This window comes from Pseudomonas costantinii (assembly GCF_001870435.1).
GTDB classification, from domain to species: domain Bacteria; phylum Pseudomonadota; class Gammaproteobacteria; order Pseudomonadales; family Pseudomonadaceae; genus Aquipseudomonas; species Aquipseudomonas costantinii.
On sequence record NZ_MDDR01000016.1, the window covers coordinates 1 to 57,671 of the forward strand.

The window sequence follows — 57,671 nt, forward strand, 5'->3', positions numbered from 1 at the left end:
AAAATCGTCGATTACACCTACGACCGCCGAGGCAACCTCCTGGGCGTCGAAGACGGCCACTGGGCGCTGGCCTACGAATACGACAGCCAAAACCGCCTCACCGCCGAACACCAAGGTTGGGGCACCCTGCGCTACGGCTATGACGCCTGCGGCCATCTTAAAAACCTACGCCTGCCGGACAACAACCGCCTCACGTTCAATCATGGAAAAGGCGGCCATCTCGCCACCGTCGAACTGAACGGTGACACCCTCACCTCCCATCTATTCAAGGCAGGCCGCGAACGCCAGCGCCAACAAGGCCAATTGGTCAGCCACTACCAGTACGACGAACAAAACCGCTTGCACGCCCATGTCGTCAGCCAACAAAAACATGACCTCTACCAACGCCAATACGACTACGACAAAACCGGCAACCTCAGCCGAATCCTCGACACCCGCAAAGGCGAACACCACTACCAGTACGACCCCCTCGCCCGCCTGACCCGCGTCGATCACTCGCAAGACGAACAGGAGCGCTTCGGTCACGACCCGGCGGGCAACTTGCTGATGCAGGATCGCCCGGGGCCAGACATCGTGGCCGGTAACCGCTTGGCAATGCAGGGGGATCATCATTACGACTACGACGCCTTCGGCAATCTGATTCGCGAACGGCGTGGGCGGGAACATCGGTTAGTCACCGAATACCGCTACGACTGCCAACACCGGTTGATCGGTATTACTCAACCCAACGGCCAAACCGCCAGCTATCGCTATGACCCATTTGGTCGGCGCATCAGCAAAACCGTGGATGGCAAAACCACAGAATTTTTCTGGCAAGGCGACAAGCTGGTTGCCGAGCATCACGCGGATCGCCATCGCAGCTATATCTACGAGCCGGACAGCTTCCGTCCATTGGTCCTGCTAGAAGGCTTCGGCCCAAAAGATACCCAGCCCTTCCACTATCAACTCGACCACCTCGGCACCCCGCAGGAGCTCACCAATCCCGACGGCGAAATCGTCTGGTCCGCGCACTACCGTGCCTACGGTGAAATTGCTCGCCTAGACATCAATAAAATCGACAATCCGCTGCGCTTCCAGGGCCAATACTTCGACCCCGAAAGCGGTCTGCACTACAACCGCCATCGCTACTACAATCCGGATATTGGTCGTTACCTGACGCCTGATCCGGTGAAACTGGCGGGTGGGATCAACGCATACCAGTACGTGCCGAATACAACTGGGTGGGTGGACCCGCTGGGACTGAATGCTCATTGCCCTGGCTCAGGAAAGAAAAACCCAACCTGCGGGGCACCTGCTGAGCCGGATGTCCCTGATGCTTCTCGTAAGGGGGCCTTTAGGGAAGCCAAAAGAGATGCCAACATACCGATGTCACAACAACCCGATGTGTTGATAGACGCAGACTCCGGACTGCAAAAACAATACGGCACCGTGAAAATGTCAGATATAAATAACCGAAGCATTTTGAATAATTCAGGAAAACCTATTAATACAAGGGTATACCAATATACGAGAGCTGACGGCTCCATAGTATTAATCCAAGACCATTCCGCCGGGCATAAATTCGGAGCCAAAAACGGAGCAGGTGATCAAAGCGCCCACTTTAATTTGCGTCCTATCGACACACCGCGTACCGGCAATGTCCCAGGAACAAAAGACCATTACTTTTTCAAGGATAAAAAATGAAATACTGGAATGACCTTGATGGAACCATATTTTTTAACAAGGTATTCAGCCAACCAATTGAAATTGGTAAAGTTTATATACACTCACTACGTATAGAAAATGATCAACCTGATTTCGGGATCGGCTTCGACATACCGGAATTTCCTGACCACTTACCCGAAAAATGGAAAGACAAAGGGTACAACACATGCAGAATTGGATTGAGCTGTTCCGAAATGAGTGACTTACAAATAACAAACCTTCCTCGCAGGGAAGTTTTTATCGTAAAAATAAAGAAAGAAAGTGAATACTTTTTCTTCACTGCAAAATCGAAAAATGCGTCTATTGAATTCAAGGCTAAATGGCTATCCCTGTCTGGGCCATCCGTTTATATAAATTGTCCTGAACCAGAGGACCATAATTGGTCAGACGAGGTCTTATAAAAATCGGAAAAGTCGGATATGGGAAAAATTATTGGCAACGGGTATTTCAGCGACGGCATGAAATATGGCCAAAAGCGTAATGCACGAGTAATACTGGACAGGCATGGCAAACCTAAAACCGCATATACGGAGTGAGGAAAAACATGAAAAACAAGCCAAGCTTGTCAATAATCCGAGGTTTATTATTTACCTATGATATTGAAAATACCGATGATTTAGAAAGAGAAACATTCATCGCCTCAAAAAATATAAACGATGAGAAGGAGCTTTCAGAGCTCTTTGATGAGCTGACCAAACCTGACTTTTTGTCATATACAAAAACTGAGCAGGAGTGGTTTATTGACTCAATTGAATACTACCTATCTATCAACGACAACTTTGATGCAGCATTTGAAACAATGGCAACTTACTTCAGCACACCTATAAACAACAAAAGAAAATTCATGCAAACCCTCCTAAATCGCCTAAAACACTACAAGAACACACATCAATAAATAATGAACACACAAACACTTTTAATAAAAATACATACTCAAACTCCCGAAAAGAGAGCCGATGGTGCTACCAAAAGAGGCCACATACTTCTCAAACTGGTTCCCATTAGTCGATTGAAAACAGGCACGCCCTGATGAATCACCTAGAAGAGGAAATAGACGAAGCCATTAAGACCTTGGGAATTGACTCTAGAAAGCTTGAGGCGGAGGAACTCACAGCCTTGATAACAGCCCTCACCAATACATTCTTCAAATCAGAAAGCAACGTACTTGACCCAGTCGAACTGAATGAAACAAATACGGAGCACAACCCTAATTTTTGGAAGGAAATACAACAACGCATTCACAAAAAAGATCTGACCCTGCTGGCATTCGACTCAAGGTACAGCGCTTGGGAAGTTGAAAACCCGCAAAATCTTGCATCTATTCTAGGTGAAACGACTGGATACCCATTCTGGGTGACCGATAGCAACCTCACGCTTCTGGTACACATGGATGACCATGATTGTGTAATTTGGGCTTGAAGGCCATTTACCACAAATTGCCTTCTATACCCCCCATAGCCAACCCCAATTCGCCCACCCGCCCCACCCCACCTAAACTCTGCCCATGTTGTTTCAACGAACAGAGGACTCACCACCATGGGCAAACGTCACCCCAATCTCCCCGCCTGGCAATGGCGTAACTACCCGCAAAACCACCAGCACCCGACCAACCTCGCGCTGCACCTGATTGCGGTGCCGCTGTTTATCATCGGGTTCCTGTTGATCGTTTCCGGAGTGTTCAGCCTGAGCCTGGCCAGTTTTGCCATCGGCGTTGTCGGCATCCTGGCCGGCCTGGCGCTGCAGCGCCACGGCCATAGCCTGGAAGCCCAAGCCAGTGAGCCGTTCAGTGATCGAAAAGATGCAGTGCAGCGCCTGGTGGTCGAGCAGTTTGTAACCTTCCCACGCTTTGTGTTGAGCGGCGGCTGGTGGCGCGCCTGGCGTCAGCGCCACCGTCACTGAAGGTCAGGCGAAGACCACCACAGTCTGACGGCTGATGGCAATCAATTCGCCGGTTGGGCTCCAGAGTGCGGCAGCGGCGTGGCCGTAGCCGTCGCGGGCGTGTTCGATGTTGACGTAGTACTGGCACCAGTCGAGGGTCGTCAGATCCTGTAGCGGTTGGATGAATTCGATGGTCCAGGTCAGAGTGCTGCCCGGTGCAGGTTTTTTCAGATGGGGCAGCAACGCTGGGGGCCAGGCGTCTACCAAAGCGAGGATATGCGACTCGGTCAGCGGCTCTTCTTTCACATCCCCACGCAAGCGAACCCAACCGCCCATATCACGGGATTTATTACCGGTGAACGGCAGCCCGCCAACACTCCAGCGCATTGCCAAATGCCGCATGAACTCAGGAGTGACGCCTTTGATATAAGGCAATTCCTGGCACTCATCCCAGTGCTTGAACGTCGGTGGAGGCTCGCTGGCCACGTTAATTTCCGACTCGCGGGCCGCGCCAAAACTGGCCTGTACCAGCGTCGCCACTTCACCGTTCTGCACCACACGGCCGAGCAATTGGCTGACGGCCTTGCCTTCACGCAGCACTTCAACCTGATAACTGGCGGGTACGTCCGGCGCAACTGGCCCCACAAATGTGACGGCCAATGACCGCAAAGGGCGATCGGCCGGCACTTGAGCGCGCAAGGCTTCGTATTGCAAGGCGGCAACCAAGCCACCAAAAGTAGCGCGGCCCTGCGCCCATTCGGCGGGGATGGTGACATCCAGCGGGTTGCTACGGGCGGCGTCGAGCAAATCACTAAAGCGCATGGCGACCTCACATCAAGAAAACCGATGGGGGATCTTAACCATCGGGCCAGCAAGGTACAGCGCCCATTTTGGCCAAAAACCGGACCGGCTTAGAAACAATCAGTGCTGAGCTTATCCAGTACCCGATCCGCCAGGCCTTCAGCCTTGGCCATGGTGCGATGCCATACCGCAACGCAGGGCTGCAAATCCAGCTGCTGCTCGGCCTGGGCCAGCCACTGCCAGCAGTCGTGCCAATCACCCAGGGCGCCTTGGGCATTTTTCAAGCGTGACATGGCATTGGCAGGAAGCTTGTCCAGTTCAGGGTAAGCCTCGGCGGCGTAGCGCACGCGCTTGATCAGCAACCGCAGACGGTGGCGATCGTGGTCCGGGTCTTTCAGGGCTTCATCGAGTTTCTGCCATTGCTTGGCAAGACGCTTCTCGATACGCGGGCGCAATCCTCTGAGCAACTTCTGGTGCTCAGAGGCCCGAATAAAGCGTGGGAATGCATCGAGGATCAGCAGCAGATGCGCCAGTTCCGAGCTTTGTGCCACATGGCGATAGGCTTCGGGTTGAAGCCGCAGGCGCCGATTCGCGGCCTCGTGATGACCATGCTGGTGAAGGTAGGCCGCCAGAACCTCTCGATCTCGCAACGGTGTCGTCAATTGGCCTACCGTGCTGGCAGCCAACTCGAGCTGCTCGACACCCGGCAGACCCCGCAAGGGCCGCAACAGACTGCGCAGGCGTCGCACAGTGGTGCGCAGATCATGCAAGGCTTCATCGTCGGTGACGGCGGCGAGGCGAGCTTGGCAGCTCAGTAACCCTACTTCCAGGCCAATGACCTGAGCGACTAACTGATCAACCAAACCTGACATTCCTTCCTCCCCTCATGATGAAAATCCCTGAACACTCACCACCGCAGGCGTAGCCTCGTTGCACTCGACCGCTGCTACGTATCAACGCCCAGCGCGCGACTCACGAATATAGAACCGCGCCTTCTCGGCCTTGTTTGAACAGCCTTCAAACGCTTCGAATTGCTGCTGAGTCTTTGCACCCGTCAGCAGGGACAGGGCTTTAGAGTAGCTCACGGTCCCGGCAAAACCTTCAGCCTTGGCCAAGTCCAGTTCATGCCACGCGGCGTCCAGTTGCGTGCCGCAGCTGTCGCGGTACGCGGTTTTTCCAGCACAACCGGCCAGAGCCAACACGATCACAGGCACACACATCCAGGCTTTCATCAATAACACCTCAAAAAAAGAAAAACAGTCGTACGGTGTAGACGTTACCTACAAGGAAAAGTGCCTTTCCCAGTTGCCTGAAACGAAAACTGACTATAGCCAGAGCATACCCGAGCATTCTGACTATTCTGGAAAAATATTGCGCACGTCGACGAAGATTGAAGCGGTCCCCTTGATAGGCGCATTGTGGGCAACTGTTTTGCGAGGGATCAGGCCATGAAAAAACGTGTTGCCTTAGTACTGGGCTCCGGTGGAGCCCGGGGCTATGCCCATATCGGAGTGATTGAGGAAATCGAACGGCGCGGCTACGACATCGCCTGTATCGCCGGCTGCTCCATGGGCGCCGTGGTGGGCGGGATCTATGCTGCGGGCAAGCTGGATGAGTATCGAAACTGGATCGAAAGCCTCGACTACCTGGATGTGCTGCGCCTGGTGGACGTGAGTTTTCGCCTGGGCGCGATTCGTGGCGAGAAAGTCTTCGGGCAAATCCGCAAGATCGTCGGCGAGATCAATATCGAAGAGCTGCGCATTCCCTACACCGCTGTCGCCACTGACCTGACCAACCAGCAGGAAATATGGTTCCAGGAAGGCTGCCTGCACCAGGCCATGCGCGCTTCGGCGGCGATTCCCAGCCTGTTCACGCCAGTGATGCAAGGCAACCGCATGCTGGTGGACGGTGGCCTGCTCAACCCGCTGCCGATCGTACCGGTGGTGTCGAGCCATTGCGACTTGATCATTGCGGTCAACCTCAATGCCACCAATCAAAAGCACTACCACCTGCCGGTGATCCAACGCCCACCGGCGTTCAAAAGCCGCTTCGACAATTTGGTCAGATCTCTGGGCTCGCACCTGCCGTTTCGACGTAAGCAGGCCGAACAGTTGCTGAAGCTGGAACAGGAAGCGCTGCATGCCCAGGCAGCCGAGGCCAACCCATGGCTGGAGTCGGCTGATCCCGAATCCCAACAACCTGCCGCTGCACCGGAAAAAGAAGCTGCGCCGAAGTCTGCGACCGGCTCGTTCATCATCGATAACGTGGGGCCGGCGTCACTTCTGGATCTGATCAACCAGAGTTTCGAGGTGATGCAAACGTCACTGGCGCAATACAAAATCGCCGGTTACCCGCCAGATGTGTTGATCAACGTGCCGAAACGGGTGTGCCGGTTTTTTGAGTTCTACAAGGCGCCGGAATTAATCGCCCTGGGACGGGAAATCGCCAGTGATACGCTGGATAGGTATGAAAGTGAGTAGCGCTGAGAGTGTGGACTGCTAATGGCCTTATCGCAGGCAAGCACCGACTATCTAAGCGTTTAACAACCGATACCCCACCCCTGCTTCAGTCACAATAAAGCGTGGCTGAGTGGGGTCATCCGCCAGTTTCTGACGAAGGTGCCCCACCACGATGCGCAGGTAATGGCTGTCTTCGGTATGGGTTGGGCCCCAGATATCCTTGAGCAGTTGCTGTTGGGTAATCACCCGCCCCGGATGCCGCGCCAGTTGCGCGAGCACCGCGTACTCCTTGCGGGTCAGCGCCACTTCGACACCGTCCAACAGGACTCGGCGATAGGCCAAATCCACCGTCAACGGGCCAAAACTCAATGCGGCTTCCTGAGCCTCTCCCGCAGGTGCCTGGCGCAGCAACGCGCGAACTCGGGCGAGAAACTCCTGGATGCCAAAGGGTTTGGTCACGTAGTCATTCGCGCCGCCATCAAGGGCTTCGACCTTCTGCACTTCGCTGGCCCGCACCGACAGTACCAAGACCGGCACCGTCGACCATTCGCGAAACTCGCGCAACACTTGCTGGCCGTCCATATCGGGCAGGCCAAGGTCGAGCACCAGCAAATCCGGTTTGCTCAATGCCGCTTGGGCCAGGCCTTCGTTGCCAGTACCGGCCTCGATCACCTTGTAGCCCTGGGAGGCCAGGCTGATACGCAAGAATTTGCGAATCTGCGGTTCGTCATCAATGACTAAAATCGTCGCGGTCTGGCTCATGGTGTCCAATCAAAATCCGTGGAGAAAAGAGGGTAGCTCAAGGCTCGCGTTCCAGGCCAGGCTGTGTCGGCAATGGCAGGAACAAGGTGATGCAGGTGCCCCGCCCTTCAATGCCGTCGGCGACGCTGATATGCCCACCGTGCGCACCGACCATGCCCTGGCAGATCGCTAATCCCAGGCCGGTGCCCTGCCCGCCTCGGTCACCGCGTGCGGCGGTGTAGAACATATCGAAAATCTTCGCGCGCTCGTCTTCAGGAATCCCCGGCCCCTCATCGGCCACGGCGAAAAACAGCTGGTTATCCGACACGCCGGCGCTCACCTCCAAACGGCCTTGGGACGGTGAGAAACGTGCGGCGTTTTCCAACACATTGACCAAGGCTTGCTCGATCAACGCGGCGTGAACATACAGCAACGGAAGTTCCACCGGCACGTCGGTCTTCACCTTCAATGGCGCCAGCACCGCACGCAAACGGCCAAGGGCACTGCCGACGATATCACCAGGCGAGACCCAATCCCGCGCCAACTTCAGGGCACCGTGGCCAAGGCGCGTCATGTCGAGCAGGTTCTGGATGTAGCGATCGAGGCGCTCGGCTTCATCGCGGGTGCCTTCGAGCAACTCGCGGCGATCCTCCAGGGGGATGGCTTCACCAAGGGCCAACAAGCTGTCGATGCTGCCGCGCATCGCGGTCAGCGGCGTACGCAAATCGTGGGACACCGAGGCGAGCAAAGCGCTGCGCAGTTGCTCGGTTTCGCCGTGCAGCCGCGCGGATTCAAGTTCCTGCGCCAGTTGCGCCCGAGCCAAGGCCTGGGCCAGTGGCTGGCTCAACGCGGTCAGCAAACGACGGCGTTGGCCGCTGAACTCCAAGCCTGGTTTAGGGCTGACACCAAGCAAGCCCAACGGCCCCTCCTCGCCCGACAACGGCCACCACCACCAACGCCCAAACGGCAAGGTGCCGGTGCCCATGCCAGCCGGTTGATCGTGCTGCCAGGCCCAATCGGCGGCAGCGCGCTCAGATTCAGTGAGGTTCAGCGGGTTGCCCGTCTCAACCTTCCAGCCACCCTGGCCGTCACGATTAACCAAGCACAGATCCAGGTCTCTCCAGCCTTCCAGATGATGGGCCGCTGCGCTGATCACTGCCTGTCGATCGGTGGCGGCAGTGAGTTTGCGCGACAGATCGAGCAGTTCGCTGGTTTCTTCCTGAGTGTCGCGCAATGCCTGCAACTGCCGACGCTGACGCGCGGCAAGGTTGCCGGTCAACGCCGCCATCAGCAGGAAGAACAACAGGGTCAACACATCTTCTTCGCGCTGGATGGCGAAGGAAAAGTTTGGCGGGATAAACAGGAAGTCGTACGTCAGGAACGACAGCGCCGCACAGACCAAGGACGGCCCCAGGCTGCTGCGCACCGCCACCAACAATACCGCCGCGAGAAACACCAGGGAGATATTCGGCAGCGGCAACACGCTGGCCACCGCCCAGGCCAACGCCGCAGCCACCACCGTCGCCACCACCGCCAAGCCGTAATCGAACCACACCAAACCGCGCACATCCGGCATCCGCGGGGCGGCGGGGTTATCGTCGCTGTCGAGGACGTTGATTTCCAGGCCGCGCGCATTACGCAACAGTCGGGCCGCCAACCCGCCACCGAACAATCGGCGCCGCCAGCGCATCCGCGACTGCCCCACCAGCACCAGGCTGGCGCGGCGTTCGGCGGCATGCTGGATCAGCGTTTTGGCCACCTCTCCCGCCCGTAGCAACACAACCTCGCCCCCCAGCCGCTCGGCCAGTTGCTGGGCATTTTGCAGGCGCAGGCGTGATTGCTCATCCCTCGCGCGGCCGTTATCGATATGCACCAGGCTCCAAGGCAAATGCCGACGCTGGGCCACCCGGCTGGCGTGACGCACCAGGCGTTCAGCTTGCGCATCGCCATCCACGCCCACCAACAAACGACCGCGCACCGCCGGGGCGGCTTGGCCGAGCTGGCGATAGCCTTGGGCCAAATCGTCATCGACATGGGCGGCGGCGGTCTGCATCGCCAGCTCGCGCAGAGCCATGAGATTGGTCTGAGTGAAAAACGCATCAATGGCCGCGCGGGCCTGTTCCGGCACATAAACCTTGCCGTCGCGCAGGCGCTCCAACAATTCGCGAGATGGCAGGTCGATCAGCAGCAGTTCATCGGCCTCTTGCAGCACCCAATCCGGCAGGGTTTCGCGCACTTGCACGCCGGTGATACCCCGCACCTGGTCGTTGAGGCTCTCGAGGTGCTGGACGTTGACCGTGGTAAACACGTTGATGCCGGCGGCAAGCAGTTCCTGGATGTCTTGCCAGCGCTTTTCGTGGCGGCTGCCGGGGGCATTGCTATGGGCCAGCTCGTCCACCAGCACCAGTTTGGGCTTGGCGGCGAGCAGGCCGTCGAGGTCCATTTCTTCGAGCATCACGCCGCGGTATTCGCTGCGCAACAAAGGCTGCTGCGGCAGACCGCTGAGCAAGGCTTCAGTCTCGGCGCGACCGTGGGTCTCCACGACGCCGGCGATCAGGCGCACACCCTGGCGCAGCTGGGTGTGGGCGGCCTGGAGCATGGCGTAGGTCTTGCCCACACCCGGCGCGGCGCCGAGGAAGACTTTGAGCCGGCCACGGCCGTCCCGTGACAAATCGGCTAACAGGGCATCGGCGCGGCCGGAGTCGCTCATGCTTTGCGGTTCCTTAAGGTGTTCAGGTATTCAGGCCCACTAAAGATTCAATGTGGGAGCGGGCTTGCTCGCTCCCACAGGGGTTACAGTTTTTCCAAAGCCATGTTCAATGCCAGAACATTCACCACCGGCGGCCCAATCAGCGGGCTTTCGATGTGCTCATCCAGCAAGCGCTGCAGTGTAGACACCGGCACATCACGTGCGGCAGCCACCCGCGCCAGTTGATAGGCAATCGCCTGTGGTGGCAAGTGTGGATCAAGACCGCTGCCGGAGGTAGTCAGTGACGCTAAAGGCACCGGTCCTTGGCCTGGCACCAACTGCTTATTCGCGTCATCGAAAATGCGCGTCGCCAACGCTGGGTTACTCGGGCCGAGGTTGCTGGCGCTACTGGAAACCGTAGCAAACGCACCAGCCGATGGGCGTGGGTGGAACCAGCTGTCACCGGTAAAATCCTGGGCGATCAGGCTGGAGCCGCGCACCTTGCCGCCAGCGTCACGCACCAGGCTGCCATTGGCCTGGTCAGGGAAAGCGACTTGCGCAACGCCGGTGACCACCAGCGGATAGGCGACGCCAGTGATCAGGGTCATGAGTACCAGCAGGCTCAGGGCCGGACGGATCATGTTGGACATTTCAGATTCCTCAATTCGGTCATTGCAACCTGTGGGCAACGGTTACCGGTGCCCACAGGGTTCGGGTTACACCAGGTGCAGCGCAGTCAGCAACATGTCGATCGCCTTGATGCCCACGAACGGCACCAAGATCCCGCCCAGTCCATAGATCAGCAGGTTGCGACGCAGCAACGCTGCCGCACTCGCTGCCTGCACACGCACACCGCGCAGCGCCAGGGGAATCAGCACCACGATGATCAATGCGTTGAACACGATGGCCGAGAGAATCGCGCTCTGCGGGCTCTGCAAATGCATCACGTTGAGCACGCCCAATTGCGGGTAGATCGAAGCGAACAGCGCCGGCAGGATCGCGAAGTACTTGGCCACGTCGTTGGCGATGGAAAAGGTCGTCAGCGCGCCACGGGTGACCAGCAACTCCTTACCGATTTGCACCACGTCCAGCAGCTTGGTCGGGTCGCTGTCGAGGTCGACCATGTTCGCCGCTTCACGGGCGGCTTGGGTGCCGTCGTTCATCGCCATACCAACGTCGGCCTGGGCCAGCGCCGGGGCATCGTTGGCGCCGTCGCCGCACATCGCAACCAAACGACCGTCGTTCTGTTCATGGCGAATACGCGCGAGCTTCTTCTCTGGGGTCGCTTCGGCGAGCACGTCATCCACGCCTGCTTCGGCGGCAATCGCAGCGGCGGTCAGCGGGTTATCACCCGTTACCATCACGGTGCGAATCCCCAGTTTGCGCAGCTCGGCAAAGCGTTCGCGGATACCGGGCTTGACCACGTCTTTCAGATGGATCGCACCGAGTAGCTTGCCCTCGGCGCACACCAGCAGCGGGGTGCCGCCGCTCTGGGCGATTTTGTCGATTTCTCGCGACAGCGCCGGTTGCAAGTCGCTGCGTTGTTGACCGATAAACGCCAGCAGCGAATCCACGGCGCCCTTACGGAACACACGGCCCTGGTAATCGACACCGGACAAACGCGTTTCCGCACTGAATGGCACGGAGATCAACTGGTCCAGAGACGGCTCAGCCTGAGGGTGCAAGGCACGCAGGTATTCAACGATGGATTTACCTTCCGCAGTGTCATCCGCCAAGGAGGCCAGCAATGCACCTTCAGCCAAGTCCCGGCCACTGACGCCAGGCGCCGCGATCACCGCTGCACAGCGACGGTTACCAAAGGTGATGGTGCCGGTCTTGTCCAGCAGCAACACGTGTACATCGCCCGCTGCTTCCACGGCACGACCGGACTTGGCGATCACGTTAAGGCGTACCAGGCGGTCCATACCGGCGATCCCGATAGCCGATAACAAGCCGCCGATGGTGGTAGGAATCAGCGTCACCAGCAGTGCGACCAGGAACACCAGCGGCAAGTTGCCATTGGCGAAGTGGGCGAACGGCTGCAGGGTCACTACCACCAGCAAGAAGATCAAGGTCAGGCCGATCAGCAGAATATCCAGCGCGACTTCGTTGGGGGTTTTCTGGCGTTTGGCGCCTTCCACCAACGCGATCATTCGATCCAGCGTGGACTCGCCCGGGTTAACGGTGATGCGGATCAGCAACCAGTCCGACACCAGGCGCGTGTTGCCGGTGACGGCCGAACGGTCGCCGCCGGACTCGCGGATCACAGGGGCGGATTCGCCGGTGATCGCCGCTTCGTTGACCGCCGCGATACCTTCAATGACCTCGCCGTCACCCGGGATCATTTCCCCGGCGGCGACGCGTACCACATCACCTTTGCGCAGGCTGGTAGCCGGCACGACCTTAAAGCTGCCATCGGCTTCCTTGCGGCGTGCACCAAGGCCTTCGCTGCCGGCTTTGAGGCTGTCGGCGCGTGCCTTGCCGCGCCCTTCAGCCAAGGCTTCAGCGAAGTTGGCAAACAACACGGTGAACCACAGCCACACGGCGATTTGCACGGCGACATAGGTCGGCACGGAGGTATCGGGCACGAAGCACAGCACGGTGGTGAGGATGGCGGTCAGTTCGACCACCAACATTACGGGCGAGCGTTGCAGTTGGCGAGGGTCCAGCTTGACGAAAGCCTGGCCCAGCGCCGGGCGCCACAAGGCGGACATGGCGGTTTTTGGCGACTCCTGGGTGTTCACGGGAGCGGCGTTTTTTGCAGGCATATTCATTTTCATATCCCCTTAGAAGCCCATGCTCAGATGTTCAGCAATTGGGCCCAGTGCCAGTGTCGGCAGGAAGGTCAGGCCGCCCACCAGCAAAATGGTCACGGTCAACAGGGTCACGAACAGCGGGCCATGGGTGGGGAAGCTGTTCTGGCCAATCGGTGCGGTCTTCTTCATCGCCAGGCTGCCGGCCAAGGCCAGTACCGGGAGGATGTAGCCGAAGCGGCCAAGCAACATACTCAGGCTCAACATCAGGTTGTGGAACGTGGTGTTGGCACTGAAGCCGCCGAACGCCGAACCGTTGTTGGCACTGGCAGAGGTATAGGCATATAGCAACTGGCTGAAACCGTGGGGGCCGGGGTTACTGATGGCTCCCGCCGGGCCCGGTAAGCTGGCAGCGATGGCGCCCAGTACCAGGGTACCGATCGGCATGACCATCAAGGTCACCACCAGCAATTGCACTTCCTTGGCTTGAAGCTTCTTACCCAGGTATTCCGGCGTGCGGCCGATCATCAGCCCAGCAAGGAACACGGCAATCAACACGTTAAGCAACATGCCGTACATACCGGCACCGACGCCGCCGAAGATCACTTCGCCGACCATCATGTTGACCAGCGCCACCATCCCGCTCAGGGGGTTGAGGCTGTCTTGCATACCGTTGACCGACCCGTTGGACGCCGCCGTGGTGGCCACTGACCACAACACGGTGCCGGTGGTGCCGAAGCGCGCTTCTTTACCTTCCAGCGGTGCGGTTTGCTCAACGGCTGGATTGTTCAGCGTCGGGTTAGGTTGGTATTCGGCCCACAACGACGTCGCACCGCCGATCAGGAACAGTGCCAGCATGCAGCCGAGGATCGCGCGGCTCTGACGCAGGTCTTTGACGTAGTGGCCGAAGGTGAACACCAGCGCCACCGGGATCAGGATGATCGCCGCCATTTCGAACAGGTTGGCCCAGGCCGTCGGGTCTTCAAACGGATGCGCCGAGTTGGCACCAAAGAAGCCACCACCGTTGGTACCCAATTGCTTGATTGCAATCTGACTGGCCGCCGGGCCAAGTGGAATCACTTGATCCACGCCCTGCATGGTCACGGCATTGACGTAATGAGCGAAGGTTTGCGGTACGCCCTGCCACACCAGGAACAACGCGAACACCAGGCACAATGGCAGCAAGCCGTAGAGAGTGGCGCGAGTCATGTCGACCCAGAAGTTACCCAATGTCTTGGTAGATTTGCGAGCGATCCCACGACACAACGCAACCAGGACTGCCAAGCCGGTGGCCGCACTGACAAAGTTCTGCACGGTCAGACCCGCCATCTGGCTGAGGTAACTGAGGGAGGCTTCACCGCTGTAGGACTGCCAGTTGGTGTTGGTCATGAAACTGACCGCAGTGTTGAAGGCCAGCGTCCATTCCTGGCCTGGCAGTTTCTGCGGGTTCAGTGGGAGATAGTCCTGAAACAGCAGGATCGCGAACAACAACACAAAGCCGGCAAGGTTGAACACCAGCAAAGCCAGCGCGTATTTCTGCCAGCTCTGTTCCTGATGCTCGTCCACGCCTGAAATTCGATAGCAGGCGCGCTCGACGGGGCCGAACACCGGAGTGAGCCAGGTGCGTTGACCTTCCATCACCTTGTAGTAGAACCGCCCCAGGAGGGGTGCCGGCACCAGCACCACGGCAAAGAAGGCGATGATCAGCCAATAGTCATAACTGTGCATAGCCTGCTCCTAGTTCCGATCCGCGCGTAACAGCGCAACCAGCAGATAAATGAACAGCGCCACGGCCAATAGCAGTGACACCCCGTCCAGAACGCTCATGGAAGTCTCTCCGTTTTGCGGCGATTGCCGCGTGTGGGGTAATTGTCCGCAGGAGTGGCGTAAAGGAACGAGAGCGAGGGTATGGGCGGGGCGTAAAGACGGCGTAAAGAGTGGGTTTATGCGGGGTTTACAGCGGGATTTATGAGCATTGGTGGTAGGACTTGCCCTGAACTGGTGCGCGGCTTTGCGGATTCAAACGCCAAACCGTCTCCTTGGCGACAGTAACGCCACTTTACGACACCGCTCTGTGGGCTGGCATGGCCACTGCAACACCTTGAACCATTCCAAACCGTTCAGGGAGCGCAACACGATGAACACACAACTCAAACCGACCTTAGGCACCCTGCATCTGTGGGGCATCGCCGTCGGACTGGTCATTTCCGGGGAGTACTTTGGCTGGAGCTATGGCTGGGGCGTGGCCGGCACACTGGGCTTTCTGGTGACCTCGTTGATGGTTGCCGCGATGTACACCTGCTTTATCTTCAGTTTCACCGAGCTGACTACTGCGATTCCTCACGCTGGTGGGCCGTTTGCCTACAGCCGTCGCGCGTTTGGTGAGAAAGGCGGCTTGATCGCCGGTCTCGCGACGTTGATCGAATTTGTCTTCGCGCCTCCCGCTATTGCCTTGGCCATTGGCGCTTATCTCAACGTGCAGTTTCCGGCACTGGACCCGAAACACGCGGCCGTCGGTGCCTACATTGTATTCATGGGTCTGAATATTCTTGGCGTGAAACTCGCAGCCACCTTCGAACTGGTGGTGTGTGTGCTCGCCGTCGCCGAACTGTTGGTGTTCATGGGCGTGGTCGCCCCCGCATTCAGCTTCAGCAACTTTGCCCTGAATGGCTGGGCCGGTTCCGACACCTTTGGCGCCCCGGCGATTGCCGGAATGTTTGCGGCAATTCCTTTCGCCATCTGGTTCTTCCTCGCCATCGAAGGCGCGGCCATGGCGGCCGAAGAAGCGAAAGATCCCAAGCGCACCATTCCAAAAGCCTACATCAGCGGCATCCTGACCTTAGTGGTCCTGGCCATGGGCGTGATGTTCTTCGCTGGCGGCGTCGGTGACTGGCGCACCCTGTCGAACATCAACGATCCGCTGCCGCAAGCGATGAAAACCGTGGTGGGTGACAGCTCCGGCTGGCTGCACATGTTGGTGTGGATCGGCCTGTTTGGGCTGGTGGCGAGCTTCCACGGCATTATTCTTGGCTACTCGCGCCAATTCTTTGCCCTGGCACGCGCGGGTTACCTACCGTCTTTCCTCGCCAAACTGTCGCGTTTTCAGACACCACACCGAGCAATCATCGCCGGTGGCGTGGTCGGTATTGCCGCGATCTACAGCGACGGCCTGATCAACCTGGGCGGCATGACGCTGACGGCAGCGATGATCACCATGGCGGTGTTCGGTGCCATCGTGATGTACATCATGAGCATGCTCAGCCTGTTCAAACTGCGTAAGACCGAACCGCTGCTGGAGCGCACCTTCCGCGCACCGGGCTATCCGATCGTGCCGGGTATCGCGTTGGTATTGGCGGTGGTGTGCCTGGTGGCGATGGCTTGGTTCAACGCGCTGATCGGTTTGATCTTCCTGGGTTTCATGGTGGTAGGGTTCATCTACTTCCAGATGACTGCACAAGACCGTGCCGATGCGCCGGCAGATGCGATGTTGACAGGACTCTGAGGTCAATGAGGCGGAACAGGCCTACACTGAACTACTCAGAAAGCCTGTGACTCAAAGCAGTTATTACCGTGGGAAAACTCTCCCACGGCGATCTGCCTCAAGGAGAGCCTTATGCCGTGGTACGCGTGGTTGATTATGGTGGTAGCGATCGGTTCGATCGTCGGTGGGCTGATGATGCTGCGTGACAGCGCCAACAAGGTGGAACTCACCGACGAACAACGCAAGCGCGTGGCCGACCGCAACGCCCAGGCGGATGCCAAGGACGCGCAGGATCGCTAGCTACGTTTACTCCCAACTCGCCTTGGCAATGTGCAACCCGTGCTGCCCCTTGTAGGCAGCACGCTCAGGCGAGCTCCAGCCGCTCAGCAACCCCTCCTCCAACGTGTAGATCTCGACGCCCAACGGACGGCACACCGTCAGCGGGTCCTGTGCGTCCGGCCCCCACATCGGCAGCGACAGGTCCCCACCGGGACACGTCGACAACGCACACAGCAAATCAATTTCAGCAAAAAACTCCAGGTAATCACCCTTCTGCGCCGGACAGGCTTTCATGAAGTACATGTCGTCGTGATTGAGGCCGGTGCACTGAAAAATATTCAGCACGTCATGCACGTCGAATTCCGTCAAACCGTGAGGCAGCACAGCGCGGGTCAGGTTTGAATGGCAGTGGTGGTGAAAGTCTTCGCCGGTGAGCATCCGATTCACATAGGGGTCGCAGCGCGTACCAAGCAAATCGTGCAGGCGACCGCCGTGTTCATCAATGCCATAACTTGCCAGGCTGTCATCGGTGATGGTCACCAACGGCCGCAGGAATGGCAGGTTCGACCACAGTCGGTCATGGGTGCTGACATGTGCGCCTTGCAACTGACGGGTGCGCGCAGCCCATAGACGCTCGCGGGGATCGTTGGCGTTCCACACGTTGAAATCACCCACCTGTGGGCCCACCGGCGTGGTGACACGGAACACATGCCCAGCCGGTACCTTCCACGCCCTCCCCGTGCGGATCGGCACCTCAAACTGCTCGATCAGCGTGCGCTGGTCCGCGCGGTCGCGAATGCGCTCATAGAACGCCGTATCAACCTGCAGCGCCGAACCTTTGCTGACCTGGTAAGCGGCCGGATAGTCTTTGTACATGGGGCAATCCTCCATCAAGGGTGATCAAACAGGGCAAGAGAAAGGCGTTCCGAATCGTGCAGGTACAGGCTCATCGCCTCCTGCGCCGCCGGTTTGTTACCGCGCGCCAGTAACGCGTAAATCTCACGGTCCCGCTCCAGCCAGGGCGACTGGAAGCGTTGCTCATCGGGCGCGGCGCAAAACACCAGGCGCAGTTGGGCAATGACCTGGGCAAAAAACTCATCGAACAAAGGGCTACGCATCAAGCCCACAATCTGCTGGTGAAACAGCAAGCTGTGGGTGGCCACGGCACGCCAGTCTTCACGCTCCCGAGCCAGGCTGGTGGCCTCGATGGCGTTTTGCATGCGCTCGGCCTGATCATCCGTCAGCGCGCTACTCTGGGCGATGGCCTGCAACTCGAGCGTGCGTCGTACGACGAACAGATCACGCACTTCGTCTCGCTCCAGCCGTCGAACCATCACACCTTTGTTACGCACATAGCGAGTGAGCCCCTCTTGCCCCAAACGATGCAACGCTTCACGAATCGTATTGCGCGATGCGTTATAAGCCTTGACCAAGTCCACCTCGACCAGCGCCATGCCCGGTAACAGGCGCCCACCGATGATGTCAGCACGTAGTTCCAAGGCAATTTGGTCGGCTAAAGACAAACGAAGCGTCATCACTACCTCACGATTGTTGAACAATCTTTACTGAAGAGATAATCACTTTTCATGCCAACGCCGCTGGAGGTTGTCAGGATGGGTAAAAGGGTTTAACTCCGCTAAAGTGCGCGCTTGTTCGCGAGGCAGTCCTATGCGTTATTCATCAGACCATAAAGCCCAAACGCACCAACGCATCATCAAGGAAGCCTCCGCGCGCTTTCGTCGCGACGGCATTGACGCGACTGGCCTGCAGCCATTGATGAGGGCGTTAAATCTGACGCACGGCGGGTTCTACGCGCATTTCAAATCCAAGGATGAGCTGGTGGAAAAAGCCCTGCAGGCTGCGGCTACGGAGCTGGATACGCATTGCGATATGTTGTTCAGCCAAGTGCAGCCACTTGAGGCGTTTATAGACAGCTATCTTTCGGAGCGGCATCAGGCTTCACCTGACCAAGGCTGCCCTCTGCCAACCATGTCGGCGGAGTTAGGGTTGAGAGGGCAGCATAGCCCCACCACGGATGCAGTGCTTGGGGCTCGCTTAAAGCAGATTGAGGTAGCCCTGGGAGGCGCGAATGCTGATGAACAGAGCCTGATGGTGATGTCGACGTTGGTGGGCGCGTTGGTGCTGGCCAGGAGTGTCGAGAGTGCGCAATTGGCAACACGTATCTTGGAAGTGGTGCGGGAAAGCTTGAAAGCGCAAATCTCAAAAGATGAAAAAGCCGGTCAATGACCGGCCTCCCTGGCGATTTCCCTTAGTTGATTGCCAGCCTTTCGCGGTTCTTTTCCAACAGCGCCTTACCGATACCCTTCACCTCCAACAACTCATCGACCGCCATGAACGGACCGTTGCTCTCGCGATAAGCGATGATCGCTTTGGCTTTGGCGGCGCCGATGCCAAACAGATCTCGGCGGAGCGTTTCTGCGTCGGCTGCGTTGAGGTTAACCTTGGCGGATTGTTCGGTCTTGGTCATCTGGGCAGAGATCGGGGTTGGGGTTTCGGGTTTGGCGGATGGGGCTGCGGTGGTCGCTACCGAGAGGGTGGTGAGGAAGGCGAAGATTAGGGAAGAGATGTAGGTGTTTTGCATTGGTGACGCTCCATGACATCGGTAAGAGAAAAGCAGCTTTCCGAAGCTGCTTTTCAAACTTAGGCGATGTTTGGGGAGAGTCAAAAATGGGTGAGTTACAGGGTGTTAACTCACGGCTCCAGGCGACGCTGCTGATGGATCCAGTCCACAATTTCACCGTCTGGGGTATAACCGCTGACGGTGTCACGCAAGAGCTGGCGCACGCGCGCGTAGTCATCCTGATCCACGGCAGCCAGCAGCTCCGCCAGCTTGCCCTTGAGTACGTCCCACGACAAATAGTCTTCGTTGGCACTCATGATCATAGGGTGCTGGGTAGCAACTACGTTGTCGCCGATCAGTAACTCCTCGTAAAGCTTTTCGCCGGGGCGCAGGCCGGTGAACTCGATAGCTATGTCGCCGTGAGGATTTTTGTCAGAGCGAATACTCAAGCCGGACAGGTGAACCATCCTCTCAGCGAGTTCGACGATTTTCACCGGTTCCCCCATATCCAACACGAACACATCGCCTCCAAGGCCCATGGAGCCAGCTTGGATGACCAACTGTGCGGCTTCGGGGATAGTCATGAAGTAGCGGGTGATTTTTGGATGAGTGACCGTGATGGGCCCGCCTGACTTGATTTGCTTGTGAAACAGAGGGATCACCGAGCCGGAGGAGCCTAGTACATTACCGAACCGAACCATGGTGAAACGGGTTTTATTGACTCGCGAAATATTGGCCTTGTCGCCGAACAACACGGGGGCCAGCTCACGGCTGAGGGCTTGGAGGGTCAACTCGGCAAGGCGTTTAGTGCTGCCCATGACGTTAGTAGGACGTACAGCCTTATCAGTTGAGATAAGTACAAAGTTAGAAACGCCCGCCTGGAGAGCAGCTTGAGCGGTATTCAGTGTGCCAATCACGTTGTTCAACACGCCTTCGGCGATGTTGTGCTCAACCATGGGCACGTGTTTATAGGCCGCTGCGTGATAGACGGTATCTACTTGCCAAGCCTTCATTATGTCCAGGAGTTTACTCTGGTTACGCACCGATCCAAGAATAGGTAACAATCGGACGGAGAGCGACTCATGAGCAATACGCTGTTCAAGCTCGGACATTATGCTGTAGAGATTGAACTCACTGTGCTCCAACAACAACAAGGTTTTAGGATTCAGCTCCAGAATCTGGCGGCATAGTTCGGCACCTATGGAGCCACCAGCGCCCGTTACGAGGACGCTTTGCCGCGTGATGCAATGCTCTAACAGCTCAGCTTGCGCGGGAACCGCATCCCGCCCCAGCAAGTCCGCGATATCGACTTCCTGGATGTCATCTACCTTCACCCGGCCACTCGCAAGATCCATGAAACCGGGCACACTGCGAACATGTAACGGAAAACCTTCGAGGAACCCCAAAATTTCTCGTCGCCGACCTCTGTTGGACGACGGTATGGCCAACAGAATTTCCTGCGCGCCTGTTGCATCGATCATTCGCTGAATGTGCCTGGGCTTATAAACCTGCAAGCCTGAAATGACTCGGTCAGAAATACCATCATCGTCGTCGATAAATGCTACCGGTCGCATGACACGGCCCATGCGCAAAGCGGCCACCAACTGATTACCAGCAGCACCCGCACCGTAAATCGCAACGCGTGGAAGACCGTCTTCCCGACTGGTGAAGGGCACGTGCTGCGCCGCCGTAAACCAATCCCCCAGGAAGTACTGACGCATGGCCAGGCGTAAGCCGCCGACCAATATTAAGCTCAGCCACCAATAGTTAAAAATGATGGACCTAGGCACGACAGTCTGGTGATTGCTATATAAATAAACCACTACCCCGAGTATCAAAGATGAAAGGCTGACCGCTTTGATTATCACGATCAAAGCATCGTTACCGAAGTAACGCATAACGGCTCGGTACATTCCAAAGCGAATAAATAACGGGATGGCGACGATCGGCGCACTCAAGAACAACCAGCGGTGCTGCGTCACAGGGTTGATCATGTCGTCTACCCCTAAACGAACGACAAACGCCATCCACAAAGCCAGCCAGACCAAAAAAACGTCTGTGATGACTTGCAAGACACGCTTGCGCCGCCTGGGAAGGCCTAACAGGTATGACCGGACAGTACTCATAAACCCTTCAAACACCTCTGCTGCTCCTATTCCTGTCGCCACTCTGTAATGCTTAACTCAACTAGTTTGTGCAGGCGTCATTGACGCTAATGCCCACTGACTGGAAAAATCCCATCATGTTTCCAGTTCCCCCGCTTTGTACTTCATCGCTAGAACCATTAACGGCGCATACGCAATAACCAGCCCAAGCAAACCGTTCAGACCTAATACACCTACACCAATGGCGATGGGCGTCAACCAAAATAGATTGATCGCCAAGACCGACAGCGTCACCGGCAAATGCCCACCCACTTTACGAGACGCAAACTGATAGGCATGACTGCGATGGGCTTCATAGACTTTGTCACCTCGCATCAGCCGTCGGCTCAACGTAAATGTCGCATCAACAATAAAAACGCCTAAGAGAATCAACCACACCCACAGCAAATTTGCGTCCTGCCATGCCGCCGCCAGGGAAAGCCCGCCGAGGATAAGCCCCAGAAAACCGCTACCCGCATCCCCCATGAATATTCTCGCCGCAGGGAAGTTCCAATAGAGGAAACCAAGGACCGCCATACTCAAGAGCAGTGGCGCCCAGATGAGCGCTTGATATCCACCCCACCAGTAGACCAGGCAAGCGCCAAGGCATGCGCACATCGCCTCGACACTTGCCAAACCATCAATACCGTCCATGAAATTATAAAGGTTGAGCATCCACACCAGATAAAAAACAGCGAGGATATGACCTACCCACCCAAAATCAACGATCAGGCCCGGCAAGCTGATCGCAGGCAGGCCACCCAACCAGACCAGTACCCAGACTGCAGCACCGAAGTGCCCCAGCAAACGCCACCGGGCGGCGATGTGACCATGATCATCAAGAAACCCCAGTAGCGCGACCGCGGCCCCTGCGCCCATAAGTGCCCAGATGACCGCGTGGGGCACCTCGTCACTGACGAACAATATCGGCAGTACCACCAGAAAGCTCACAACAATTGCGACCCCGCCGCCCCTTGGTGTCGGAACCGTGTGGGAACTGCGCGCGTTAGGTACATCAATCAAGCTTCGGGCCAGCGCATAGCGTCGCAATAACCAGGTCAACAGAAATGCAAGGGCTGCGACGACGGGCGCAAGCCACAGTAAGTGGTTCATCAACAACTCCAATTCCGACTCCTATTTAAACGAACCAACTACTTCAACTTTCCCTGAAAATGTTCAGCAGTCTTGCGTAAGGCAGCAGCTACCGTGGAAGGGGGAGTCCATCCCAGGAGGTCACGCGTTTTTTTGATATCAACCTGTAAAGATCCACACAGGCGCTGGCCGATTCCTTTACGTCCGATCAGCAGCAGGCAACAGCGCAATAGAACCTCCGGCACAGGAATCAGCCGCGCCGGCTTGTCTAACGCCACCCCGATACGATTCAACAGTTCAGTGGTCGACATATCGTCGTCGTCACTCACCAGGAATATCTGGTTGGCGGCAGCAGGATGGTGAAGGCACGTCACAATCAGATCAACCAAATTGTCCAGCGCCACCAAACTGCGCTGGCTATGAATCGCTCCCAATGGCAGGGCAATGCCTTTGCTCAGCCATACCATCATGCTGCGAAAATTTGCCTTGACGCCCGGCCCATACACCAGGACAGGACGAATAATAACAACCTCCATACCGGTCCTTTGTGCCAGCAACCGAAGCTGCTGCTCAGCCTCCATCTTGGAAATACCGTATGGACAGGATGGCGTGGGAAGGTCATCGGCCTTATAGGCTTCACCTGGTCGAGTGCCCTCCCCGTTGACCTTGATTGAACTGATAAAAATGAAGCGCTTTACACCCGCCCGTGCGGCTTGCTCCGCCAGCCTCAAAGTACCCTCGACATTAACCTTGCGATATTCTGCCAGCGGATCGCTCGTGCGATCAGACATCACGTGAACGCGTGCAGCGCAGTGGACAAGCACATCAACTCCGGTAAGAGGAAGACTTTCTCCTACAAGGTAGTTTTCGCCTACACGCACCAGAACAGCGGCAGCTGGTAGCACTACTCCATCGCGGCGAACAAGAGCTGACACCTGACAATCTTCAGTTTTAACTAGTCGCTCCACTAGTGCCGCCCCAACAAAGCCACTTGCTCCAGTCACGAAGATTTTTTTCTTATGGATCAATCCGCACTCTCCAGCCGCCTGTACACATAGAAATAGTGTTCCATAACCTTTTCAATAGCGAACGAATACACAGCCAGGTTGCCTCCTGGCCCCCATCCTCCGGCCACACCGTATCAGGCGCGCATCTGCCATCTCAACATCCAACAGCCTTCGTGTGGATCAGCCATCCTCGCTGGATTATCAGAATTGGCGCCTTCAATCGACCGAAACCATCACATCCAACAGTTTCAACACCCGCCTTTCACAAAATAGACGAGCAACCAACCAGACAAGTACGCCCCCCCCCAGGCCGTTCATTATTTTGGCAGCACCGGTCGGAATGGAACAGCGCAACGTAAGGCCTACGAATAATGGAGGGCTGCTTGTATTGACTATCACGAGGACGACAGGCTCGAGCGTCCGCCTCCTACCCAACCACTTATCACCAACCCAAGCAGCCAAGTAGCGGGCAGTAACTAACAGTTTGAAGACATATTTTCGGCTCCAAATTCGGGAAATACTCACCTGTCCCAAAATCTTGGCAATTGGCCCCAAGGTAGGATTGTAGCGGCCGAAGAACAGACGATGCCTCGGGAGTGATCACGTCCATACGCGCTGATGCAACTCTGTGAAGCGATGCGCCAACCTGGTGCCTGGCAGCGCAAGGTTTTAGGACTAACGCACCAACCGGCGCGGCACCACTGATTAGCCTGCCGATCGCTTAAGCTTGGAACACTGACCTAGGAATCTCACATCGTCATGCAAAACATACTTGCGTGGTGCCTTGTTCAGAGGTGCTGCGCACTAAGTCAGCTGAACTTTTTACATGTAAATTCAATAACCTGTACGAAATCAAGGACTATTTAATGCATCAAGGCCATGTTAAAGTCCATCAGTCTGCAAATCCATCTGCAGCCCACGTGTATTATAGGCCATTTCCGTAACCATCAGATCGATTGGGCGGTTTTCATAGGCGTTAACAGGTAAGGTTCCCATGAAGGCGGTAATTTTGGCGGGCGGACTCGGCACGCGTATCTCTGAAGAGTCTCATCTGCGCCCCAAACCGATGATCGAGATAGGCGGCAAGCCGATTCTCTGGCATATCATGAAAATCTACTCCTATCACGGAATCAACGATTTCGTGATTTGCTGTGGTTACAAGGGATATGTCATCAAGGAGTATTTCGCCAACTATTTTCTGCACATGTCAGACGTCACCTTCGACATGTCAAATAACACCATGGAAGTTCATCAACGCTACGTCGAGCCTTGGCGAGTGACACTGGTCAATACCGGTGAAGAAACCATGACCGGTGGGCGCCTCAAGCGCGTTCGAGATCATCTGGGTAATGAACCATTCTGCTTTACCTATGGTGATGGTGTCGCCGACGTAAATATCCGTCAATTGATCGACTTCCATCAGGCACATGGCAAGCTCGCGACTGTCACAGCTATCCAGCCGCCTGGTCGTTATGGCGCGTTGGACATACACGGCAATCAGGTTGGCAGCTTCCAGGAAAAGCCAGCCGGCGACGGCGCCTGGATCAACGGCGGATATTTTGTCCTTGACCCAAAAGTAATTGATTACATTGATGGCGATCAGTCCATCTGGGAGGCCGAGCCACTTATGAGCCTTGCGCGTGAGGGAAACCTCATGTCCTATGAGCATCGCGGTTTCTGGCAGGCTATGGATACGCTTCGCGACAAAAATCATCTCGAGGATCTTTGGGCCAAAGGTAATCCGCCTTGGAAACACTGGGCATGAAGCAGTTCGGTGATGTTTATCGAGGTCGCAGAGTCCTTCTCACCGGGCACACAGGATTCAAGGGCAGTTGGCTGGCAACCTGGCTTGCTGAGCTCGGAGCGGAGGTTACCGGTCTGGGGCTGAACCCTGAAAGCTCACCAGATCACTGGAGCCTGTTAAGCACCCCCTCGGTTGACCTGCGCGCTGATATCCGCGACAACGCGCGCGTGAGGGCAGCCTTCGATCAGTCACAGCCAGAAATCGTCTTCCATTTAGCCGCCCAGGCCCTGGTCCGCCGCTCATATCGTGAGCCTCTGGAAAGCTGGTCGACCAATGTGATGGGCACTGCCAATATCCTGGAGGCTTGCCGCCTGACGCCCAGTGTACGAGCAGTAGTAGTGATTACTACGGACAAGGTCTACGCCAACAGTGAGTGGCCTTGGGGCTATCGCGAAAACGATCCCCTCGGCGGGCATGACCCCTATAGCGCCTCCAAAGCGGCCAGTGAGCTGCTCGTTGATAGTTACCGGAAGTCTTTCTGGCAGGGTGCCGATACACCATTGATCGCTTCGGCACGTGCCGGAAACGTAATTGGCGGAGGCGATTGGTCTGAAGATCGCCTGGTACCCGACTTGGTAAGGTCGGTAGCTGCAGGCAGATCCCTGGAGATTCGCTCTCCTCAGTCCACTCGCCCCTGGCAACACGTACTCGAATGTTTATCTGGGTACCTGTTACTGGGCCAGCACCTTCTGAAAGCCGACAAAACCATGGCTGCGGCCTGGAATTTTGGCCCGGCGGCGCAAGATAACCGTACGGTTGCTCAGGTGCTTTCCAGCCTACAGGCGTACTGGCCGGATCTTGCTTGGCATACTACTGCCGCTCCACAGCCACATGAAGCCAACCTGCTGTACCTAGATTGTGCCCAAGCTAGAAGCCGATTGAATTGGCAACCGGTATGGAGCCTGGAACAGGGTTTAAAGATGACCGCGGATTGGTATCGTCATCAAGCCTCAAGTGGGCAGGCAATTACACTTGAGCAGTTAGCTCTATATGTCGATGCCGCCTCCCGTGCTGGCTGCATCTGGACTCAGACATGAATATCGTAAATACGACCATTGCCGGAGCCGTAGTAATAGAGACAAAGCCTTTTCAGGACCATCGCGGTGCATTCAGTCGACTATTCTGCGAAAGAGAGCTCTCGCAAGTGATTGGCCCGCAAGGAATAGTCCAGATCAACCACTCCCGGACGACCACCAGAGGTGCAGTTCGCGGCTTGCATTTCCAACATGCCCCACATGCGGAAATGAAGCTTGTTCGCTGCCTCAAAGGGCGCGTATGGGACGTAGTCGTTGATTTGCGCGCTAACTCTGAGACGTTTCTGAAGTGGCACGCCGAAGAGCTGAGCCCCGAAAACGGCCGCATGCTGGTGATTCCTCAAGGCTGTGCTCATGGTTTTCAGGTACTGGAGACGGAGAGCGAACTACTTTATCTGCACACTGCGTTTTACGAACCCGGCGCCGAGGGTGCGGTACGCCATGACGACCCTCGGCTGGCAATTATTTGGCCGCTTCCAGTTACCGATCTTTCAGAGCGCGACAAGAATCATGCGCTGCTTTCCACCGAATTCGCCGGACTTCATGTATGAACTGTCGCCACTGCTGCAAGCCCCTGCAACACAACTTTCTTGATTTGGGGTTTGCCCCCCCTTCTAATGCTTACCTGACCGAATCAGAGCTAAGTGCGCCGGAAATCTATTTCCCGCTCAAGTTGAAAGTGTGTGACAACTGCTGGCTTGTCCAGACCGAGGATTACGCTCAGGCTGAGCTGTTTTTTTCCAAAGACTATGCCTACTTCTCCTCCACATCGACGAGTTGGCTGACGCATGCGGCAGTTTATTCGAAAGATATGATCAAGCGCCTGGCCCTGGGGACGGAGAGCTTCGTTATTGAGGTCGCCTCGAATGACGGCTATCTGCTGAAGAACTTTGTGGCGGCCGACATCCCTTGCCTGGGTGTCGAGCCTACCGCGAGTACAGCAGCAGCGGCAGAAAAGCTTGGCATTCCGGTAGTACGCGAGTTCTTTGGTCAAGCGCTGGGGAACCGACTAGCGGAAGAGGGACGCCAAGCCGATCTCATTGCCGGCAACAATGTCTTCGCCCATGTTCCGAACATCAACGATTTTACCTTGGGACTTAAAGCAGCTCTAAAGTCGGGCGGAACTATTACGCTCGAATTCCCACATCTAAAGCAAATGATTGAACACACACAGTTCGATACGGTGTATCACGAGCACTTTTCCTATCTTTCACTCTATACGGTAACGCAAATTTTCGCGGCCGCAGGCCTTCGGGTTTTTGATGTTGAAGAGCTACCGACACACGGCGGGAGCCTCAGAGTTTTTGGTTGCCATGAGTTCGACAGCCGCCAAGACAGTCCGAATGTCGAGTGTGTGCTGGCGGATGAACTACGATTTGGCCTTAAAGATCTCGACACGTACCACGAGTTTCAGCAGCGCGCCGACGAAGTCAAAAACGGCCTGGTCAGTTTTCTGATCGAACAGAAGCGTGCGGGAAAGCAAGTAGTCGCCTATGGAGCCGCCGCTAAAGGCAACACACTACTGAACTACGCAGGTGTCAAACCTGACCTACTTAGTTATGTGTGTGATGCAGCACCCTCAAAACAAGGCAAATTTTTACCCGGCAGCCACCTCCCGATTTATGCGCCGCAAAAGTTGGCGCAGACCAACCCTGATATCGTGATTGTCCTACCCTGGAATATCGCTAAAGAAGTACTGGAGCAAAATCGCGCTCTTCAAGAAAACGGTACTACCTTTGTCGTGGCAGTACCGGTAATGCGGAGCTTATTGTGAAGGTACTCGTCACCGGCGCCAGCGGTTTTATTGGGCGCCATGTCGTAGCTCGCCTGCTTGAACGTGGTCATACCGTAACGGCAGTGGCTAGAAACGCTAAACGTACCCTGCCCCTGAACTGGCCGGATACCGTGCGATTTCTAGCCTGTGATATTCACGACCCGCTACTGGATGTAGCGGTTTTTGGTGAAATAGATGCGGTAATTCACCTCGCGTGGCCTGGGCTGCCGAATTACAAAGCGCTGTTCCATTTTGAGCAAACACTCCCGGCAGACTATCGGTTCCTGAAAGCCCTGGTAGCCAGGGGTTACAAGCATCTATTGATTACCGGCACCTGCTTCGAGTACGGCATGCAGGCCGGAAGCCTTGACGAAACAATGCCGACCGCCCCCGACAATGCCTATGCGCTGGCCAAAGACACGCTGCGTCGTAACTTGCAGGCATTACTAGCCGAGTTTTCTTTTACCTTACAGTGGGCACGGTTATTTTATACATATGGTGAAGGGCAAAACCCAGGAAGCCTTCTCGCCCTGCTAGACCGCGCATTACTGGCGGGCGATGCAGAGTTCCCTATGTCGCAGGGTGAGCAATTAAGAGACTACTTACCCGTCGAAACCGTCGCCCAGCACCTCGTCTCGCTGCTTGAGCACTCTGAGAGTGAGGGCATCTTCAACATATGCAACGGAACGCCGATTTCCGTCAGGCGTTTAGTTGAAGAGCATGTGACTAAAAAAGGTGGATCAATCAAGCTGAGGCTGGGGCATTACCCCTACTCCCCCCTTGAACCACTTGCATTTTGGGGCTCGCCAGGAAAACTGGAGCGGTTACTGGAGCTTGATGCTGGAAGCGAAACAGAACATGAACCTCACTAATTTTAGTCGCCGCGAATTAATTAACTATACTGCCGGGCAACTGAGTGCTTTTTTCCCTGACGAAAAAAACGCCCCCATAAAAAAGGTTCTAGAGCAGCACATTGATGAAGCCTTAAGCCGGTTGAGAGTCTGTGTAAATGCCGTAAAAACCTGGGAGAGAGATACATTCAACTACTTGCACTCCTCCCAATATTGCACCTATTTGTATTTCCTGGCCAATACAATCTGGCGCAACACACAAGAAATCGATATTGCCACAAAGCTATTTTTGCTTAATAAGACATTAAACGGCATCGATATGTTTTATGAGATAAAAATGCCAGATATTTTTTTCATCGGGCACTCAACGGGCATCGTATTGGCAAAAGCAGACTACAGCAATTACTTCGTCATCTATCAAAATTCGACCGTTGGCAAGAATCATGGTATTGCCCCCACCCTCGGCGAGGGGGTAATCATGTACCCGAACTCTGCAATTATAGGCAGAAGCGCTATCAGCCCGCGCTCAATCATCGCCCAAGGGGTAAGTGTCGTAAACAATGACACTCCAGGGAACTGCATAGCCTTCAGTGGTATTGGCGGAACACTCGTGTGTAAACCGCAGAAGCGAAATATTATCGAAGACTTTTTTCGATTTGATTGACTTTTCGAATGCATCGATATTTTTCTAGCGGATGCATTGAGGGTTCAGGTGTATGAGCAGTTTGTTTAAAAATATATCAGCAAATTTTATCGGGCAAGGCTGGATTGCCCTGATGGGTATATGCTTTGTTCCTTTATACCTTAAGTTCATTGGTGTTGAGGGTTACGGATTAGTAGGCTTTTTTGTTGTCCTCTCGTCCGCAATGGCCATGTTTGATGGTGGCTTCGGTGCGGTCGCCACAAGAGAAGCTTCGGTTTATGAAAATGCGTCAGAAGCAGACAAGCCCAAAATAATATTACTCCTGAAGAGCATCGAATGGGTTTTTTGGAGCGTCGCAATAGTTGTCGGTTTCACGGTCGTTCTGTTGGCACCTTTAATTTCCAATCACTGGCTCGCTGTCCATCCGGAGAAAATTGATTCGGTAACTCAATCGTTGAGAATAATGGGCGTTGCACTGCTCATGCAGTTCCCTATTGCATTTTATTATGGAAGCCTGATTGGCCTTCAAAAACAAGTTACGCTAAACATTGTCAGCTCGACGTTTGCGACGATTAGATCGCTGGGCGCCGTGCTGGTACTGTGGCTTATTTCCCCAACGGTCGAATGGTTCTTTATTTGGCAGTGCGTAATTAGTCTCGCCACCGTACTGACACTACGCTTAAAGTTGATCGAGGGGATGCCAGGTTGGAGAGAAGCCAAGAGGTTTTCTACTGATGCACTTCGACGCCTTGGCGGTTTCGCCGCGGGCGTAGGAATCACCAACGTACTCGCATTTTTACTGATGCAAATTGATAAAATCATTTTATCAAAAGTTCTACCACTCAAAGACTTTGGGTATTACATGCTCGCCTGGACGGTAGGGACGATCGCGTTTCGATTGATATCTCCCGTATTCAATGCCTACTACCCAAAAATAGTTTCACTTGTCGCCGCCCAAAGAACAGCCGAAACATTCCAAATGCATGTTAGATCCAGCCAAGTACTATCGATGCTGGTAATCCCCGTTTCTGTATGGATTGCGCTCTACAGCGAAAAATTGCTGTTGTTATGGACGAGGGATGAAAGTATTGCCGTCGCGGCTAGCACCCCGCTGATGGTTTTAGCTCTCGGAACCATGACCCACTCCTTTATGCATATGCCGTACGCACTGCAGCTAGCGCATGGATGGACTCGATTCAGTGTTTGGCAAAATGCGACAGCGGCAATTTTTATGGTACCACTGACATATTATCTGGCAACTCACTATGGACTGAGTGGCGGTGCTTGGCCTTGGTTGATTTTGAACCTAGGGTATGTCGCACTATGTTCGCCCATCATTTTTTTCAAGCTAAAAATAAAGCCAGCAAGAACGTGGTATGCCGAAGCAATTTTCATACCCGCGACAATTGCTACATGCTCATTACTTGCAATGAACGTGCTGTTTGAGCTTTTGAATTTCAGCAACATTTTCACAATGATGTTTTCTCTTGGAGCCACCTATATCTTTGTTGCTCTTCGCTTATTTGTTTTTCGCTTTGACCTTCGGAGGCTCCAGTGGAGAAATACACTGTAATTATACCGGTTCGCGACAGCGCCGAGACAATACGACACACACTTGAAACGTGCATTCGACAAGCCTATGAAAATTTTGAAATTCTCGTCAGTGACAATTTCAGCTCTGATAATACGCGCGCAATTGTAGAGTCCACAAACGACCGCAGGGTAAGATACATAAATACCGGTCGCCGCGTCAGCATGTCTGAAAACTTCGACTTTGCATTATCACACGTCAAAGATGGCTATATAATGTTTATCGGTGGCGATGATGGCTTGATGCCTGGCGCCATCGATTATGTGAACGACATTGTCACCCGCACGGGAGTAAAAGCGGTCTCTGGTCGCTGGTCTCATTATATCTGGCCAAACTTCCCAGACGAGGAGCTACGCGGCAGCATTAAAGTCTGCGGTTTTGGTCACAACACTCACCTCAAGGGCGGCGTTGAACTGAGAACCCCGGAGACGTGGCTCCGCAAAACACTAAAATTCGAAACTCAATATATTTACGAACTTGCCAACCTATATTATGGCTTTGTTCATAGAAGTATCATCGACAAATCAGTTAAAGACGGTATCTACTTCAGATCCATCACGCCCGATGCCTATGCCGCATTTGCGACGACACTGAATCTGGACAGCTATGCATTCTCCTATCGACCGTTTTGTATTTGTGGCGCCTCCGGAAGAAGTAATGGTGCGTCGGCATTCCATGAAAAATCGAAAGCCGATGAGTCCCAAAAATTCTCCGCCGAAAACACTCTTCCCATCCATAAAAATATTGTTTACTGCCCCTCCCTGGAAGTTATTATTTCCGAGGCGTTCTCCCAATTTTCAGATGCTTTCCCAGAGAAATGCACAGGGCTACGCATTGACTACGAATTAATGCTAAAAAATGCACTCGCGAGTACAAATGACAAAACAAGGGAAGAAGTACTAAGGGCCGTTGAGTTGATGGCGACACGTCACAATATACCCCCCCTCCCTCATCATCTGCCGCAGAAGGTAGGGCTGCTGTCAAAAATAAAAAAAATGATCCCCCACCTTAACGCGCTGATGTCAGGTCGTAAGCGTTATATTGGCATTAAAAAGTCTACCGATATCCACGTAAATGATATTAGCGAGGCCAGTACTATCCTGGGGCTTTTTATTGAAATAAACAGTGAAGTTAAATTTGAGACAGTGCAAACGCAATTTCTGAACCGACTGCAATCTTATTTCTCACGGGTCGGAAAGTAAAATGCGCATTGCTTTTGATCACCAGATATTCTGCCTACAAAGCTACGGCGGCATTTCTCGCTATTTTTCTCGTATTGCCGAGCAGATGGCCATCACCGGCAACGAGGTGGGCATTTTTTCGCCGCTTCACCGAAACTTTTATCTAAAGGACCTGCCCGAGGGCATTGTCCACGGCCGTAGGGCCGAAAAGTATCCACCTCGCACGACAAGGCTGGCACTGATCTACAACCATCTGCTAGGTCAACAAACGATGCGTGGCTGGCAACCTCAAGTTGCACATGAAACCTATTTTTCACGCTTCAGTGCCGCCCCCAAAGGCTGCCCGGTCGTCTTGACGGTCTACGATATGATTCATGAGTTGTTCCCCGAGAACTTCTCGTCTCGGGATCAAACGACACGGTTAAAACGGCGAGCTGTTGAACGGGCCGACCACGTTATCTGCATTTCGGAGAGCACACGACAAGATCTCATGACGCTGTTTGGCGTGCCTGAGGAAAAACTTTCTGTTGTTCATCTCGGATTCGAGCAATTCAAGCCTGCCTCGCAAGAGCGAACCGCCCCCACCCTCAAGCCTTATTTGCTGTATGTCGGAAGCCGGCATGGCTATAAGAACTTCTCCGGCCTGCTTGACGCTGTATCGCAATCAAAACGCTTAAAAGCCGACTTCGATATTGTTGCCTTCGGAGGCGGAGCCTTTTCGGCAAGCGAGTTGGAACAAGTGCAACGGCTTGGCTTTCTTACCGGCCAGGTACGTCAAGTGGGTGGTGGTGACGCCGTGCTCGGCCAGCTTTATGAAGGTGCCAGAGCCTTCGTCTACCCCTCCCTCTACGAGGGCTTCGGCCTTCCCCCCCTGGAGGCCATGGCCCACGCCTGCCCCGTCATCAGCAGTGGTACCAGCTCAATGCCCGAGGTGATTGGCGACGCCGGGGTGCTGTTCGACCCCCTCAGTAACGACGAAATGGCCCGGGCGATAGAAAGAGTGGTTTACTCTGACGATGAAATCGCGAGATTGGTAAGACGCGGTCATGAGCGACTGAACCATTTCTCATGGCAACGCTGCACCCAGGAAACACTCTCGATCTACCAGTCCTTACAAAGGTAATGTTTTGGAATATTCAGAAAAAACAGCCCTGATTTGTGGCGTGAGTGGTCAGGATGGCGCCTATCTGGCGAAGCTCCTGCTCGATAAGGGCTACTCCGTCTGGGGAACCTCGCGAGATGCCCAAGGTTCTTCATTTGCCAATCTGAAGCGACTGGACATTGCTTCGAAAGTAAAACTCTTGTCGATGGTGCCGGAAGACTTTCGCAGCGTGTTCATGGCGCTCAAGCGCAGCCAACCTGACGAAGTATATTTTTTGGCTGGCCAGTCGTCTGTTGGGCTGTCATTCGAGCAACCAGCCGAAACAATTCAAAGTATCACCCTCGGGACACTGAACATGCTCGAGGCGTGCCGGATGACCGAGCGGCCAATTCGCTTTTATCAAGCGGGATCCAGCGAGTGTTTTGGTGACACTAATGGCGAGCCGGCATCGGAAAATACAACGTTTCATCCCCGTAGCCCTTATGCAGTGGCCAAATCCTCCGCTTTCTGGCTGGTCGATAATTATCGCGAGGCTTATAATCTTTTCGCGTGTACCGGCATATTGTTCAATCACGAATCCGAATTACGCCCTTCCAGGTTTGTTACACAAAAAATTGTAACTACAGCCAAACGTATTGCTGCGGGTTCAGGCGAGCGGTTGACGCTTGGGCGACTGGACATTGCACGAGACTGGGGAGCCGCCTCGGAGTACGTCGATGCCATGTGGCGAATGCTGCAGTGCGATGAGCCGAGCGACTTCGTGATTGCTACCGGCCAGACCCACACGCTGGAAGCTTTCGTAGCAGAAACATTTACACAATTAGGCCTCGATTGGACAGCTTACGTGGATCAATCGAAAGAGTTCTATCGGCCCACCGATCTGTTGGTCAGTCGTGCGGACCCGGCCAAGGCAGAACGCGTTCTGGGATGGAAAGCCCAGTCAACGATGCCCGATGTCATTAGCTGCATGCTTAACGCGATTTAACTACATATTCAAAGAATTCTAGGACGTAGACATGACCCTGAAAAAAGCGCTGATTACCGGGATCACCGGCCAGGACGGCTCCTATTTGGCTGAGCTGTTGTTGGAAAAAGGCTATGAGGTCCACGGTATCAAGCGGCGTGCATCGTCCTTCAACACCCAACGTGTCGATCACATCTACCAAGACCCGCATGTTGATAATCAACGCTTCATCCTGCATTACGGGGACCTGTCCGACTCGTCGAACCTGACCCGCATCATTCAGGAAGTTCAGCCCGACGAAGTCTATAACTTGGGCGCTCAGTCCCACGTAGCCGTCAGCTTCGAGTCACCGGAATACACCGCAGACGTGGATGCCATGGGCACCCTGCGCATTCTCGAGGCCATCCGCCTGCTCGGGCTTGAGAAAAAAACCCGCTTCTACCAGGCTTCGACCTCTGAACTTTACGGCCTGGTGCAAGAAACGCCTCAAAAAGAAACCACGCCGTTTTACCCGCGCTCACCGTATGCGGTGGCAAAGCTCTATGCCTACTGGATCGTGGTTAATTATCGCGAAGCCTATGGCATGCATGCCTGCAACGGCATCCTCTTCAACCACGAGTCGCCACGCCGCGGCGAAACATTCGTGACCCGCAAGATCACACGCGGCCTGGCAAACATCGCCCAGGGCCTTGAACAGTGCCTCTACATGGGCAATATGGATGCACTGCGCGACTGGGGCCATGCCAAGGACTACGTCCGCATGCAGTGGATGATGCTGCAACAGGACGTCCCTGAAGACTTCGTTATCGCAACTGGCGTGCAATATTCCGTGCGCGATTTCATTCGCTGGTCTGCTGCCGAACTCGGTCTGACCCTGCGTTTTGAAGGCACCGGCGTGGACGAGCACGGCATCATTGAATCCATTACCGGCGACAAGGCCCCGGCCCTCAAGGTGGGAGATACCCTGGTTCGTGTCGACCCACGCTACTTCCGCCCAGCGGAAGTTGAAACTTTGCTGGGTGATCCAACCAAAGCAAAAACCAAGCTGGGTTGGGTACCGGAAATCACCGCCCAGGAAATGTGCGCAGAAATGGTTCGCGAAGACCTGAAGGTCGCCCAGCGCCATGCGCTGTTGAAGAACCATGGTTATGATTTGCCGGTGTCGCTGGAGAACTAGGATGTCACGTCAGTTGAACGAGTGTGTTTTTGTTGCCGGCCACAAGGGGATGGTCGGCTCGGCCATTGTGCGACGCCTGAAAACCTTGGGTTACACGAACATTGTTACCCGCGACAGGACTCAATTGAATCTGCTCGATCAGCGTTCGGTAGCGACGTTTTTTGCCGAGCACAAGATTGAACAGGTCTACATGGCGGCCGCCAAAGTAGGTGGTATTCATGCCAATAACACCTACCCGGCAGAGTTCATCTACGAAAACCTGATGATGCAAGCGAACCTCATCCATGCTGCGCACCAAAACGATGTGCAGAAGATGCTGTTTCTAGGGTCGTCTTGCATTTACCCCATCAAGGTACAACAGCCGATGGCTGAAGAAGCCTTGCTGACAGGTGTGCTCGAACCAACTAATGAGCCTTACGCAATTGCGAAGATCGCCGGGATCAAGCTTTGTGAGAGCTACAACCGTCAGTATGGCCGTGATTATCGTAGTGCCATGCCCACCAATCTGTATGGCCCGAATGACAACTTCCATCCGGAAAACTCCCACGTCATTCCGGCTCTGCTGCGTCGTTTCCACGACGCAGTCGAGCAGGGTGTAGAAGAAGTCGTTATCTGGGGCAGCGGAGCACCAATGCGCGAGTTCCTGCATGTCGATGATATGGCCAGTGCATCGGTTCATATCATGGAGCTGGATCAAGAACAGTATGGTGCCAATACCCAGCCTATGCTCTCTCACATCAACGTGGGAACCGGTGAAGATTGCACCATCCGCGAGCTGGCTCAAACCATTGCCAAAGTCACTGGTTTCAAGGGGCGCCTGGGCTTTGATGCAAGCAAACCGGACGGGCCACCGAGAAAGCTGATGGACGTTTCGCGCCTGGAACAACTAGGGTGGTGCGCAACGATCAGCCTCGAAGACGGGCTGCGCGACGCTTATGCATGGTTCTCTGAGAATGCCTTGCACGCGCGTTCGCGCTAACTGCAAGGTGCATGGCCCCGTGAGGGCCATCCCCCCTCTATCGGGCAATCATCGAGTTTTTCTCTTCTGCAGGAAGCAACCTCATCCCGCCGGGGCATTCCCGGTTGAGGCTTAGTCGGTACTTATGATCAGACACCTAATCAACATTATTCTATCGCTCCTCCCACCTTCTCGACTTTTTGCTGTCAGGGCGGCGCTTTTGCGATTTGCGGGAGTCGAGATACACCCGGATGTAAAGTTTTGTGGGCGCGGATGGATCTATGGTCGAGGCCGCCTAGTGATCGGCGAGGGAACCTGGCTTAGTCCAGGTAACATCTTTAACACTCATCAAGAAGCTGACATTCAAATCGGCTCCCGCTGCGATTTGGGGCCCGGCATAGAATTTATCGTCGGCAGTCACGAAATCGGTCCAGGCGAGCGGCGAGCAGGTAAAGGTACAGCGCGCCCCATCCGGATAGGTAATGGCTGCTGGATTGGTGCCAAAAGTGTGATCCTAGGAGGAGTGACCATTGGTGATGGCGCCATAGTCGCCGCCGGTGCGGTGGTGACTCGCGACGTTCCGCCCCATACGCTGGTCGCAGGTGTCCCAGCCCTCGCAAAGAGACAACTACCATGAGGCGGCCTTTAGTCCTGGTGGTCTGTAACGCACTGGATGACAAGACCCGACTTGAAAGGGGAATTGTCAGTGACAGCCCGGCGGCCTCTCGCAAGGTGCTCATGCTATGTCAGGCACTGCGCGAAGCGGGCGCACGCCCCTGCATCCTGAGTCTTGGGCGAGGGCGAGCTAACGGATCCTTCACCTATTTCCCCCGCACTGTCAGGCGAGTGGCCGGAGTGCCGGTCGTGTATGCACCTTTTTCACATGTACGCTATTTTTCCCAGCTTCTCTCATTGTTCTTTCTGGTCGGAACATTGCTTCGTCTATCGTCCAGTCAACAGAAGGCGGTTATTTTCTATAACCGCATGAGCGCTTATTTACCTTTGCTGTTGACGGCGTCTATCACGGGGTACAAACGATTCCTTGACCTTGAGGATGGTGAAGTTGCAGACCGAAACAGCCGCTCGCTCAAGGCTCTGCTCGGCCGTTCGATTACCTGGCTGTATGACCGCCTGTGCCCGGATGGGGCTTTGTTGGCGTGCAGCGCGTTGGCGAACATGACAGCCATACGCCCTGTGCATTGTTACTACGGCTCAACCTCTGGAAAGACATTCGAGGTGAAGTCGCACACCAATCCCCGGTCAATTCTGATGGCAGGAACACTCAATGCCGACACGGGGGCTGACCTGCTGATTGAAACGGTACGCCTGCTCCGCCAAGAGAGCGGTGATTGGGCGCGAAACCTGCAATTCGAAGTGACCGGTAAAGGCGAGGCACTCGAAGCGCTCCAGGTACTGGCAAATGAAGCCGGAGCGCCAAAAATAACGGTACATGGGCGCACCACTGATGCCCAGTACGCAGAAGTGCTCAGTCGGTGTAGCGTTGGACTGGCACTGAAGCCGGTGGGTGGACCTCTGGCTGACACGACCTTTCCCTCTAAGGTCATCGAGTTTAGCGAAGCTGGCCTGTTGGTCATCAGCACGGATATCAGCGATGTACGAGCAGTATTGGGTTCAGGTGCCATGTACCTGACGAGCAATGATTCAAGAGAGCTCGCAGACCTGTTCCAGAAAATTGTCGAAGATCCTGAAGAAAGCTTGGCCTGCGCCAGACAAGGCCAACAATCCGTGGTTGCTCGATGCGCCCCACAGCTGGCTGGCCAGGCGGTGTTCGGCTTTATTAATGGTGAACAGCCATGACGGAGCCGTCATTGTTCATTACTTGGCAACCCGTACTGACAGATCATCAGGCGTTTACCTACGAAGCATTGTCTCAGCAGGCCAAAACTCCGGTCATGGCTTATGTTTTTGCGATGGAGGACACCACCCGTCGCGCCCAGGGATGGCAGGACACCCAAGTCAAGTCGATAGAACGCAAACTCATACCGGAGCGCGGTGGGTTTACGTATTGCTACAAAAAAATGCGCGAGCATCGCCATGAAGTGCATTTTTTCGGGAGCGCATTTCAGAACTTGAAAATGCTCTACTGCCTGTTATTAGCAATTATATTTCGTGTTGAGTTTTACATTATCTCCGAGCCATATTCGCCAATAGCCCAAGGTTACTTCGGCGATAACTCCTTAACGCTTGAAAGGCTAAAAGCAATGTTGCGACCTTGCCTTTACAAGATTTACATGACTCTACTCAAGCGGCAGATGGCGGGGGTGTTTTCAATTTCCTCGAAAGCTGTCATGCAGTACTCAGATTCGGGCGTCACAAAAAGTAAGCTATTCCCTTTCGGCTATTTTGTGCCCTCTATTGAAAGTAGCCTTTCAGGCTCACAAGAAAAAGATGAACACACCGACTCCTTGAGAATTATTTTTGTAGGGGCACTGATTGCGCGAAAAGGCCTCGACCTGCTGATAGAGGCTGTCACCCGCTCAACAGCGCCTGTAATCCTTGATGTCTATGGGCCAGGCGATCCATCCTCGTTCGGCTTTGATGATCACAAGATCCGTTATCGAGGAATCATCCCGTTCGGTAGTACGCAAAAAATCGTCTCCACTTATGATCTTCTCGTCTTACCCAGTCGCTATGACGGTTGGGGGGTGGTGGTGAATGAAGCACTGTGCGCCGGTGTTCCGGTGATCTGCAGTAACCAAGTCGGCGCTCGAGTGCTGGTCGAGAAATTTGGCGCAGGAGCGGTCTTCGACTCCAATGATCCAGACGCGCTTGAACATATGATCAATACGTTGCACTTCTCACCCAAGCGCCTAGTTTCCATGCGCGCCGCCACGCCTCCTACCGCTGCTGCCATCCAGCCGGGTGTCGCAGCCGCTTACATGTTGGCGGTTCTACGCGCAAAACCTGAGGACAAGGCCGCCGTTATCTCTCCTTGGTACCAGGAATAATCATCACTATGAGTCAAAACTCTGTCCGCCTGCACCTGACTAACATTGCCGGAATGGGAGCGGTGCAGTTGCTCAAGTCATTGCTACCCGCACTGGAGCAGAGCAAGCGCGTGCGTATTGTCGAAGCCTATTTACCAGACAGCGGAGATTTGTCGACGTACCAGAGCGAAGACAAGTCGATAAAAATGTCTCGCTATCGACGCCACCTACCCAACGCCCTGTCACGCTTGGTGGAGTGTCTTTTTCTGGGAGGGCGCTTTAGCGGGGAGCTCCCGCTGCTAGTGATGGGGGACCTGCCTATTCGATGCAAGACCAGACAAACAGTTTTCGTCCAAACCCCCCATCTTCTGCGTCCGGCAAGGTTCTCCTGGCGTATTGCAGGCCTGAAGTCGGCACTGCTCAGATGGGTGTTTCGCTCTAATATTCAATACGCACACGCGTTTATCGTGCAAACGACATTAATGCGTGACGCCCTAATTGAGTCATACCCCTCATTGCAGTCGCGCGTGCATGTTGTGCCGCAACCCGTTCCCGCCTGGTTGCTAAACTCCGGACTTCAGCGTACGGCACGTGCCGAAACCGCGAGCGAGTTTTTGCATTTGATCTACCCTGCGGCCGGATACCCTCACAAGAATCACAAGTTGTTGGCCGCTATCGATGATGGCGATGTGACACAATGGCCCATTGCCAGCCTTGATATCACCCTAGACGAGAACAGCAATCCTGCCCCCGATATCCCATGGTTGCGTTGCCAGGGCGTCTTTTCCTCTCAACAAATGCTGGACGCCTACAATCGAGTGGATGCGCTGCTGTTCCTCTCGACACATGAAAGCTACGGATTTCCACTGGTGGAGGCGATGTTTACAGGCTTACCGATCATTTGCCCGGACCTACCTTATGCGCGAGTGCTGTGTGGCGAAGGGGCGATATACTTTCACGTAGACAACGCCGACTCGCTGAAAAACGCCGTAAACGAACTGCACAGGAGACTCTCAGCCGGCTATTGGCCCGACTGGAGTGAACAGTTGAAAGCGATCCCCAGAGACTGGGAAACCGTCGCGACGAACATGCTGGACATCGCCGCTCAGCCAATCGCTGGCGCGACCAACAAATTGAATGCAAGGGAAGATTAAATGTTGATTCCGGTAATTATGGCCGGCGGCTCCGGCTCTCGCCTTTGGCCGCTTTCGCGTCAGCTCAACCCCAAGCAGTTCCTCTGCCTGGCTGACAGCGATTTGTCCATGTTGCAGGCTACGATCAAGCGTCTGGACGGTCTTGATATCGCCGTTCCGCGCTTGATCTGTAATGAAGAACATCGATTTCTGGCAGCCGAGCAACTTCGGCGCCTGGGACTGGAAACTGCCAATATCCTTCTGGAACCAGTAGGCCGTAATACCGCACCAGCTGTGGCGCTTGCAGCTTTACAGGCCTGCGCCGATGAGCAGGACCCATTGCTGCTGGTGTTGGCAGCGGATCACCTGATCCAGGACGCTACCGCATTCCAGGACTGCATTCGGCAAGCGTTACCCCTAGCCCTTGCCGGCAAGCTGGTCACCTTCGGCATTGTTGCGACTCAGCCAGAGACCGGTTATGGCTATATCGAAAAAGGTGAGAGTGTCGACGCCGGTGGCTTCCGGGTGGCTCGCTTTGTAGAGAAACCGAATGAAGAAACAGCTCGCACCTACCTCTCCAGCGGGAATTATCTTTGGAACAGCGGCATGTTCATGTTTCGCGCAAGCCGCTACCTGGAAGAGTTGGAAAAGTTTCGCCCGGACATTCTCTCCGCTTGCCGCAGCGCCATCGCCGCTGGCACACAGGACATGCACTTTACCCGGGTTGGTAAAGAGGCTTTTGCAGACTGTCCGGCAGAGTCGATTGACTATGCCGTGATGGAGCAAACCGCCGATGCAGTGGTAGTACCGCTCGATGCAGGCTGGAGCGATATCGGTTCCTGGGCGGCACTGTGGGAAGTAGGTAGCAAGGATATGCACGGCAACGTGTGCCAGGGCGACGTATTGATCGAGCAGACAAACAATACCTTCGTACACTCTCACAGTCGCCTGGTCAGCACTGTAGGTGTTGACGACTTGGTAATCGTGGAAACCAAGGATGCGGTCTTGGTAGCCCATAAAAGCCAAGTGCAGAACGTGAAGAAAATCGTTGACCGGCTAAAGAGTGAAGGCCGCTGCGAGTCACTGGATCATCGCGAAGTCTACCGGCCTTGGGGCATGTATGACTCGATTGATAATGGCAGTCGCTACCAAGTGAAACGTATCAGCGTTAATCCTGGCGCAAGACTGTCATTGCAAATGCATCACCACCGAGCCGAACACTGGATCGTTGTGAGTGGGACTGCGAGAGTCACCAACGGTGAGAAAACTTACCTGGTCACTGAAAACCAATCCACGTATATCCCCATCGGCCAGGTCCACACTCTGGAGAATCCCGGGGTTATTCCACTGGAACTGATTGAAGTGCAGTCCGGATCCTATCTGGGCGAAGACGATATCGTACGTTTTGAAGACCTGTACGGTCGTGCATAAGAGGTTATCTTGAAGTTATCAATTATTACCGTCTGCTATAACAGCGCGAGCACGATTAGAGACACGATAGAGTCCGTTTTCTCACAAGACTACGGCGACATAGAATACATTCTGGTGGATGGTGGGTCTAAAGACGGAACCCAGGAGATTATCAAATCTTATGGTGATCGCATCAGCCACTTTGTCAGCGAGCCGGACAAGGGAATCTATGACGCAATGAATAAAGGTGTAGCCCTGGCTACAGGTGATGTCATTGGTATTCTGAACTCCGACGACTTCTATGAAAGCTCCAACAGCATTTCTTCTGTGGTGAAAGCATTTGAACGCCGCCCGGAAAGTGATGCGATATTCGGTGACGTTGTTTTTGTCAACGCGCCTGACTTGCAAAAAGTGACACGCTTTTATCGAGGCAATCGGTTCATTCCGTGGAAATTGCGCTTTGGATGGATGCCACCTCACCCGGCAACATTCATTCGAAAATCGGCCTATCAAAAAGTTGGATCGTACGCCCTGAAGTACAAAATTTCCGCTGATTACGAGTTTTTTATCAGGTTTTTTTTGGTTCATCGCCTCAAATACGCGTACATCAATAAGGTGCTGGTACGTATGCGATCAGGAGGCGCCAGCACGGCGGGACTAAAGAGTAGTCTGAAACTGAATCTGGAGATTGTGGACGCTTGCCGCACACATGGCATCTATACCAACATCCCCATGCTCTTACTCAAATTTCCGTTCAAACTTTACGAGTTGCGCAAATACCCTAAATAAAGCCAAGTGAACTGATTTTGTCAGCAGCGCTTAGCTTAAATAGCTCAACTCGCCCGAGCCCAAACGGGCTTGATCTGGGATGCGACTGCTGACGAGTCGAGGGCAGCAACCCGCCACGATAACTACCAAAGGCAAGCGCTCAAACGGTCATGTAGCTTGCTTACGACGCACCTTGCGCTTGACCAGCACCCCAAGAAGGGGACCTATCAGCATCCCAGCAATCAATGCCAATGTAACAAACACCGCTACCGGCAATTGCACGGTACTCCACCCCAGGAACGACAACGCAACTCCCTGCTGATTCTCCAACACAAACGCCAACACTGCCAAGACAGTAAGGAGAACGGCCAACACCAACAAAACGCGCTTAATACCACGCATAACTTACCCCCACCCCAAAACCACTCAGACGCCTTCTTCCTCGTCTTCGTTCACTCGATCGCGCAACTCCTTGCCTGGCTTAAAGTGCGGCACGAATTTGCCATCAAGGCTGACAGACTGCCCGGTTTTCGGGTTACGACCTACACGCGGCGCACGGTAGTGCAAGGAAAAGCTACCAAACCCTCGAATTTCAATCCGATCCCCGGTAGCCAGACACTGGGACATTTGCTCAAGCATGGTCTTGATAGCCAACTCGACATCCTTCGATGAGAGCAGCCCTTGATGGGTGACAATTCGTTCGATCAACTCCGACTTCGTCATATTTTTCCCTTCTTTTTCAAGCAGCTAGGAAAAGCGCTTCGAAGGTTTTAGCATGACTTGATGAATTTGAACAGCCCACTCGACAACTTATCTACAGGATAGATAGGGTCCCGCAACAGGCGTCCTGAAGCCTCAATTGCAGATCACCAACATGGTGCGGGTTACAGCGCCGGCGGGGTTCCAGCCAAACAGGTAGCCATCCTCTTCGTCCTTGGCGTCGCTGGATCGGGTGATAACCTTATAGCCCTGCACCTTGCACTCTCGGGCAGCCCGCCCCTCACACTTGTCCCAACTGGAGCCGAGCCCCGAGCAATCAATCTCGATGCCGCTGACACCACGCTTGGCATGGGTCTTGGCACTGGTGGCAGTGCACCCGACAAGCATCACTGCTGCGAACACTACGATAAGCTTGTTCATTTAAATCCTTATTGAAGCAACAACAGAATCGCCGTTCTTAAGACTATAGCCAGTTCTAACACTGAGCTATAGACCCAGCGTCCCGCCTGTTGATTCAACAAATTCCAGGCACAAAAAAGGGCGACCGAAGTCGCCCTTTTTTATGGTCTGACAGAACTTAGTTCTGTTTTTCCATTTGTGCACGCAGCAGGTCGCCCAGAGTGGTCGGACCAGCAGCAATTTCAGAGGTAGCTGGCTTATCGCGCAGGCTCTGGATTGCTTCTTTCTCTTCAGCATCGTCTTTCGACTTGATGGAGAGCTGGATTACGCGGCTCTTGCGGTCAACGCTGATGATCTTGGCTTCTACTTCCTGGCCTTCTTTCAGAACGTTACGTGCGTCTTCAACGCGGTCACGGCTGATTTCGGAGGCTTTCAGAGTCGCTTCGATATCGTCGGCCAAAGTGATGATGGCGCCTTTAGCGTCAACTTCTTTCACGATGCCTTTAACGATTGCGCCTTTATCGTTGTCCTGAACGTATTCGGAGAACGGATCGCTTTCCAGTTGCTTGATACCCAGGGAGATACGCTCGCGCTCTGGGTCAACCGACAGGATAACGGTGTCCAGCTCGTCGCCCTTCTTGAAACGACGAACAGCTTCTTCGCCAACTTCGTTCCAGGAGATGTCGGACAGGTGAACCAGACCGTCGATGCCGCCATCCAGACCAATGAAGATACCGAAATCGGTGATCGACTTGATGGTGCCGGAGATTTTATCGCCCTTGTTGAACTGGCCAGAGAAATCTTCCCATGGGTTAGATTTGCACTGCTTGATGCCGAGGGAGATACGACGACGCTCTTCGTCGATGTCCAGAACCATAACTTCCACTTCGTCGCCGACTTGTACGACTTTCGAAGGGTGGATGTTTTTGTTGGTCCAGTCCATTTCGGAAACGTGTACCAGGCCTTCCACGCCTTCTTCCAGCTCAGCGAAGCAGCCGTAGTCGGTCAGGTTGGTAACACGCGCGGTTACGCGAGTGCTTTCTGGGTAACGAGCCTTGATAGCAACCCATGGATCTTCACCCAGTTGCTTCAGGCCCAGGGAAACACGGTTGCGCTCGCGATCGTATTTCAGAACCTTGACATCGATCTCGTCGCCAACGTTGACGATTTCGGAAGGATGCTTGATACGCTTCCAAGCCATGTCGGTAATGTGCAGCAGGCCATCGACGCCACCCAGATCGACGAATGCGCCGTAATCGGTGAGGTTTTTGACGATACCTTTGACTTGTTGGCCTTCCTGCAGGGATTCCAGCAGAGCTTCACGCTCGGCGGAGTTCTCTGCTTCCAGGACGCTGCGACGGGAAACGACAACGTTGTTGCGCTTCTGGTCGAGCTTGATGACCTTGAATTCGAGTTCTTTGCCTTCCAGGTGCGTGGTGTCGCGCACTGGACGAACGTCGACCAAAGAACCTGGCAGGAACGCACGGATGCCGTTAACGTCGACAGTGAAGCCGCCTTTAACCTTACCGTTGATAACGCCCTTAACCACTTCTTCAGCTGCGAAGGCTGCTTCGAGAACAATCCAGCATTCAGCGCGCTTGGCTTTTTCACGGGACAGCTTGGTTTCACCGAAACCGTCTTCAACCGAGTCCAGAGCAACGTGAACTTCGTCACCGACATTGATAGTCAGGTCGCCAGCATCGTTGTAGAACTGTTCCAGCGGGATCAGAGCTTCAGACTTCAGACCAGCGTGAACGGTTACCCAGCGAGCTTGGTAATCGATATCAACGATAACACCGGTGATGATGGAGCCAGCCTGAAGGTTCAGGGTTTTTAGGCTTTCTTCAAAGAGTTCCGCAAAGCTTTCGCTCATTTTAATTCCTGTTGATGAGGGCGAAGAATACGCCCATCTCCACACCCCAGACGGTGTGGGTTAGTTTCAATTAAAAGAAGCACCACAGGACTATGACTGGTCCCCTGCAGCCTTCTTGGTCACCCGGCGATATCGCGAATGGCGATCTCGCTCATGATGCGTTCCAGCACCTGCTCGATGGACAACTCCGTGGAATCCAGTTGTATGGCATCAGCCGCCGGCTTGAGCGGGGCTACTGCGCGCTGGGTATCACGCTCATCGCGTGCACGGATCTCATCTAGCAGACTCGACAGACTAACACCATCGACTTTTCCCTTCAACTGCAAGTAGCGACGGCGAGCCCGCTCCTCGGCGCTGGCGGTCAGGAAAATCTTCAACGGCGCTTCGGGAAACACGACGGTTCCCATGTCACGGCCATCGGCCACCAGGCCCGGCGGCTCCTGAAAAGCCCGCTGACGCTGCAACAGCGCGTCACGCACGGCCGGCAGCGCGGCAACCTGGGAAGCCCAGGAACCGACTTGCTCATTACGCAAATCATCAGTCACATCATCCCCTTCCAGGATGATGCGCTGGGGATGACCTTCCGTCGCCCCGACGAACTGCACATCAAGGTGCGCCGCCAGCAGCTTCAGGGACTCTTCATTGGTCAGGTCGACGCCATGGTTGCGTGCGGCAAATGCCAGCAGACGGTACAGCGCGCCGGAATCCAGCAGGCACCAACCCAAGCGCTTGGCCAGGATGCCGGCGATTGTGCCTTTGCCCGAGCCACTTGGCCCGTCGATGGTAATCACCGGTGCTTTGATATTCACAATTGAGCCTCTTGGGCAACACGGATGCCGACATGGGCACACAGTGTAAGAAAATTCGGAAAAGATGTAGCAACGTTGGCGCAATCGCGGATACGAATCGGCGCCGCCGCCCGTAGGGAGGCCACACTGAACGCCATGGCAACCCTGTGATCACCATGCGCGTGCACTTCACCACCGCCGATCGGGCCACCGTCAATGATAATCCCATCAGCGGTTGGTTCACACTTCACGCCCAGCGCCAGCAGACCGTCAGCCATGACCTGGATACGGTCGGACTCCTTGACCCGCAGCTCTTCGGCACCACGCAATACCGTTCGCCCTTCGGCGCAGGCCGCTGCAACGAACAACACCGGAAACTCGTCAATCGCCAACGGCACCAGCGCCTCGGGAATCTCTATACCTTTCAAGGCAGCGGCACGCACACGTAGATCGGCAACCGGCTCGCCGCCCACCTCTCGCGGGTTTTCCAGGGTGATATCCGCGCCCATGAGCCGCAGAATATCGATCACCCCGGTACGCGTCGGGTTGACGCCGACATGCTCCAGCAACAGCTCGGAACCCTCGGCAATCGAAGCCGCCACCAGGAAGAATGCCGAAGAGGAAATATCCCCTGGCACTTCTATATGTGTGGCCGTCAATGCATGGCCCGACTCGACCGACGCCGTAGACCCTGCCACCGCAACCGGATAGCCAAATCCACGCAACATCCGCTCAGTATGGTCGCGGGTCGGCGCCGGCTCGGTCACCGAGGTTTTGCCTTGGGCATACAAGCCGGCCAGCAACAGGCAGGATTTAACCTGCGCACTGGCCATCGGCATCGAATAGGCCAACCCCTTGAGCGCCTGACCACCGCGAATAGTCAGCGGCGGACGCCCCTCCGGCCCGGTCTCAATCACCGCGCCCATTTCCCGCAACGGCTTGGCCACGCGGCTCATAGGGCGCTTGGACAGCGAAGCATCGCCGGTCAACACACTGTCAAAACGTTGTGCCGCCAACAACCCGGACAACAGGCGCATGGATGTACCGGAGTTACCCAGGTAGATCGGCCCCGGCGCCGGTTTCAAACCCTGCAACCCCACCCCATGGATCGTCACACGGCCATGGTGCGGCCCTTCGATGACTACGCCCATGTCACGAAATGCCTGCAAGGTCGCCAAGGCATCTTCGCCCTCGAGGAAACCTTCAACCTCGGTCACGCCTTCGGCCAATGAACCGAGCATGATCGAGCGATGGGAGATCGACTTGTCGCCCGGCACTCGAATCTGCCCGCTCAAGCGGCCACCCGGGTTGGCGAGGAAAGTCTGCTCATCGGCGTTCACTGCAGTTTCCATATAAGCCCGGCGAGCCAGGATCTTGCTGAAATGCTCACGCGCCACCCGCGCACGGGTAAACACGCCTAATAATTGATGGCCATCGCCTGCATCGACCGCGTCACGCAAGGCGTCGAGATCACTGCGGAAGGTGTCCAGGGTACGCAACACTGCTTCGCGATTGGCAAGGAAGATGTCGTGCCACATCACCGGATCACTGCCGGCAATCCGAGTGAAATCACGGAAGCCACCGGCGGCGTAACGGAAAATATCAAGATTTTCGTTGCGCTTGGCCAGTGAATCCACCAGGCCAAAGGCCAGCAGATGCGGCAAATGACTGGTAGCCGCCAGTACTTCGTCGTGACGCTCGACCTGCATATGCTCGACATCCGCGCCCAGCTCGCGCCATAGGCGATCCACTACCGCCAAGGCCACCGGGTCGGTTTGCTCAAGTGGCGTCAGAATCACTTTATGACGACGGAACAACTGCGCATTGGACGCTTCCACCCCGCTCTGCTCGGAGCCGGCAATCGGGTGGCCCGGCACAAAGCGCGCCGGCATGCCGCCAAACGCCTGTTGCGCCGCCCGCACCACATTGCCCTTGGCGCTGCCGACGTCCGTCAGGATCGCCTGCCCGAGATCCATACCAGCCAACAACGCCAGCAACTTTTCCATCGCCAGGATCGGCACGGCGAGCTGAATCACATCCGCGCCCTGGCATGCGAGTGCCAGGTCTGCTTCACAGCGATCCACTACGCCCAGCTCCACCGCCAACTTGCGCGATTGCGGGTCCAGGTCCACACCGACCACTTCGCCGCACAGCCCGCTTTCACGCAGGCCTTTGGCGAAGGAGCCGCCGATCAACCCCAGGCCGACCACCACCAGGCGACCGATCATAGGCACAACAGGTTGCAATGCAGTGACATCAACCACGGGCCAAAACCTTGGCCAGCGCCTCCAGGAAGCGGCTGTTTTCAGCCGGCAAACCGATGGTGATACGCAAGTGGTTCGGCATGCCGTAGTTCGCGACCGGGCGCACGATCACACCTTCGCGCAACAGGCCTTGGAAAGCGGGAGCCGCTACCTGATCGAGGTCAACGCAGATGAAGTTACCTTTGGACGGAATCCAGCCCAAACCCAGCTCACGGAAGCCTTCCTGCAGTTGCAGCATGCCGCTTTCGTTGATGCGACGGCCTTCTTCCAGGTACTCGGCATCTTTCACCGCCGCACACGCCGCCGCCAAGGCGAGGCTATTGACGTTGAACGGTTGGCGCACGCGGTTCAGCACATCGGCAACCACCGCGGTGGACAAGGCGTAGCCGACCCGCAGCGACGCCAAGCCATAAGCCTTGGAGAACGTACGTGACACCAGCAAGTTCGGGTAGGCGGCCAGGAAGTCCAGACCGTCCGGCAAATCGCTGCCCTCGGCGTACTCGATGTAGGCCTCGTCCAGCACCACCAGCACGTGCTCCGGCACGCCTTGCAGGAAGTCGTCCAACGCTTGCGCATCGAACCAGGTACCGGTCGGGTTATTCGGGTTGGCGATAAACACCACGCGAGTTTGCGCGTCGATTGCCGCCAACATCGCGGGCAGGTCGTGCCCCCACTCTTTTGCAGGAATAACGCGCGCGTCGGCTCCGACAGCCTGAGTGACAATCGGATAGACAGCAAACGCGTGCGCACTGAACACCGCATTCAAACCCGGCGCCAAGTAAGCACGGCCGACCAGCTCAAGAATGTCGTTGGAACCGTTACCCAGGGTCACCTGGTTCAGCTCAACACGGCACTTCTGCGCCAGCAGCGACTTGAGGGCAAACCCATTACCGTCTGGATAACGAGTCAGCTCAGCCAACTCTTCACGAATCGCAGCCAACACCTTGGGGCTCGGGCCCAACGGGTTTTCGTTACTGGCCAGCTTGACGATCTTTGCCGGATCCAGACCCAACTCACGCGCCAACTCGTCCACAGGCTTGCCCGGAACGTAAGGCGACAGTTGTTGCACGCCCGGCTGAGCCAGGGCGAGGAAGTTGCCACTCATGTTAAAGCCTCACAAAACCGCTTTCGGGTAAGAGCCCAGCACCTTGAGTGCCACGGCCTCCTGACTGATTTTCTCCAGCACACCTTTGACCAGCGGGTCGCGGTGATGGCCGACGAAGTCGATAAAGAACACATAAGTCCATTTACCGCTGCGCGAAGGGCGAGTCTCGATTCGCGTCAGGTCAATCCCGTTATCGTGGAACGGCACCAGCAGCTCATGCAGCGCGCCGGGCTTGTTGCTCATGGAGACGATGATCGACGTTTTGTCGTCGCCGGTTGGTGGCACTTCCTGGCTGCCGATCATCAAAAAGCGCGTGGAGTTATCCGGGCGGTCCTCGATTTTTTCAGCCAGGCGCGTCAAGCCATACAGACCTGCGGCCATATCACCGGCGATCGCCGCCGAATTCCACTCACCCTTGACCCGCTTGGCCGCCTCGGCGTTGCTGGACACCGCCACACGCTCGACATTCGGGTAATGCGCGTCCAGCCACTTGCGGCACTGGGCCAGCGACTGCGCGTGGGAGTAGATACGGCTGATGCTGTCGGTCTTGGTGTTCTCACCCACCAGCAGGTGGTGGTGGATACGCAGCTCGACTTCGCCGCAAATCACCATGTCGTGCTCAAGGAAGCTGTCCAGCGTGTGGTTGACCGCGCCTTCGGTGGAGTTTTCCACCGGCACCACACCAAAATTCACTGCACCGGCCGCCACTTCGCGGAACACTTCGTCGATCGCCGCCATTGGCTTGCTGATCACCGCATGGCCGAAGTGCTTCATGGCCGCAGCCTGGGTGAAGGTGCCCTCAGGACCAAGGTAGGCCACTTTCAGCGGCTGCTCGAGCGCCAGACACGAAGACATGATTTCACGGAACAACCGCGCCATCTCTTCGTTGCCCAATGGGCCCTTGTTGCGCTCCATTACACGCTTGAGCACTTGGGCCTCACGCTCAGGCCGGTAAAAAACCGGCACTTCGCCTTCAGCCAAGGACGCCATCTTCACCCGCGCCACTTCCTGGGCGCACCGCGCACGCTCACTGATCAGCTCAAGGACTTTCTCGTCCAGGCTGTCAATGCGCACACGCAGGGCCTTGAGTTCTTGTTCAGACATTAGCCATGTTCCTTTTCGAACTCTGCCATGTAGGCAACCAGCGCGTTGATGGCGTTGATGTCGACGGCGTTGTAGATGGAGGCGCGCATGCCACCGACCGAGCGGTGACCTTTGAGGTTCAGCAGGCCACGCGCGTCGGCACCCGCCAGGAACGGCTTGTCCAGGCGGTCATCCGCCAGGCGGAACGGCACGTTCATCCACGAGCGGTCGGTCAGGTTGATCGGGTTGCTGTACAGGCCGCTGGCGTCGATGAAGTCGTACAGGGTGCGCTTCTTCTCTTCGTTCAGCTTGCCCATGGCAGCCACGCCACCCTGCTCTTTCAGCCACTCAAACACCAGGCCCGACAAGTACCAGGCAAACGCCGGCGGGGTGTTGTACATCGAGCCGTTGTCGGCCGCGACCTTGTAGTTGAGCATGGTCGGGCACAGCGAACGGGCGCGACCCAGCAGGTCTTCACGGATGATATTGACCAGAATGCCGCTCGGACCAATGTTTTTCTGTGCGCCAGCATAGATCATGCCGTACTTGGACACATCGATCGGGCGCGAGAGGATGTCCGAGGACATGTCGCACACCAGCGGAACATCACCCACTTCCGGCACCCAGTCAAACTCCAGGCCGCCGATGGTTTCGTTCGCTACGTAGTGAACATAGGCAGCATTCTTCGACAGCTTCCACTCGTTCTGACCCGGAATGGCGAAGTAGTCGTAAGGCTTGGCAGTACCCGCCACATTGACATGACCGTAACGGGAGGCTTCTTCAATGGCCTTCTGGCCCCAGATACCGGTGTCGATATAGTCGGCAGTGCCATCTTCCGGCAGCAGGTTCAGCGGCAACTGAGCGAACTGCTGGCTCGCACCACCTTGCAGGAACAGCACTTTGTAATCGGATGGGATGTCCAGCAAGTCGCGCAGATCCTGCTCGGCCTTGGTGGCGATGGACACGAACTCATCGCTGCGATGGCTCATTTCCATCACGGAGAGGCCTTTTCCATGCCAGTCGAGGAGTTCACCCTGCGCACGCTGCAGGACTGCTTCAGGAAGCGCCGCGGGACCGGCACAGAAGTTATAGGCTCTCTTGCTCACATCCAATCTCACTCTGATCTGGTGGGGTGGTGCAATAAATCGGTAGTTTCAATATTTCAAACGGGACAAACAACAAGGGGGCGAATCTTCATCCGCCCCCTGTGTGTCCGCTTATTCCTGCGGTTCTTCTTCGTCTGCGGCAGCGTCGAGTGGTTGCTCGTCGACGCCGTCATCGGCATCACCGATCACCTGCCCCTCGAGTGCAATCCCCTCTTCGCCTTCCAGCTCCTCGCCTTCGACTTCCGATGGCTCCTGAACACGCTCCAGGCCTACCAACGTTTCGTCGTTGGCCAGCTTGATCAAGGTCACACCCTGAGTGTTACGACCCAGGCTCGACACTTCATCAACCCGAGTACGCACCAGGGTGCCCTGGTCGGAAATCAGCATGATTTCCTCGCCATCCAGCACCTGGACCGCACCGACCAGACGGCCGTTGCGATCGTTGCTGACCATGGCGATAACGCCCTGGCCGCCACGCTTGTACTCAGGGAACTCGCTGATCGCCGTACGCTTACCGTAGCCGCGGGCCGAAGCGGTGAGGATCTCGCTACCTTCTTCCGGAATCAGCATCGAAATCAGCTTCTGCCCTTCAGGCAGACGCATGCCGCGCACACCGCGGGCGGTACGGCCCATGGCACGTACGTCGGATTCCTTGAAGCGCGTCACCTTGCCGCCGTCGGAGAACAGCATGACTTCACGCTCGCCATCGGTGATGGCTGCGGAGATCAGCACGTCACCTTCGTCCAGCTCCAGGGCGATCAGGCCCACGCTGCGTTGACGGCTGAAGGATTCCAGAGGGGTCTTCTTCACGGTGCCTTTGGCGGTGGCCATGAAGATGTAGTGACCTTCGGTGTATTCCTCAACCGGCAGCATGGTGGTGATGTATTCATCACTGTCCAGCGGCAGCAGGTTGACCAACGGACGACCACGGGCGGCGCGGGAGGCTTCCGGGATTTCGTAGGTTTTCAGCCAATACACCTTGCCCTTGCTGGAGAACAGCAGCAGCGTGGTATGGCTGTTGGCGACCAGCAGGTGAGCGATGTAGTCCTCATCCTTCACGCCAGTAGCCGATTTACCTTTACCGCCACGACGCTGGGCTTGGTACGCAGCCAATGGCTGGGTCTTGGCATAGCCACCGTGGGAGATGGTCACAACGCGCTCTTCTTCCGGGATCATGTCACCCAGGGTCAGGTCGAGACGGGCATCGAGAATCTCGGTGCGGCGCACGTCGCCGTATTCGGCGCGGATCACTTCCAGTTCTTCGCGGATCACTTCCATCAGGCGCACAGCACTGTTGAGGATGCGGATCAACTCGCCGATCTGGTTGAGGATCTCCTGGTACTCGGCCAGCAGCTTCTCGTGCTCCAGACCGGTCAGGCGGTGCAGGCGCAGTTCCAGGATGGCCTGGGCCTGTTCCGGCGACAGGAAGTATTTGCCTTCGCGCAGACCATATTGCGGGTCCAGGGTCTCAGGGCGGCAGGAGTCGGCACCAGCGCGCTCAACCATTGCCACTACGGCACTGGATTCCCACGGCATCTTGATCAGTGCTTCTTTCGCTTCCGACGGGGTCGGCGAAGCCTTGATCAGAGCGATGACCGGGTCGATGTTCGACAGCGCAACTGCCTGACCTTCCAGGATGTGGCCACGCTCGCGAGCCTTACGCAGCTCGAACACGGTACGGCGGGTGACCACTTCGCGACGGTGACGTACGAAAGCTTCCAGCAGATCCTTGAGGTTCAGGATGCGCGGACGACCGTCGATCAGTGCAACAACGTTGATACCAAACACGCTTTGCAGTTGGGTCTGGGCATAGAGGTTGTTGAGGATCACCTCAGGCACTTCGCCACGACGCAGCTCGATCACCACGCGCATACCGTCTTTGTCGGACTCGTCGCGCAGCTCGGTGATGCCTTCCAGCTTCTTCTCTTTAACCAGCTCGGCGATCTTCTCGATCAGACGCGCCTTGTTCAACTGGTAAGGGAGTTCGGTGATGACGATCTGCTGGCGGCCACCGACCTTGTCGATGTCTTCGATCATCGAGCGGGCGCGCATGTAAATACGGCCACGACCGGTGCGGTAGGCTTCGATGATACCGGCGCGACCGTTGATGATCGCGGCGGTCGGGAAGTCCGGACCAGGGATGTATTGCATCAGCTCATCGACGGTCAGCTCAGGGTTGTCGATGAGGGCCAGGCAACCGTCGATGACTTCACCAAGGTTGTGTGGCGGGATGTTGGTGGCCATGCCCACGGCGATGCCGCTGGAGCCGTTGACCAGCAGGTTGGGAATACGGGTCGGCATGACCGCCGGGATCATTTCGGTGCCGTCGTAGTTCGGCACCCAGTCCACGGTTTCTTTATGCAGGTCAGCCAGCAGCTCGTGCGCCAGCTTGGTCATGCGCACTTCGGTGTATCGCATGGCCGCGGCGTTGTCGCCGTCGACCGAACCGAAGTTGCCCTGGCCGTCTACCAGCAGGTAGCGCAGGGAAAACGGCTGAGCCATCCGAACGATGGTGTCGTACACCGCAGTGTCGCCGTGAGGGTGATACTTACCGATCACGTCACCGACAACACGGGCAGATTTCTTGTACGGCTTGTTCCAGTCGTTACCCAGCTCGCTCATCGCGAACAGCACACGCCGATGCACGGGCTTCAAGCCATCGCGCGCGTCAGGCAATGCTCGACCGACAATTACGCTCATCGCGTAGTCGAGGTAGGACTGTTTCAGCTCGTCTTCGATATTGACCGGGAGGATTTCTTTGGCCAGTTCGCCCATGAGAAGCCTGATTCCTTTTTCGGGTGAAACCTCGTCACATCCATATGGGACGAACGAAGCTCGCCGCTGCCGGCAGAGTGCCTGACAACGACTTACGACAAATCAACGAGTTATGACACGGATCTGCACGTTATAGGCCACCCCTCGGGGTGGCCCTGGAAACCGCCGGATGTTATCACAATCGCCGCCACGCACCTATCCCCCTGATGCGCATGGAGCATAGTAAGTTGACGGATGACAGGCTTGAGGACGACGAGAGGGGCTCAGAGCTGGATCCAAGCCCAATTTCGGGGACAAATAGACTTAATGCAGGCGCTTACGACACATCAGTTTGGCCAGCTTGGCGGTGTCCGGTCGTTCGACAATGCCTTTTTCGGTCACGATCACGTCGATCAGGTCGGCCGGGGTCACGTCAAACACCGGATTGAAGGCACTCACATCAGCAGCAAAGCGCTGGCCGGCAACTTCCAGCAACTCACCGGCATCACGCTCTTCCAACTCAACGTCATCGCCAGCGGCCATCATCAGATCGAGTGTTGAACTCGGCGCCACCACCATAAAGCGCACGCCATGGTGCATGGCACACACGGCCAATTGATAAGTGCCGATCTTGCTGATCACATCACCGTTGGCAGCGATACAGTCGGCGCCGACGATCACCCAGGTCACGCCTTTGGTCTTGAGGATATGCGCACCGGCCGAGTCAGCATTCACCGTCACCGGGATACCGTCACCCGCCAGTTCCCAGGCCGTCAGCCGCGAGCCCTGCAACCATGGGCGGGTTTCGTTGACGTAGACCTGCTCGACCATCCCCTCCAGGAACGCTGCACGAATCACCCCCAGAGCCGTGCCAAAGCCGCCAGTGGCAAGGGCGCCAGCGTTACCATGGGTGAGGATCGCCTGGGCATTGCCCTGGTGCTTGCGGATCAACTCGACGCCCAATTGGGCCATGGTCAAATTGGCTTCTCGGTCACTTTCATGGATGGCGATGGCTTCGGCCTCCAGAACCGCCATCGGATCAGCGTGCTTTTTCACGCGATCCAGCCGGTCGCGCATGCGCTTCAGGGCCCAGAACAGGTTCGATGCGGTGGCCAATAAGGCGTAGTCCTCTTCCCACGCAGCCTGCCAGTCACCACCCTCGGCGATCCGCTCACGGGCGGCGAGTACCAAACCATAGGCGGCGCTGATACCGATGGCCGGCGCACCCCGCACCACCATCGAGCGAATGGCCGCAGCCACCTCTTCGACCGTGGAGCAGGCCACCCAGCTTTCCCTGGACGGCAAAGCGCGCTGATCGAGCAGGTGCAGCGCGCCATCACGCCAATCGATGGCCTTCACTTTCTCAGCAGCCAACAGTCGGTCGCGCATCCCTTACCCCGCACTCATGAACAAAAGCCGCCGATTATAGCGATCCGCCAGCCAGGACGCTCGGGTATACTTCGCCCTTCTTTTATAGCTGCCCGGGAAGAAGCCTGCGATGACCTCCACTGCCGCCCCGCTCGACTTACTGCTACTGCCGACTTGGCTGGTACCTGTCGAACCTGCCGGCGTGGTGCTCAAGGAGCACGGCCTGGGCATCCGCGATGGGCGCATTGCCTTTATCGGGCCGCGGGCCGCAGCCTTGAAGCTGGCGGCGACCGAGGTGCGCGAACTGCCGGGCATGCTGCTCAGCCCCGGCCTGATCAATGCCCACGGGCATGCGGCGATGAGCCTGTTTCGCGGCCTGGCCGACGACCTGCCGCTGATGACCTGGCTGGAAAAGCACATCTGGCCCGCCGAAGCTAAATGGGTCGATGAAACCTTCGTGCGCGACGGCACCGACCTGGCCATTGCCGAGCAGCTCAAGGGTGGCATCACCTGTTTCTCCGACATGTATTTTTATCCCAAGGTCGCCAGCGACTGCGTGCACAACAGCGGCATGCGCGCGCAAATCGCGATTCCAATCCTCGACTTCCCGATTCCCGGCGCCAGCACCCCCGACGAGGCGATTCGCCAGGGCGTCGAGCTGTTCAGCGACCTCAAGCACCATCCACGCATCAAAATCACCTTCGGCCCCCACGCCCCCTACACCGTGTGCGATGAAAACCTGGAAAAGATCCGGGTCATGGCCGAGGAACTGGACGCCTCCATCCAGATGCATGTGCATGAAACCGCCTTTGAAGTACAACAAGCCGTGCAACAGACCGGCGAGCGGCCCTTGGCGCGCCTGGGTCGCCTCGGGTTGCTGGGCCCACGCTTCCAGGCCGTTCATATGACCCAAATCAGCGAAGATGACCTGGCTTTGCTGGTAGAAAGCAACACCAGCATCATCCATTGCCCGGAATCGAACCTGAAACTGGCCAGCGGTTTTTGCCCGGTGGAGCGTCTGTGGCAGGCTGGTGTCAATGTGGCCATCGGCACCGACGGCGCCGCCAGCAACAATGACCTGGACTTGCTGGGAGAAACCCGTACCGCCGCGATGCTGGCCAAGGCCGTCGCCGGCTCGGCCACCGCCCTGGATGCCCACCGTGCCCTGCGCATGGCCACCCTCAACGGTGCCCGGGCCATGGGCCTGGAAAGTGAGATTGGCTCGCTTGAGGTCGGTAAAGCCGCCGATATCGTGGCCTTTGAT

General features: G+C 55.9%; 54 protein-coding genes (1 of these 54 running past the window's edge). 28 read left to right on the forward strand and 26 right to left on the reverse strand.

The features are described 5' to 3' along the window. The 5 genes from BFL40_RS08385 to BFL40_RS08405 form a co-directional block, all read left to right on the forward strand. A partial coding sequence (locus BFL40_RS08385) for an RHS repeat-associated core domain-containing protein (protein WP_177217206.1) occupies nucleotides 1-1,683 on the forward strand: 1,683 nt, incomplete at its 5' end. Beyond that, nucleotides 1,680-2,105 carry an Imm50 family immunity protein gene (locus BFL40_RS08390; RefSeq protein ID WP_071483527.1) on the forward strand — a complete coding sequence of 142 codons (426 nt, stop codon included), beginning with the start codon at nucleotides 1,680-1,682 and terminating at the stop codon, nucleotides 2,103-2,105. The genes BFL40_RS08385 and BFL40_RS08390, both read left to right, overlap by 4 nt. Nucleotides 2,106-2,248: 143 nt before the next feature. Then, the gene (locus BFL40_RS08395; protein ID WP_071483528.1) at nucleotides 2,249-2,599 is read left to right on the forward strand and encodes a hypothetical protein; all 351 of its coding nucleotides are present in this window, start codon (nucleotides 2,249-2,251) and stop codon (nucleotides 2,597-2,599) included. A 134-nt stretch (nucleotides 2,600-2,733) separates the two neighbouring features. Beyond that, nucleotides 2,734-3,123 carry a hypothetical protein gene (locus tag BFL40_RS08400; RefSeq protein ID WP_071483529.1) on the forward strand — a complete coding sequence of 130 codons (390 nt, stop codon included), beginning with the start codon at nucleotides 2,734-2,736 and terminating at the stop codon, nucleotides 3,121-3,123. Nucleotides 3,124-3,240: 117 nt separating this feature from the next. Then, the gene (locus BFL40_RS08405) at nucleotides 3,241-3,603 is read left to right on the forward strand and encodes an Mpo1-like protein (protein WP_065901754.1); all 363 of its coding nucleotides are present in this window, start codon (nucleotides 3,241-3,243) and stop codon (nucleotides 3,601-3,603) included. Between the two features lie 3 nt (nucleotides 3,604-3,606). Here the strand turns inward: BFL40_RS08405 and BFL40_RS08410 are convergent, their stop codons facing one another. From BFL40_RS08410 to BFL40_RS08420, 3 genes are all read right to left on the reverse strand, one after another. Then, a complete protein-coding gene (locus BFL40_RS08410; protein ID WP_071483530.1) occupies nucleotides 3,607-4,404 on the reverse strand; it encodes an acyl-CoA thioesterase in 798 nt (265 codons plus the stop codon). Between the two features lie 89 nt (nucleotides 4,405-4,493). Next, entirely contained in the window at nucleotides 4,494-5,255 is a 762-nt protein-coding gene (locus BFL40_RS08415; protein WP_071483531.1) for a CHAD domain-containing protein, read from the reverse strand. An 81-nt stretch (nucleotides 5,256-5,336) separates the two neighbouring features. Then, on the reverse strand, nucleotides 5,337-5,615 hold the full coding sequence (locus BFL40_RS08420) for a hypothetical protein (RefSeq protein WP_010176194.1): 279 nt from the start codon (nucleotides 5,613-5,615) through the stop codon (nucleotides 5,337-5,339). 216 nt (nucleotides 5,616-5,831) lie between these two features. Here BFL40_RS08420 and BFL40_RS08425 point away from each other — a divergent pair, with 216 nt between their 5' ends. Next, complete coding sequence (locus BFL40_RS08425; protein ID WP_071483532.1) at nucleotides 5,832-6,863, forward strand: patatin-like phospholipase family protein; 1,032 nt, start codon at nucleotides 5,832-5,834, stop codon at nucleotides 6,861-6,863. Nucleotides 6,864-6,914: 51 nt separating this feature from the next. Here the strand turns inward: BFL40_RS08425 and BFL40_RS08430 are convergent, their stop codons facing one another. From BFL40_RS08430 to kdpF, 6 genes are all read right to left on the reverse strand, one after another. Then, nucleotides 6,915-7,604, reverse strand: a complete 690-nt coding sequence (locus BFL40_RS08430; protein ID WP_071483533.1) for a response regulator — start codon at nucleotides 7,602-7,604, stop codon at nucleotides 6,915-6,917. A 37-nt stretch (nucleotides 7,605-7,641) separates the two neighbouring features. Continuing rightward, nucleotides 7,642-10,293: a DUF4118 domain-containing protein gene (locus BFL40_RS08435; RefSeq protein WP_071483534.1), complete on the reverse strand. Its 2,652-nt coding sequence runs from the start codon at nucleotides 10,291-10,293 to the stop codon at nucleotides 7,642-7,644. 83 nt (nucleotides 10,294-10,376) lie between these two features. Beyond that, entirely contained in the window at nucleotides 10,377-10,922 is a 546-nt protein-coding gene (gene kdpC / locus BFL40_RS08440; RefSeq protein WP_071483535.1) for a potassium-transporting ATPase subunit KdpC, read from the reverse strand. A 66-nt stretch (nucleotides 10,923-10,988) separates the two neighbouring features. Beyond that, the gene (kdpB, locus tag BFL40_RS08445; RefSeq protein WP_408003962.1) at nucleotides 10,989-13,046 is read right to left on the reverse strand and encodes a potassium-transporting ATPase subunit KdpB; all 2,058 of its coding nucleotides are present in this window, start codon (nucleotides 13,044-13,046) and stop codon (nucleotides 10,989-10,991) included. Between the two features lie 12 nt (nucleotides 13,047-13,058). After that, entirely contained in the window at nucleotides 13,059-14,753 is a 1,695-nt protein-coding gene (gene kdpA, locus BFL40_RS08450) for a potassium-transporting ATPase subunit KdpA (protein WP_071483537.1), read from the reverse strand. Between the two features lie 9 nt (nucleotides 14,754-14,762). Beyond that, nucleotides 14,763-14,852 (reverse strand): K(+)-transporting ATPase subunit F, encoded by a 90-nt coding sequence (gene kdpF, locus BFL40_RS08455; RefSeq protein ID WP_003218754.1) that lies wholly within the window; start codon nucleotides 14,850-14,852, stop codon nucleotides 14,763-14,765. Nucleotides 14,853-15,162: 310 nt separating this feature from the next. Between kdpF and eat the strand changes: the two genes are divergently transcribed. After that, nucleotides 15,163-16,527 (forward strand): ethanolamine permease, encoded by a 1,365-nt coding sequence (gene eat / locus BFL40_RS08460; RefSeq protein ID WP_071483538.1) that lies wholly within the window; start codon nucleotides 15,163-15,165, stop codon nucleotides 16,525-16,527. Nucleotides 16,528-16,638: 111 nt separating this feature from the next. Further along, nucleotides 16,639-16,806, forward strand: coding sequence for a DUF2897 family protein (locus BFL40_RS08465; RefSeq protein ID WP_065874977.1), 168 nt, complete (start codon nucleotides 16,639-16,641; stop codon nucleotides 16,804-16,806). Between the two features lie 6 nt (nucleotides 16,807-16,812). Here BFL40_RS08465 and BFL40_RS08470 read toward each other — a convergent pair whose 3' ends face one another. Both BFL40_RS08470 and BFL40_RS08475 read right to left on the reverse strand, forming a co-directional pair. Continuing rightward, nucleotides 16,813-17,661 (reverse strand): urea carboxylase-associated family protein, encoded by an 849-nt coding sequence (locus BFL40_RS08470; RefSeq protein WP_071483539.1) that lies wholly within the window; start codon nucleotides 17,659-17,661, stop codon nucleotides 16,813-16,815. Between the two features lie 14 nt (nucleotides 17,662-17,675). Beyond that, complete coding sequence (locus BFL40_RS08475) at nucleotides 17,676-18,320, reverse strand: GntR family transcriptional regulator (protein ID WP_071483540.1); 645 nt, start codon at nucleotides 18,318-18,320, stop codon at nucleotides 17,676-17,678. Nucleotides 18,321-18,453: 133 nt separating this feature from the next. Here BFL40_RS08475 and BFL40_RS08480 point away from each other — a divergent pair, with 133 nt between their 5' ends. Further along, nucleotides 18,454-19,032, forward strand: coding sequence for a TetR/AcrR family transcriptional regulator (locus tag BFL40_RS08480; protein WP_071483541.1), 579 nt, complete (start codon nucleotides 18,454-18,456; stop codon nucleotides 19,030-19,032). Between the two features lie 22 nt (nucleotides 19,033-19,054). Here the strand turns inward: BFL40_RS08480 and BFL40_RS08485 are convergent, their stop codons facing one another. The 4 genes from BFL40_RS08485 to BFL40_RS08500 all read right to left on the reverse strand — a co-directional run bounded on the left by BFL40_RS08485 (nucleotide 19,055) and on the right by BFL40_RS08500 (nucleotide 23,627). Continuing rightward, entirely contained in the window at nucleotides 19,055-19,387 is a 333-nt protein-coding gene (locus tag BFL40_RS08485) for a ComEA family DNA-binding protein (protein ID WP_071483542.1), read from the reverse strand. Nucleotides 19,388-19,497: 110 nt separating this feature from the next. After that, a complete protein-coding gene (locus BFL40_RS08490; RefSeq protein ID WP_071483787.1) occupies nucleotides 19,498-21,492 on the reverse strand; it encodes a polysaccharide biosynthesis protein in 1,995 nt (664 codons plus the stop codon). A gap of 114 nt (nucleotides 21,493-21,606) precedes the next feature. Then, the gene (locus BFL40_RS08495) at nucleotides 21,607-22,623 is read right to left on the reverse strand and encodes an MraY family glycosyltransferase (protein ID WP_071483543.1); all 1,017 of its coding nucleotides are present in this window, start codon (nucleotides 22,621-22,623) and stop codon (nucleotides 21,607-21,609) included. A 38-nt stretch (nucleotides 22,624-22,661) separates the two neighbouring features. Then, nucleotides 22,662-23,627, reverse strand: coding sequence for a UDP-glucose 4-epimerase family protein (locus BFL40_RS08500; RefSeq protein WP_071483788.1), 966 nt, complete (start codon nucleotides 23,625-23,627; stop codon nucleotides 22,662-22,664). 976 nt (nucleotides 23,628-24,603) lie between these two features. Between BFL40_RS08500 and rfbF the strand changes: the two genes are divergently transcribed. From rfbF to BFL40_RS08585, 18 genes are all read left to right on the forward strand, one after another. Then, on the forward strand, nucleotides 24,604-25,374 hold the full coding sequence (gene rfbF, locus BFL40_RS08505; RefSeq protein WP_071483544.1) for a glucose-1-phosphate cytidylyltransferase: 771 nt from the start codon (nucleotides 24,604-24,606) through the stop codon (nucleotides 25,372-25,374). Further along, nucleotides 25,371-26,450, forward strand: a complete 1,080-nt coding sequence (rfbG, locus tag BFL40_RS08510; protein WP_174555585.1) for a CDP-glucose 4,6-dehydratase — start codon at nucleotides 25,371-25,373, stop codon at nucleotides 26,448-26,450. Before rfbF ends, rfbG begins: the two co-directional genes overlap by 4 nt. Next, complete coding sequence (gene rfbC, locus BFL40_RS08515) at nucleotides 26,447-26,998, forward strand: dTDP-4-dehydrorhamnose 3,5-epimerase (protein ID WP_071483546.1); 552 nt, start codon at nucleotides 26,447-26,449, stop codon at nucleotides 26,996-26,998. Before rfbG ends, rfbC begins: the two co-directional genes overlap by 4 nt. Next, nucleotides 26,995-28,221: a class I SAM-dependent methyltransferase gene (locus BFL40_RS08520; RefSeq protein WP_071483547.1), complete on the forward strand. Its 1,227-nt coding sequence runs from the start codon at nucleotides 26,995-26,997 to the stop codon at nucleotides 28,219-28,221. The genes rfbC and BFL40_RS08520 overlap by 4 nt, the downstream gene beginning before the upstream one ends. Then, nucleotides 28,218-29,093, forward strand: coding sequence for an NAD-dependent epimerase/dehydratase family protein (locus BFL40_RS08525; RefSeq protein ID WP_071483548.1), 876 nt, complete (start codon nucleotides 28,218-28,220; stop codon nucleotides 29,091-29,093). Before BFL40_RS08520 ends, BFL40_RS08525 begins: the two co-directional genes overlap by 4 nt. Further along, the gene (locus tag BFL40_RS08530; protein WP_235864733.1) at nucleotides 29,059-29,736 is read left to right on the forward strand and encodes an LbetaH domain-containing protein; all 678 of its coding nucleotides are present in this window, start codon (nucleotides 29,059-29,061) and stop codon (nucleotides 29,734-29,736) included. Before BFL40_RS08525 ends, BFL40_RS08530 begins: the two co-directional genes overlap by 35 nt. A gap of 52 nt (nucleotides 29,737-29,788) precedes the next feature. Beyond that, on the forward strand, nucleotides 29,789-31,288 hold the full coding sequence (locus BFL40_RS08535) for an oligosaccharide flippase family protein (protein ID WP_071483549.1): 1,500 nt from the start codon (nucleotides 29,789-29,791) through the stop codon (nucleotides 31,286-31,288). Then, on the forward strand, nucleotides 31,270-32,508 hold the full coding sequence (locus tag BFL40_RS08540; RefSeq protein ID WP_074851700.1) for a glycosyltransferase family 2 protein: 1,239 nt from the start codon (nucleotides 31,270-31,272) through the stop codon (nucleotides 32,506-32,508). Before BFL40_RS08535 ends, BFL40_RS08540 begins: the two co-directional genes overlap by 19 nt. A 1-nt stretch (nucleotide 32,509) precedes the next feature. Next, nucleotides 32,510-33,610, forward strand: a complete 1,101-nt coding sequence (locus tag BFL40_RS08545) for a glycosyltransferase family 4 protein (RefSeq protein WP_071483551.1) — start codon at nucleotides 32,510-32,512, stop codon at nucleotides 33,608-33,610. Nucleotides 33,611-33,614: 4 nt separating this feature from the next. Next, nucleotides 33,615-34,574 carry a GDP-mannose 4,6-dehydratase gene (locus tag BFL40_RS08550; protein ID WP_071483552.1) on the forward strand — a complete coding sequence of 320 codons (960 nt, stop codon included), beginning with the start codon at nucleotides 33,615-33,617 and terminating at the stop codon, nucleotides 34,572-34,574. Between the two features lie 31 nt (nucleotides 34,575-34,605). Next, nucleotides 34,606-35,730, forward strand: a complete 1,125-nt coding sequence (gene gmd / locus BFL40_RS08555) for a GDP-mannose 4,6-dehydratase (protein WP_071483553.1) — start codon at nucleotides 34,606-34,608, stop codon at nucleotides 35,728-35,730. 1 nt (nucleotide 35,731) lies between these two features. Then, nucleotides 35,732-36,709 carry a GDP-L-fucose synthase gene (fcl, locus tag BFL40_RS08560; RefSeq protein WP_071483554.1) on the forward strand — a complete coding sequence of 326 codons (978 nt, stop codon included), beginning with the start codon at nucleotides 35,732-35,734 and terminating at the stop codon, nucleotides 36,707-36,709. A 124-nt stretch (nucleotides 36,710-36,833) separates the two neighbouring features. After that, entirely contained in the window at nucleotides 36,834-37,325 is a 492-nt protein-coding gene (locus tag BFL40_RS34430; RefSeq protein WP_074851698.1) for a DapH/DapD/GlmU-related protein, read from the forward strand. A gap of 227 nt (nucleotides 37,326-37,552) precedes the next feature. Next, nucleotides 37,553-38,506, forward strand: coding sequence for a glycosyltransferase (locus BFL40_RS08565; RefSeq protein ID WP_159440224.1), 954 nt, complete (start codon nucleotides 37,553-37,555; stop codon nucleotides 38,504-38,506). Next, nucleotides 38,503-39,657: a glycosyltransferase family 4 protein gene (locus BFL40_RS08570; protein ID WP_071483556.1), complete on the forward strand. Its 1,155-nt coding sequence runs from the start codon at nucleotides 38,503-38,505 to the stop codon at nucleotides 39,655-39,657. Before BFL40_RS08565 ends, BFL40_RS08570 begins: the two co-directional genes overlap by 4 nt. An 8-nt stretch (nucleotides 39,658-39,665) precedes the next feature. Beyond that, nucleotides 39,666-40,790, forward strand: coding sequence for a glycosyltransferase (locus tag BFL40_RS08575; protein ID WP_071483557.1), 1,125 nt, complete (start codon nucleotides 39,666-39,668; stop codon nucleotides 40,788-40,790). Then, nucleotides 40,791-42,200: a mannose-1-phosphate guanylyltransferase/mannose-6-phosphate isomerase gene (locus BFL40_RS08580; RefSeq protein WP_071483558.1), complete on the forward strand. Its 1,410-nt coding sequence runs from the start codon at nucleotides 40,791-40,793 to the stop codon at nucleotides 42,198-42,200. 9 nt (nucleotides 42,201-42,209) lie between these two features. Then, nucleotides 42,210-42,968, forward strand: a complete 759-nt coding sequence (locus BFL40_RS08585; protein WP_071483559.1) for a glycosyltransferase family 2 protein — start codon at nucleotides 42,210-42,212, stop codon at nucleotides 42,966-42,968. A 147-nt stretch (nucleotides 42,969-43,115) separates the two neighbouring features. Here BFL40_RS08585 and BFL40_RS08590 read toward each other — a convergent pair whose 3' ends face one another. The 11 genes from BFL40_RS08590 to mtnA form a co-directional block, all read right to left on the reverse strand. Beyond that, the gene (locus BFL40_RS08590) at nucleotides 43,116-43,349 is read right to left on the reverse strand and encodes a lipopolysaccharide assembly protein LapA domain-containing protein (RefSeq protein WP_071483560.1); all 234 of its coding nucleotides are present in this window, start codon (nucleotides 43,347-43,349) and stop codon (nucleotides 43,116-43,118) included. 24 nt (nucleotides 43,350-43,373) lie between these two features. Then, entirely contained in the window at nucleotides 43,374-43,670 is a 297-nt protein-coding gene (gene ihfB, locus BFL40_RS08595) for an integration host factor subunit beta (RefSeq protein WP_003218804.1), read from the reverse strand. Nucleotides 43,671-43,802: 132 nt separating this feature from the next. Next, nucleotides 43,803-44,087 (reverse strand): hypothetical protein, encoded by a 285-nt coding sequence (locus tag BFL40_RS08600; protein WP_071483561.1) that lies wholly within the window; start codon nucleotides 44,085-44,087, stop codon nucleotides 43,803-43,805. A 157-nt stretch (nucleotides 44,088-44,244) separates the two neighbouring features. Further along, nucleotides 44,245-45,939, reverse strand: coding sequence for a 30S ribosomal protein S1 (rpsA, locus tag BFL40_RS08605; protein ID WP_071483562.1), 1,695 nt, complete (start codon nucleotides 45,937-45,939; stop codon nucleotides 44,245-44,247). Between the two features lie 119 nt (nucleotides 45,940-46,058). Further along, entirely contained in the window at nucleotides 46,059-46,748 is a 690-nt protein-coding gene (gene cmk / locus BFL40_RS08610) for a (d)CMP kinase (RefSeq protein WP_012722932.1), read from the reverse strand. Then, on the reverse strand, nucleotides 46,745-48,955 hold the full coding sequence (locus BFL40_RS08615; RefSeq protein ID WP_071483790.1) for a bifunctional prephenate dehydrogenase/3-phosphoshikimate 1-carboxyvinyltransferase: 2,211 nt from the start codon (nucleotides 48,953-48,955) through the stop codon (nucleotides 46,745-46,747). Before BFL40_RS08615 ends, cmk begins: the two co-directional genes overlap by 4 nt. Before the next feature lie 28 nt (nucleotides 48,956-48,983). Continuing rightward, on the reverse strand, nucleotides 48,984-50,096 hold the full coding sequence (hisC, locus tag BFL40_RS08620; RefSeq protein WP_071483563.1) for a histidinol-phosphate transaminase: 1,113 nt from the start codon (nucleotides 50,094-50,096) through the stop codon (nucleotides 48,984-48,986). Nucleotides 50,097-50,105: 9 nt separating this feature from the next. Then, nucleotides 50,106-51,200: a prephenate dehydratase gene (gene pheA, locus BFL40_RS08625; protein WP_003218812.1), complete on the reverse strand. Its 1,095-nt coding sequence runs from the start codon at nucleotides 51,198-51,200 to the stop codon at nucleotides 50,106-50,108. Then, nucleotides 51,200-52,285, reverse strand: a complete 1,086-nt coding sequence (gene serC, locus BFL40_RS08630; RefSeq protein ID WP_071483564.1) for a 3-phosphoserine/phosphohydroxythreonine transaminase — start codon at nucleotides 52,283-52,285, stop codon at nucleotides 51,200-51,202. The genes pheA and serC overlap by 1 nt, the downstream gene beginning before the upstream one ends. 111 nt (nucleotides 52,286-52,396) lie before the next feature. Next, complete coding sequence (gene gyrA, locus BFL40_RS08635) at nucleotides 52,397-55,060, reverse strand: DNA gyrase subunit A (protein WP_071483565.1); 2,664 nt, start codon at nucleotides 55,058-55,060, stop codon at nucleotides 52,397-52,399. Nucleotides 55,061-55,363: 303 nt separating this feature from the next. Next, complete coding sequence (mtnA, locus tag BFL40_RS08640; RefSeq protein WP_071483566.1) at nucleotides 55,364-56,428, reverse strand: S-methyl-5-thioribose-1-phosphate isomerase; 1,065 nt, start codon at nucleotides 56,426-56,428, stop codon at nucleotides 55,364-55,366. A 109-nt stretch (nucleotides 56,429-56,537) separates the two neighbouring features. On the opposite strand from mtnA, the gene BFL40_RS08645 reads away from it, so the two are divergent. After that, nucleotides 56,538-57,671 carry the 5' portion of a TRZ/ATZ family hydrolase gene (locus tag BFL40_RS08645; protein ID WP_071483567.1) on the forward strand. It continues 198 nt past the right edge of the window, so 1,134 of the gene's 1,332 nt are visible here — the first part of the coding sequence; its start codon is at nucleotides 56,538-56,540; its stop codon lies off the right edge, out of view.

Coding starts and splice junctions, on each gene's coding strand:
- BFL40_RS08390 (WP_071483527.1), top strand. CDS start 1,680: ATGAAATACTGGAATGACCTTGATGGAACCATATTTTTTAACAAGGTA.
- BFL40_RS08570 (WP_071483556.1), top strand. CDS start 38,503: ATGACGGAGCCGTCATTGTTCATTACTTGGCAACCCGTACTGACAGAT.
- BFL40_RS08600 (WP_071483561.1), bottom strand. CDS start 44,087: ATGAACAAGCTTATCGTAGTGTTCGCAGCAGTGATGCTTGTCGGGTGC.
- BFL40_RS08520 (WP_071483547.1), top strand. CDS start 26,995: ATGAACTGTCGCCACTGCTGCAAGCCCCTGCAACACAACTTTCTTGAT.
- kdpB (WP_408003962.1), bottom strand. CDS start 13,046: ATGAATATGCCTGCAAAAAACGCCGCTCCCGTGAACACCCAGGAGTCG.
- rpsA (WP_071483562.1), bottom strand. CDS start 45,939: ATGAGCGAAAGCTTTGCGGAACTCTTTGAAGAAAGCCTAAAAACCCTG.
- ihfB (WP_003218804.1), bottom strand. CDS start 43,670: ATGACGAAGTCGGAGTTGATCGAACGAATTGTCACCCATCAAGGGCTG.
- BFL40_RS08535 (WP_071483549.1), top strand. CDS start 29,789: ATGAGCAGTTTGTTTAAAAATATATCAGCAAATTTTATCGGGCAAGGC.
- BFL40_RS08395 (WP_071483528.1), top strand. CDS start 2,249: ATGAAAAACAAGCCAAGCTTGTCAATAATCCGAGGTTTATTATTTACC.
- BFL40_RS08575 (WP_071483557.1), top strand. CDS start 39,666: ATGAGTCAAAACTCTGTCCGCCTGCACCTGACTAACATTGCCGGAATG.
- BFL40_RS08405 (WP_065901754.1), top strand. CDS start 3,241: ATGGGCAAACGTCACCCCAATCTCCCCGCCTGGCAATGGCGTAACTAC.
- rfbF (WP_071483544.1), top strand. CDS start 24,604: ATGAAGGCGGTAATTTTGGCGGGCGGACTCGGCACGCGTATCTCTGAA.
- BFL40_RS08545 (WP_071483551.1), top strand. CDS start 32,510: ATGCGCATTGCTTTTGATCACCAGATATTCTGCCTACAAAGCTACGGC.
- BFL40_RS08415 (WP_071483531.1), bottom strand. CDS start 5,255: ATGTCAGGTTTGGTTGATCAGTTAGTCGCTCAGGTCATTGGCCTGGAA.
- BFL40_RS08490 (WP_071483787.1), bottom strand. CDS start 21,492: ATGAGTACTGTCCGGTCATACCTGTTAGGCCTTCCCAGGCGGCGCAAG.
- fcl (WP_071483554.1), top strand. CDS start 35,732: ATGTCACGTCAGTTGAACGAGTGTGTTTTTGTTGCCGGCCACAAGGGG.
- gyrA (WP_071483565.1), bottom strand. CDS start 55,060: ATGGGCGAACTGGCCAAAGAAATCCTCCCGGTCAATATCGAAGACGAG.
- BFL40_RS08530 (WP_235864733.1), top strand. CDS start 29,059: ATGCTGGAAGCGAAACAGAACATGAACCTCACTAATTTTAGTCGCCGC.
- gmd (WP_071483553.1), top strand. CDS start 34,606: ATGACCCTGAAAAAAGCGCTGATTACCGGGATCACCGGCCAGGACGGC.
- BFL40_RS08435 (WP_071483534.1), bottom strand. CDS start 10,293: ATGAGCGACTCCGGCCGCGCCGATGCCCTGTTAGCCGATTTGTCACGG.
- BFL40_RS08485 (WP_071483542.1), bottom strand. CDS start 19,387: ATGCAAAACACCTACATCTCTTCCCTAATCTTCGCCTTCCTCACCACC.
- mtnA (WP_071483566.1), bottom strand. CDS start 56,428: ATGCGCGACCGACTGTTGGCTGCTGAGAAAGTGAAGGCCATCGATTGG.
- kdpF (WP_003218754.1), bottom strand. CDS start 14,852: ATGAGCGTTCTGGACGGGGTGTCACTGCTATTGGCCGTGGCGCTGTTC.
- BFL40_RS08615 (WP_071483790.1), bottom strand. CDS start 48,955: ATGATCGGTCGCCTGGTGGTGGTCGGCCTGGGGTTGATCGGCGGCTCC.
- BFL40_RS08430 (WP_071483533.1), bottom strand. CDS start 7,604: ATGAGCCAGACCGCGACGATTTTAGTCATTGATGACGAACCGCAGATT.
- BFL40_RS08425 (WP_071483532.1), top strand. CDS start 5,832: ATGAAAAAACGTGTTGCCTTAGTACTGGGCTCCGGTGGAGCCCGGGGC.
- BFL40_RS08400 (WP_071483529.1), top strand. CDS start 2,734: ATGAATCACCTAGAAGAGGAAATAGACGAAGCCATTAAGACCTTGGGA.
- BFL40_RS08420 (WP_010176194.1), bottom strand. CDS start 5,615: ATGAAAGCCTGGATGTGTGTGCCTGTGATCGTGTTGGCTCTGGCCGGT.
- BFL40_RS08480 (WP_071483541.1), top strand. CDS start 18,454: ATGCGTTATTCATCAGACCATAAAGCCCAAACGCACCAACGCATCATC.
- hisC (WP_071483563.1), bottom strand. CDS start 50,096: ATGAGTGGCAACTTCCTCGCCCTGGCTCAGCCGGGCGTGCAACAACTG.
- kdpA (WP_071483537.1), bottom strand. CDS start 14,753: ATGCACAGTTATGACTATTGGCTGATCATCGCCTTCTTTGCCGTGGTG.
- BFL40_RS08470 (WP_071483539.1), bottom strand. CDS start 17,661: ATGTACAAAGACTATCCGGCCGCTTACCAGGTCAGCAAAGGTTCGGCG.
- eat (WP_071483538.1), top strand. CDS start 15,163: ATGAACACACAACTCAAACCGACCTTAGGCACCCTGCATCTGTGGGGC.
- BFL40_RS08495 (WP_071483543.1), bottom strand. CDS start 22,623: ATGAACCACTTACTGTGGCTTGCGCCCGTCGTCGCAGCCCTTGCATTT.
- BFL40_RS08465 (WP_065874977.1), top strand. CDS start 16,639: ATGCCGTGGTACGCGTGGTTGATTATGGTGGTAGCGATCGGTTCGATC.
- kdpC (WP_071483535.1), bottom strand. CDS start 10,922: ATGTCCAACATGATCCGTCCGGCCCTGAGCCTGCTGGTACTCATGACC.
- rfbG (WP_174555585.1), top strand. CDS start 25,371: ATGAAGCAGTTCGGTGATGTTTATCGAGGTCGCAGAGTCCTTCTCACC.
- BFL40_RS08475 (WP_071483540.1), bottom strand. CDS start 18,320: ATGACGCTTCGTTTGTCTTTAGCCGACCAAATTGCCTTGGAACTACGT.
- BFL40_RS08580 (WP_071483558.1), top strand. CDS start 40,791: ATGTTGATTCCGGTAATTATGGCCGGCGGCTCCGGCTCTCGCCTTTGG.
- BFL40_RS08590 (WP_071483560.1), bottom strand. CDS start 43,349: ATGCGTGGTATTAAGCGCGTTTTGTTGGTGTTGGCCGTTCTCCTTACT.
- pheA (WP_003218812.1), bottom strand. CDS start 51,200: ATGTCTGAACAAGAACTCAAGGCCCTGCGTGTGCGCATTGACAGCCTG.
- BFL40_RS34430 (WP_074851698.1), top strand. CDS start 36,834: ATGATCAGACACCTAATCAACATTATTCTATCGCTCCTCCCACCTTCT.
- rfbC (WP_071483546.1), top strand. CDS start 26,447: ATGAATATCGTAAATACGACCATTGCCGGAGCCGTAGTAATAGAGACA.
- BFL40_RS08410 (WP_071483530.1), bottom strand. CDS start 4,404: ATGCGCTTTAGTGATTTGCTCGACGCCGCCCGTAGCAACCCGCTGGAT.